This window comes from Halobacillus trueperi, from assembly GCF_003386945.1.
Lineage (GTDB): Bacteria > Bacillota > Bacilli > Bacillales > Halobacillaceae > Halobacillus > Halobacillus aidingensis.
Genome location: NZ_QUAE01000001.1, coordinates 1 through 57,671, shown reverse-complemented (window position 1 = coordinate 57,671; position 57,671 = coordinate 1). Strand labels below are relative to the sequence as shown.

Sequence of the window (57,671 nt, the reverse complement as noted above, 5' to 3'; positions counted from 1 at the left end):
TAATATCTACACCTAAACGTTCCAGCTGTTTGGCAATTTCCACTTTTTCCAAACGATCCAAATTGACACCAGCGGATTGTTCTCCGTCTCTCAAGGTTGTGTCGAAAACGTTAACGTGAGCCATGTGTGACCACATCCTTTTCTTTGGATTGGGACTTCTTGACGAACGGCATCAGTTCACGGAGCTCTCTACCCACCTTCTCGATTTGATGATTGTTTTCACGGGAATTAATGGCGTTGAACTCTGGACGGTTCACCTGGTTCTCAAGGATCCATCCTTTGGCAAACTTCCCTGTTTGGATGTCTGTCAGTACATCTTTCATGCGAGCTTTCGTACTCTCATCAACGACGCGTGGGCCGGATACGAAGTCACCCCACTGGGCTGTATCAGAGATGGAGTAACGCATGCCTTCAAGTCCGCCTTCGTACATCAAGTCAACGATCAATTTGAGCTCGTGCATACATTCAAAGTACGCCACTTCCGGCTGATAGCCAGCTTCTGTCAACGTTTCGAAACCAGCTTTTACAAGGCTTGAAAGTCCACCGCAAAGGACGGCCTGCTCACCGAATAGATCGGTTTCTGTTTCTTCCTGGAAGGATGTTTCAAGAACCCCTGCACGGCCGCCGCCGATTCCTTTCGCATAAGCAAGAGCGATCTCTTTCGCTTCCCCAGTGACGTCCTGTTCAACACCGATCAGTGCAGGTACACCAGCGCCTTCTTCAAACGTACGGCGGACAAGGTGTCCCGGTCCTTTTGGCGCGACAAGGAATACATCCACGTCTGATGGAGGAACAACCTGGTTGAAGTGAACATTGAACCCATGAGCGAAAGCAAGAGCTGCGCCGGACTTCAAGTTCGGTTTGATGGATTCTTCATACACTTTCGGCTGATACTCATCCGGAAGAAGAACCATGACAACATCGGATTCTGCTACAGCATCTGCGACATTTTTCACTTCCAACCCGTCTTGTTCCGCTTTATCCCAGGACTTTCCTTTACGAAGACCAACAACGACGTTATGGCCGCTTTCCTTCAAGTTTTGAGCGTGTGCATGACCTTGGGATCCATAACCTACAACAGCGACCTTCTTATTTTTTAGTACCTCGTCTTTAATATCGTTGTGATAGTATACGTGTGCCATTTTTACATCCATCCTTTCGGGAAATTATTTTAATAGAGAGTAAGATTTAAATTCTGCTACTTGCGGCTGATGACCGCGGGTGAATGCGGTTAAGCCTGTTCTGGCAAGTTCTTTTATGCCATAAGGCCTTAATAGATCGATGAGCGCATCGACTTTATCTGATTTACCTGTCACCTGAACCGTGACGCTTTCTTTACTGACATCAATAATTGATGCACGGAACGGTTCGATGATGCCCTGGATTTCGCTGCGGATCTGTGGGTTGCTTATCACTTTCACCATCGCTAGCTCCCGGGCGACTATTGCTTTGTCTGTGATGTCTGACACTTTCAAAACATCAATTTGTTTGTTCAGTTGTTTGGTGAGCTGCTCGAGCTTACGGTCATCTTCGACTTCCACGACGAACGTCATCTTTGAGACGCCTTCCGTCTCTGTCCGCCCGACGGAAATACTTTCAATGTTGAATTGCCTTTTGGCAAGTAATCCAGTCACTCGGTTCAGCACCCCGCTTCGATTATGAACGGTAGCTGTGACGATTCGCTTCATCGTTTCACCCCAATCATTTCGTGTAATCCTTTTCCTGGTGCAATCATCGGATAGACATTCTCTTTTTGAAGGACGCGGCAATCGATGACCGCCGGCTGATCATCCCCCAGTACTTTCGGCAATACTTCCAAAAGTTCTTCCTGGGTTTCAATCTTATAGCCGGGAACTTGGTAGCTTTCCGCTAGTTTCACAAAGTCCGGCTGCACATCGATGATTGATTCTGAGTATCTTTCACTATAAAACTTTTCCTGCCACTGTCTTACCATCCCTAATGCCTGGTTATTGACGATTAACACTTTGACAGGCAATCTCCGTTCTTGTAGAACAGACAGTTCCTGAAGTGTCATTTGAAAACCACCGTCACCTACAACAGCGACGCAGGTGGAATCCATGTCGGCCAGCTGTGCTCCGATTGCTGCCGGGAACCCGTAGCCCATCGTTCCAAGGCCGCCAGAAGTGACCCAGCGGTTTGGCCGGTCAAATTGATAGTATTGGGCCGCCCACATTTGATGCTGCCCGACGTCTGTCGTAACGACCGCTTCTCCACTTGTGTATTCATAGACTTTCTGCATGAGCCATTGAGGGACGATGAGTTCATCCGGCTGATCATGCCAGAGTGGATAATCGATTTTGTTTTGGCTGATCGCATCCATCCATCCCTGGTGGTGCAGCCCTTTCACAGTCTTGGCATTCAAAGCTTCCAGCGCTGCTTTGGCATCCGATACGATAGGAATGTGCGTCGGAATGTTTTTTCCAATCTCAGCAGGGTCGATATCAATATGGGCGACCATCGCGTTCGGTGCGAAGTGCTTAAGATTACCCGTCAGTCTGTCATCAAAGCGAGAACCGATATTAATCAGCAGATCGCATTCATAAAGGGCGGTGTTTGCGGAATACGTCCCATGCATCCCAGCCATTCCGAGGGACAAATCACAGGTGCCCGGGTAACTGCCAAGCCCGAGAAGCGTAGTCGTAACCGGCAGTTGATAGTTTTGGACGAACGTTTTTAACTCCTCCGAAGCACCTGCATGAATGACACCGGATCCTGCAAGTACCACCGGTTTTTTCGCTTCCACAAGAGCGTCGTGCAGTTTGCTGACCTGAAGTGGATTCGGCTTGACGGTCGGCTGATAGCCCGGCAAATGAAAATCACTCTTCACTTCCTTTGCGTAAACCGTTGAACTGATGTCTTTGGGAATATCCACAACGACCGGCCCTGGTCTTCCTGTCGTCGCAATATGAAAAGCTTCATTAACAATTCTCGGCAGGTCCTCAATTTCCTGGACTTGATAATTGTGTTTAGTAATCGGCGTCGTGATCCCCATGATGTCTGATTCTTGGAACGCATCCGTTCCGATGACGCCTTTCGCTACCTGACCGGTAAAAATAACGAGTGGAATGGAGTCCATCATCGCATCCGCAATACCAGTAACTAAGTTTGTTGCTCCTGGTCCTGATGTCCCGATTACGACTCCGGCTTTTCCTGAAACCCTTGCATATCCTTCCGCTGCGTGAATCGCACCTTGTTCATGTCTTGGAAGAATATGATCAAAGCTGCCTTCCGCCCGGTAAATCGCATCATAAATTGGTAAAACCGCGCCACCTGGATATCCGAATAACGTTTCGACACCTTGACCGATTAAAGCTTCTACGAGCAAATCGGCTCCTGTCTTTGTCGCGGTCTCTTGTTCCGCACTTGCCTGTGCCTTCATTTTTCATCCCTCCTGTGTTGAACATATCTTTTATGAAAAGCGGATGTTTTTCCGCTTCAAACCTTTCGCCTTTCGAACAAAAAAGAGACCTTCTTCCTCCTCAAATTCCTGCAACACAACAACAGTGTCGTAAGAATGTGAGGGGTGAAAAGGTCTCTCTTTACTTCCACGGTACCACCCTCATTCGTGAAGCTCTATAACAAGCTCCACCTCATGGGATCCAAAATATGAACCCCTTTTGATAACAGGTGCGGTGAAACACCTGGTCCCGCCTACTGGATGAACGTTCGGCGTGGACACTCAAGGATGATGTCAGAATAAGATGTATTTCCGGGCTTCCAGCAACCCCGGCTCTCTGGGAATACAAGCACTTATTCCTTTATTCCTTTCATCGTGTTCGTGTGATTTATTTTTCAAATGCCTCAGACTCTGCTCGGCTTCTCTCTACTAACTGACGTGCGCTTGATCTTTGCTGTACACTTTGTAACCGTCTGTTGTCGTTACTTTTCTGAATTCTGAAAGCAGGTGGTTTGTGACAACGCCCGGCTTCCCATCTCCAACTTTTCGCTGATCGACTTCCACGACGGCGATTACTTCTGCCGCTGTCCCTGTCAAAAATACTTCATCCGCGACGTAAACATCGTGTCTCGTAAACGGCTGCTCTTTGACTTTATAGCCTTTTTCTTCAGCTAAATCGATGATGGCATTACGGGTAATGCCTTCCAAAGCACCTAAATAAGTCGGCGGTGTTAAAATGGTTCCATTCTTCACGATAAAGATATTATCGGCCGATCCCTCGGTCACATAGCCTTGATCATTCAGCATAAGCGCTTCATCAACGCCTGCCTGATTGGCTTCCATTTTCACAAGAATGTTATTCAAGTAATTCAACGATTTCACTTGTGGCGGTAACACGTCCGGTCGGTTTCTTCTGCTTGATACAGATGCAAGCCGGACCCCGCGTTCATATAGTTCTTTCGGGAACAAAGCGAGTGCTTCAGCAATGACAACCAAGCGTGGATTTGCACAGCTGGACGGGTCCAGACCCAGGTTACCGGCGCCTCTTGAAACGACGACACGGATATAAGCGGTTTCCAACTGGTTACGGCGGACCGTTTCAGCAATAATCTCTTCGAGTTCCTCCTTGCTATGTGGAATCTCGAGCATGATCGACTTCGCTGAATCATACAGACGGTTCAAGTGTTCATCGAGCTTAAAAATGTTGCCTTCGTATACGCGAATGCCTTCGAACACCCCATCTCCATATAAGAAACCATGATCGTAAACGGAAACGACGGCCTCTTCTTTTTTCACGTATTCGCCGCTCATATAAATCCATTGGCTGCTCATTTTCAGCACTCCTTTCTTTTATAGTTTAATGTTTGAAATGATTAAAGAATGATAAAGAAAATGTGGACCCTTCTGGTAAGTGGTGATCTTACATTTTCAGGGTCCCAATCTCAGGTCTTACACATGAACCAACCAGACGATTGAAGGAATCGATGTGGTTGATTGAGGACTACTTTAAACCCATTTCGTGGGAAGGTCAACAGGTTTTAAGTAAATTTTCTGAACACTCAAAAGATTCGATGAACAAGTTAAGCGCTTACACCGTTGAGAGGCTTGACATCCCGTTTCTTTTTCTCTTTTCTTTTTTTCTTTTTTATCTCAAATGAGCATCGATTCAGTGTGAAAAGGTTCAATAAACCGCAGGCGATCATTCGTAATTTTTCTTCAAGAAAACCACTTTTTTTGTTCACGAAAGTCTCTAATAAATAAATGTGGACATTCGCCCTGCCTTCAGAGCCCGTCCCCTCATACTGTGTCGTATAGGATTAAAAAAGGTGGTGAAAGATATGAGCTGGTATGGTGGCTGCGGCGGATATGGCGGCGGATACGGCGGTGGATACGGAAGCACTTTCGTTTTGATCGTTGTATTGTTCATCCTTTTGATTATCGTAGGAGCTTCCTTCTACAACTAATAAACCTTTTCGTGTGAACCACCGTTACCCGTAATAAGTGGTTCACACAAACGTGGATGGTCAGTCAACGACTTTCCACTATTCGGGTGTGCATAAAAAAGAACCAGAGGTCATCACCACCTTCTGGTTCATTGTTCGTTATCTTTGCAATTAAAAGAATTCTAGAGAAAAATTGTTTTCTCAATATAGGTTTGGTTATAATAGACGGCGAGACATATTCTCTACAACCTCTACCTGTAGAATGTCTCCCTCTTTCAATTCCAGAGCGTGCTCGCTCTGGCTTTTTTTATGTAGACAAACGTCTATTATATCAATATAATGAGCCTTCTCTTTTTTGCGGGCCGGTTTCATCATGTTTTTCATCGCCGCACACCGGTCTGCCTAAAAAATCATTTTCAGACCATTCAGATTTCTAATAATAATGCATAAAGAAGCGAGTCGCCTATGTAAGATAGCCGGTTCGCTTCTTTTTTGCTGTGAAGACTTTTTCAATTCGGAATTTCTTCGTTTTAATTTTCCAGTGCACATTCTCTTTGATACTCCAAGTTGATGAAAATTTGCTGCAACTCAGGCAAAGTCATCTCAATCGTCCTTTTTCCAAAGGCATCCTCTGTGTAACCTAAATCCCTTAATTGATCAATCAAATAGTACCTGTCCTGATATGAACCTTCTGGGGGATAAACTGACACAAGCATCCTAATCAACTCCTGAGCAAAAGATTATTATAATAAGTTCTTTCTACTCTCATACCCCTTATTCCTCTTTTCAACCGCAAAATTATCATAATTGTCTGATTTTTAAACGAAGAAAACATCACTCTTTGGAGAATCAGCCATTTTTTTGATGAATGACCTCCACATTTGTTTCTTAGTGTTCAGGACTCAGTTTCGTGACACTTTGTAGAGGTCGGTCGGGTCTGCGAACCGATCCAACTCATTGTTTCAAGAGTTCTGCCATATTGTTTGATAAACAAAAAACGCCCATCAAATGGACGTTTTTTCGATCATTTATATATTGCCGAAGAACTTCTCCGCTTTTTCTAAATACGGCTCTTCTTCAGGCATGAGCTCATACTCTTCGACAATCGCATCTACCGGACAAACCGATACGCACGCGCCGCAGTCTATACAGATATCAGGGTTGATGTAATACTGATCTTCCCCTTTTTCAATACAATCGACAGGACAAACGTCGACGCATTCCCCGGCTTGTTCGCCCTGGCACGGTTGTGTAATGACAAATGCCATATGTATCTCTCCCTATTTCCTTAATAAATCTAGTGTCTCGAAAAACAGGGGGTTTTGTCAATCTTTGTACTGTTATCCACATTAAATCACCACGGTCAGATATAGACATAAAGAGAATACCCCCTTTGTATGTTTGCCAAAAGAAATAGCGGCTAGTAGAATAAAAGGTAGCAATTGAATGGCTGGGACCATGATGAAAACGCACGAAATCTGAATTGAGGATTTGGATTTCCTGCGTTTTTTTATCTTTCACCACTAACCCAGCTTTTTTGTTAGAAAAGGAAGGAGGGATGTCCATGTCCTCATGGATACGGCCTTTTCGTGTTCTCATCTTTGTATTAGTTCTATCTATTTCTACACTTACCGCTTGTACCGAAACGCAGCCTGTAGAAGAAGAGCCTGAGAGTCAAACGGAACAACCACAAGATTCCGAAGAGAATGCATCCGTAGAAAAAGAGGATGAAGCACCTTCAGAGGAGGAATCTAAAGAGTCCGCCACAGAAAAACAGCCAGGAGATGTTGATGCCACCGTTACAAACGTTGTGGACGGAGACACCATCGACATCAAAATCAACGGCAGAGAAGAACGCGTCCGTTTGTTACTGGTCGACACGCCTGAGACCGTTCACCCTGACAAACCCGTCGAGCCTTTTGGATCTGAGGCAAGCGACTATGCAAAAGAAATGTTGTCGGGAAAAGAAGTACGGTTTGAATATGACGGGCCGAAACGTGATCATTATGACCGGCTTCTTGGCTATGTTTGGGTGAACGGAGAGAATTTCAATCAGCAATTACTTGAAAAAGGGCTTGCCCGATATGCTTATGAATATGATCCTCCCTACGTCCATGCAGCATCTATGAAGAACGCAGAAACCCTTGCCAAACAACAAGAAAAAGGGATTTGGAGCATCGACGGGTACGTTACGGATGAGGGATTTCGTGAAGACGAATCATCAAGCGTTGAGGAAACGCCAGCCTCTTCCCCTTATGAAGGCAGCCTTCCTTATGACCCACAAGGACCTGACCGGGACTGCGGCGACTTTTCTTCACAAGAAGCAGCACAAGCCTTTTATGAAGCAGCTGGTGGTCCTGCCCAAGACCCCCATCGCTTAGATGGGCACGATCAGGATGGTCTCGTTTGTGAAAGCTTATAAATGAATAAAAATGTCCGTTCCAAGTGAAGTTTTTTCATTTATGATCGGTTGAAGAGGAGCTCCTATCAGGAGGTCCTCTTCTTTACTATTCCCCCCACGCTTTAATCGTCTTAATTTTTGTAATATTATTGTAATTGCACCATAAACCAGGTAAAATCATGTAAATATAAGGATGTTTTTGATTTAAATGGATGAAAATGATCCTTTTGAATCAATCAAATTTTATAATAGGGGGTCTTCAAATGAAAAAGTATTCATGGTTGATGTTCGTTCTCCTCTTCACTGTAAGCCTATTCTTGAGTGCTTGTGGTGAAAGTGGGACAAGCGGTTCCGCAGGAGAAGACGGCGGAAGCGACGGTGGCGAAGAAATGACAAACCTGACGATGGGAACAGGTAGTGTCGGTGGCGTCTACTATCCGCTGGGTGGAGAAATGGCGAACCTTTTCACAGACAATATTGACGTAGAAGGTTTTGATGTTAGTTCCGTTGAATCTGGAGCTTCTGTTGAAAACATCGCCAAAATTCAATCCGGAGATTTCCAGTTGGGGATTGCCCAGAATACAACGATGATCAATGCGGTTGAAGGAATGGGTGAATTCGAAGGAAAAGATGTCGGAAATGTCGGCGTCATCGGTTCTCTTTATCCAGAGGCCCTTCAAGTGGTCACACTGGATTCTACTGGTATTGAGTCCATTGAAGATCTAAAAGGTAAAAAAGTAGCTGTTGGACCTCCAGGTGGAGCGACTCGTGAAGCTGCTGAGATGGTTCTTTCCGCTTATGGTATTGAAGAAGGAGACTATGAAGCGTTTGAAGAAGGATTTGGCGACGCGAAAAGTAAACTTCAAAACAATACGATTGACGCTTCTTTTGCGGTTGTAGGGGTTCCATCCTCCACAACGGATGAATTAGAAGCGGCTACAGGAGAAGTTAAATTCCTGAACATTGAAGGAGACGCTTTAGATGAAGTAGTTGCCAACAGTCAGTACGAAGCTTACACAGTGGAACCTGGTACGTATGAGTGGCAGGAAGAGCCTGTTGAAACCATTACCGCATTGGCGCTGCTTCTTGGTTCAACCAGCCAGGTCAGTGAAGATTTAGCGTATGAAATGACGAAAACACTTTACGAAAACGCTGGCGATATGTCGATTGCTCAAGCGAAGCTGATCACGCAGGATAGTGCCTTGACAGGTGCTCAGGACCTTCCGCTTCACCCTGGAGCAGAGAAGTATTTCAAAGAAGCAGGCATTTTAGAATAAAGGCAGGATACGGAACCGGACATTGTTTTTGTCCGGTTCTTTAAAGCGCTGATTTAAGAAAAGAATGGAGGTAAGAGGCGTGACGAAAAAAGATAACAAGGAAGTCGATAAGCAAGAAATGATGAAGAAATACGATAAAGAGAGCACATTCCGCACAAACCTCGGGACCTGGGGTTGGGTGACATTGATCCTTGGCAGCGCACTTACGATTTTTCAGCTTTATACGGCTTACCGTGGAGCTTATGTTTCACTCATCCAGGGTGCCATTCACCTAGGCGCGGCGCTGTGCTTAGTCTATCTCCTCTATCCGATTAAATCTTCTTTAACGAGCAAACGCGGCATCCCGTGGTATGACCTGATCTTTGCTGCGGTCGCTCTTTATGCGAACTTTTATATCATTCAAAATTATGACCGTCTCATCAATGAAGCGATTATATTCGGCTTCACCTATATGGACCAATTTGTCGCAACCGCCGGCATCCTTTTGTTACTTGAAGCGACAAGGCGCGTCGTCGGACTTCCGATTGTCGTCATAGCGATTCTCGCCCTGCTCTATGGCATGTTCGGAAACTTCATTCCTGTCATTGGTCATGCGGGCAACGATTGGCCGACGCTCGCAACGAAGATGTTTTTCAGTTCCAGTGCCATTTTCGGTATCCCGATTCAAATATCATCGACCTATATTTTTCTATTCCTATTTTTCGGAGTCATTCTCGTCAAAACGAACATTGGTCAGTTTTTCAACGACCTCGCCCTCCGCTTAACAGGAAAATATACGGGTGGAACAGCCAAAGCCGCGGTTGCAGCGAGCGGGCTTCAAGGAATGGTTAGCGGGAGCTCAGTCGCCAATACCGTAGGATCTGGATCATTTACGATCCCGATGATGAAAAATGCAGGGTTCAAACCTCACTTCGCTGCAGCCTCTGAAGCTTCTGCCTCGACCGGCGGGCAGCTCATGCCGCCCATCATGGGTGCCGCAGCATTCATCATGGCGTCTTATACGGGCATCCCTTATAACGAAATTATTGTCATCGCGATCATCCCCGCTCTTTTGTATTTTTCCGGTGTCTTTTTAGGGACACACTTTGAAGCAAGAAAACAAAACATCCGTGGGCTTTCAAAAGAAGAACTTCCTAAAACGAACAAACTGGTCAAACGTCTGGACTTGTTCCTTCCGCTCGTCATCATAATTGGATTTTTACTTGCAGGACGGACACCGACGTATGCCGCTTTATTTGCAATCGTGACGGCCTTCGTTATCAGTTTTTTCCGTAAAGAAACACGCATGTCCTTGAAAGGGATTATCAAATTGCTTGAAGAAGGAGCCCGTGTTGCCCTCCCCGTCATTGCTGCCTGTGCCACTGCTGGAATCATTGCAGGAACAGTAACGACGACAGGCCTCGGACCTAAAATTGCCGGCGGAATCATCGATCTTGCCCAAGGGCAGTTTTTCCTTGTTATGTTCTTCACCATGATTGCTTGTATCATTTTAGGGATGGGACTACCTACGACAGCCAACTATGTCGTAACGGCTACGATGGCGGCTCCAGCCTTGTTAGCTTTTGATGTTCCTGTCATTGCGGTTCACATGTTTGTCTTCTATTTCGGAATTGTCGCAGATATCACTCCACCAGTTTGTCTCGCTGCCTATGCAGGGGCGGGAATCGCCGGAGCCAATCCGATGAAAGCTGGTGTAACCGCGGTAAAACTCGCGATTGCCGCATTCATCATTCCGTATGTGTTCGTCACCAACCCGCTATTATTGCTGCAGGGAGACGTCACTGCATTCAACTTATCCATCAGTGTCATCACAGCCTTATTAGGAATGGCAGCCATCAGCTCTGCACTGATCGGATATTTCGCCACGAAAGTCACGTGGGTCGAACGAATCGCCCTTATCGCTTGTGGACTCATGCTCGTTTATCCAAACCTAGTTATTTCTCTCATTGGTTTAGGCGTTTTCGGAGCAGTTTCTGTCTTCCAATATGTAAAAAACAAAAAAGAGGATTCTTCAAAACAACAAGCTGTCGTGTGATCAAAAGCCAGACCTTTCATTACAAGGTCTGGCTTTTTCTTGCCGAATTCCCTTTTAGCCAAAATCCCCCAAGCTCATTTATGAAAATAGCGGCTACGATCAAAATCACCCCCACCCACTGAACCAAGGAAACAGATTCAGAAAGGATGAGCATAGCGGAAATAATCGCAACAGGTAGTTCAATAGAACTCAAGACATTCGCAAGCCTTCCAGAAATCAAAGGGGCTCCCTGCGCAAAAAACAATGGTGGGATGACTGCCCCTACGAAAGCCACTCCTGCCCCTATACTCCACAACTGGGCGTCAAATAGCGGGAGTGTTGGGAGGTCTTGAATAAATACAACCAGCACCAGAATCAACGATCCGGTAACCATCAGAGCACTTCTAGCAATCGGATCGGTTTTTGTAGCGACCTGTCCGCTGAAAAAGACAAAACCTGCATAAGAAAAACCCGAAAGCAGCCCAAGAAAAAGTCCTGCCAATGGAAGGTCAAAGAAGCCTCCTCCGATTACGCCCGAAGCGCACACCACCCCTAAGAGGGTAACAACCAATGAAAGAAAATTGATTTTTGTAGGAACAACTTTCGTAAAAATCCATTCGTAAATCATTCCAATCCACACGAATTGGAAAAGTAGTATAATGGCAATGGATGCTGGTAAATACTGCATTGCGCCATAATAGAAGATACTGGTCAAACCAACGGACGTGCCCGTCAACATAATTTTGAAAAGGTCTCCCCTGCTTGTTCCTCTCAAAGAAATCCTTTTGAAGAAGCTGATCAACCATAAGAATATAAAGGCAATCGCCATTTGGATAATGTTCAGTTCCCCGAGCGTGTACCCTAAAGAAAAGCCTGTTTTTACAAAAATTGGTGTGAACCCAAAGCTCGCGGCCCCGATGAGAACGAGTGTAATCCCTTTTCCTTTCATTCGTCCCCCTCCTCCTTTCCAACCAACGCAAATTTCATTTTCATACCTTCACTATTTTAACATCTGCCCCCATAAAAAAAGGCCCCTCTTTAAAAAGAGCGGCCCTGCCTATGTTTTTAATTATACGATTCTCTTAATCAATCGTCCTATAGTACGTGGAATGAATAAGAGAATATCTACGATAGTATGGATCAACGAGCGAATCAGTTTCATTTTCATTCCTCCTTTTTAGATATATAAATACATACCTCAAAGATAGAAGCCTGAAACTCCGCATCGCTATTTAGGGTAAAATGTCCCAAAACCAATAGAACGTGCTGGAGTAGTAATCTCGGGCCTGCTCTCAATCTAATGAAAGTCCTTAAAGGAAAGAAACGACCAGGATAAAAACGGATTTTGGAATCATGTAAAGAAGCCGTCTACTCCCTTTATCCCATACCCTTGTACCCTTTTCTATGTCAGTATAATTTTTCCATTACTACTAAAGTGGTATAGACAACTAGAAGGTTAAACCGTATGCTTGAATTATCTGAAAAAGGAGGTCGTAAATTGAAAAAGAAAACAGTACCCATCCTATTAACAACTGCTTTAGGAGCAACTTTATTAAGCCCGAATGGAACCCTCGCAGCACCTGGACCGACCATAGAGAAAGGAGTGAAAACAAATGTCCATACGAACCAAAGCACTGTCCACCCTGCATTTTCATGGGATCAACCCGGTCCATCCTCTCCAATCCTGCACCCTGGGTCTGTACGGGGAGCAGGCATGAGAGAAGAGCCTTTACAAGAAATTGACCCTCTTTTAATCTCTGCCATAGAAAACAACGTGATGCCCGGGGCCGTGACTCTTGTAGCAAGAAGAGGCCATATTGTGAAAGAAGAAGCTTATGGGTATGCCATGAAGTATGAAGACGACGAATTCACACAATCAGAAAACCCAATCCCCATGACTAAAGATACCATCTTTGACCTCGCTTCCATCAGCAAAATTTTCACCACAACCGCCGCAATGATTTTATATGAACAGGACGCGTTCGAATTAAACGACCCTGTCGCGAAGCACCTTCCGGAATTTGCGGAAAATGGAAAGGAAAACGTGACAATTGAGCAGCTCTTGACACATACCTCAGGCTTCAGGGCGTGGATCCCTCTTTATACAGTTGAAGGTGACAGAAACGACCGTTTACAACATGTCTTACAATATCCTCTCGCTAATGAGCCTGGATCCACCTATACTTACAGCGACTTAAATATGATCACCCTAGGAGCTCTCGTCGAACGCCTATCCAATATGCGCTTAGATGCATTTGTTGAAAAAAATATTACCAAACCATTAAAAATGGAAGATACAATGTATAATCCAGAAGAGGATTTGAAACCACGCATTGCTGCAACGGAAGATCAGCCTTGGACGAATCGTGGGCTTGTGTGGGGAGAAGTACACGATGAAAGCGCCTGGTCATTGGATGGAGTAGCCGGTCATGCAGGAGTCTTTTCTACAGCGAATGATTTAGCCAAATTCGCACATATGTTTTTAAATGAGGGTACGTATGGAAACAAGAAGATCCTTGAGCCTGAAACCGTTAAGCTGCTTACAGAAAACCGCATCCCCCAATTTGCAGGTGATGACCACGGGTTAGGCTGGGAACTCCAACAAGGATGGTATATGGATGCCCTCTCAAGTCCAAGGACATATGGGCACACCGGTTACACAGGAACATCCATCGTAGTAAACCCGGAAAATGATACGATCGCTATATTATTAACGAATCGTGTCCACCCTACAAGAGATACGGTTTCTACGAACGGAGCACGCAGAGGCATTGCCCGAAAAGTGGCGGATGCCATTCCAGTCGAAATAGATAAAAAATCAAATCCGTGGTTTTCAGGGTATGGGGATCAAGTAGAGAAACAGTTGTTGGCAAAGGTAAACCTAAGCGAAACGGCTTCCCTTTCATTCCGTACATGGTTTGAAATCGAGGATGGTTATGACTTTGGAAGATTGGAAGTATCAGACGATGGGGAAACCTGGACAACACTGGATAAATTTACAGGCGATAGTAGCGGTTGGGGAACACGAAATGTCGAGCTTCCATCAGACACTACCCATATCCGCTTCATCTATGAAACCGATGGAAGTGTAAACAACCGCGGTTGGTACATTGATAATCTAGAAATAAACGGAAATGCTGTAGAGGTTAAAAGCGATTCATGGGAAAAACGATCCTATTAATAAATCTTTCACAATGCAGACAAGTGGACCCACTTGTCTGCACTTTTTTACTTTCCTCACCTCATAGAAACGGTTAAGGATGGGTATAACTGAAAGGAAAGTGAAACATTGACACAGCACAATAAGCTAGCCCGAGATCATATCTCTAACTTACTGAGAGATTCGGGAAAGAACATCCGCACTCGAATTCTTGATAAGAAGGAGTATGATGTTTCGTTGAAAAACAAATGAAAAAATGAAGTCGAAGAATATTTCAACACCGATGAAAACAAAGATTCCTTGACGAAACTCGCAGAAAAGAGCGCTGCGCATTCCATAATCGTACGATGCTTCTGGATATTGAAGATGTGTGACCACATGAAAGGGGAAAGCCTGATGGGCTTTCCCCTTTTTCTATTAATCAATTGGATCCACCGCTTTACCGTAACGAATGACATCATAGATCGCCATACCGTCACTCGGCTTGCCGTCACCATTTCGATAGGGAAAGAGTGAAAAGAAGATGAAGTATACAGAGAAATAAGAATATTGGTAGAAAAATAGATCCACAGGAAGAACTCCCTAAGTGATCAATACATTCAATAACAGGATAATCGCCAAGTTAAAAAGACTTCCAGCAAGGTAGATCGACACATGAGCCCACGTCTTGTTGTAGGAAAGCTTTTCGTACTGACACCAGCCCTCCATAAAATACATACGCCTTACTTCCAAAGGACCCACATGAAACAGCAGTTTCCCTGTCCCTATACAGTACTTTATCTTCCCTCCGAATATACGGGCGACAAGGACATGACCCGTCTCATGAACAAGAGTGACGAGTGGCAGAATCAGAAAAAAGTTTATGATGAACATAGGAATGTCATTCATTGTAAACATAAGCGTTCCTCCGTTATGGTATGAATTGAAGTTCTGAAAAAACAACTTCCCTTTTTTGTAAAAAGATAACCCAAATGCAGAAAACTGCTTCCATAGCCTCAGTAAGGAGACGTTGGACATAGCAAGGAATTCATTCACTGGAATTCGCTCAGAAAGTGATGAAGTGATCGTCTTCATTATCCTTCCATTCCATCCTTATAACAATTTTTCATTCAGTGGAACCCTCTAGAACCTCCCCTTCAAATGTTTGTAAAATTTCAACATTCCTTCTCCTGTTGTGTAAGACTGCTGTTTCGAGTATGATAGGAATAGCGATTTTTTTTAAAGAGGAGCGTATTTATGAAACGATCCATTTACGGATTGACGTTTGACCAACTGACAGATTGGCTTATAGATCATGGGGAGAAAAAGTTCCGCTCCAAGCAAGTATGGGACTGGCTCTACCAAAAGCGTGTGACAGACTTTTCACAAATGAAAAACGTGAATCAATCCTGCATCGATCTTCTCGATGAACATTTTACGATTGAGACACTTTCTGAAGAAATTAAACAAGAATCAAAGGACGGAACCGTTAAGTTTCTATTTAAATTAGATGATGGAAACGTTATTGAAACGGTACTGATGCGATTCAACTACGGGTTGTCCGTATGTGTGACAACACAGGTGGGCTGCAACATCGGCTGCTCCTTCTGCGCGAGTGGAATTCTTCGTAAGAACCGAGACCTTTCCAGTGGCGAGATTGTTGAACAGATCATGCAAGTCCAACAGCACCTCGACCAACAAGGCAACGATGAACGTGTAAGCCATATCGTTGTTATGGGAATCGGTGAACCGTTCGACAACTATGAAAACCTGATTGATTTCTTGAAAGTTGTGAACGATCAAAAAGGACTTTCCATTGGAGCGCGCCACATCACTGTATCCACAAGTGGAATCGCACCGAAAATGTATGAGTTCGCAGATGAAGGCATCCAGATTAATCTGGCCCTTTCCATTCACGCACCGAACAATGAACTGCGTACCCAAATCATGAAAATCAATCGTGCCTACCCACTCGAAAAACTGATGCCGGCTATTGATTATTACCTGGAAAAAACGAACCGACGGATTACCTTCGAATACATTTTACTCAAGGACGTCAATGACCATAAGAAGGAAGCGGAAGAGCTTGCGGACTTGTTGAAGGATAAGCGCCACTTATCCTACGTCAACTTGATTCCATACAACCCGGTCGCTGACAACCCTTATGAGCGAAGTGAAAAAGAAGCGATCCTTACGTTCTATCAAACGTTGATGGACCGCGGAATCAAGTGCGGCGTCCGTACAGAACACGGAACCGACATCGATGCCGCCTGCGGACAGTTGCGCAGTAAGCAAATCGAAAAAGAAAAAGCACGCAAAAAGAAAAAGATGCCGATGAACTAAAAGCATGAGGCCCCGGCCTCATGCTTTTTTTATAGGTACATCATACCCACTGAACATCGCAGCAGCTTGTTCATAAGAAACCTCTAACCCCTGCGCCAAACCCACCAGTTCTCCCAATAGATGGGGCGCAAACTCAAAAAAAATTGACTTCATCTCTCGGTGATTGATTTCAGGCTTTGTATTCTTTCCCCACACTTGATTCACCGCTTCAGAACTCATTCGCCTACTGGTGTTCAAGCCAATGTGAAAAGACTCATCTCTCAGTTGTAAAATGGGAACAACAATTGGCTGATGATTCTCCTCCTCCATCCCTTGGCTTTGGATCATACTGAATATACCTATCATAGTCTTCAGGAACACACCCGTCCTATCTTTTTTTGCTCTTGAATGATCGCTTTTATATAAAACAGAAAAAAATGGTTTTATTTGTAAAAATATAGGTAATAGAAGAATATACAAAAATATCCAAGGGGTGATGGAAATCTATCACAAAGGAGTTTTTCCAGAATGAGAAAATTCTTAGCTTTTCTATTCGTTTTCACTTTAACCTTTGGCAGTGCAGGGATCGTAAGTGCCGACAGTCATGACGGAGACAAAGATTGCAGCGACTTTGATTCTACAGCAGAAGCAGAGCAGTATTGGGAAGAAAATGGGTACGATGAAAATAACGATCCAGATGGATTAGACCGAGACAAAGATGGTGTACCATGTGAGAGCTTAGGTGGCAGCTCATCTGGTGATGGATCTGGTGATTCAGAAGCATCAGAAGACGAGGCAATGGAAGATTCTGAAGAGAACGGAACTCAAGAAGAATCTTCTGACGAAGAAGGTGGAGAGCTTCCAGAAACCGCAACGCCGTATGCTACATATGCGTTACTCGGGATGGGGCTGTTTTTATTGAGTGGCGGACTGTTGTTTGTACGCAGGGAAAATTAAATAACCATAACCATCGCTCCTCTTCAGCGAACCTTTATGGTTCGCTGTTTTTCTTGGGATCCTCTCGTCTACTCTTAAGAGCAAAACAGGTCTATCCGTTTATAGGATAGACCTGTCATTATTTCTGTGCTAACCCATGCATAATGAAGTCAATCGTATAATCAATTTCCTTTTCGTCCTCCCAGTTTAAATCAGGTGCAATGATAAAACGGGTGACCAGAAAACCGACCACGGAAGAGATAATCATACGTATGATGGAGGCATTCGGCATTTTTACAAGTTTTCCTTTTTCTTTCAATTGATTCAGCGCCTCTTCAAATTTCGGAAATATTTCTTCAAGGAATACTTCTTGAAATTTCCCCTGAAGCTCGGGGTGAAAAGCCATTTCCTGAATCACAATGCGCAAAAGAGGAGCGTTCTCTTTTGCAAATTCAAATCGATTTTTCAAAAGAGTTCGCAATAAACTTTCCAACCCCTCTGGAGGCTCCTCAAAAACTTCATTAGCGAAATGAGAAGCAAAAAACGGCAAAGTGAACTTCGTCATAAATGGTGTCACGATGGAGATCAAGAGCTCTTTCTTTGTTTTATAATGACGGAAAATTGTCCCTTCAGCTACATTCGCTTTGGCTGCAATTTCACTGGTGGAAGAAGAAGCGTACCCTTTTTCCGCAAAAATCTCTACGGCAGCTTTTAATATTTGTTCCTGTTTCGGTGTTAACTTTCGATCTTTTTCTGTCGTCTGTTCTAACGTTTCCACCATTTTGTTAAAGTCAGTCATTCATCCATCCTCCTAAGGCGTCCATTCTACCATTATAAACGCCGATGCTTCTTCAATGCGAATATATTCAATGTCGTGAACAGGGCTGTAAACCCTAGTAAAATATACACTTCCAGTTGGATCTCCGCAAAAGAAGCTTCGCGCAGCATAATCCCTCTCATTGCTTCGGCCCCATACGTTAAAGGCATCATCTGTCCAATAACCTGCACCCATGTGCCAAGTCCCTCTGTTGGGAATAAACCGGAGAAGAACACCTGGGGAACAATGATCAAAGGAATGAATTGAATCATCTGAAATTCATTCTTAGCAAATGCTGATACCAATGTACCAAGGCTCAAAGCCGCTAAGGCAAGTAATATAGTAACAATCAGTACATAAAAGAAGTTACCCTCCATAAACACCCCCAGAATGTAAATGGAAAAGGAGGCAATGATGAGAGACTGAAGAATCGTGAACAGTCCAAACCCTGCGAGATAACCGAACACGATTTCAGATCGTTTGATGGGGGTAGCCAACAATCGTTCCAATGTGCCCTGAGTACGTTCTCTTAAAAAAGAAACCCCGCCTACAATAAATACGAAGAAAAAGACGAAAAAACCGATGAGGACAGGTCCCACGTAATCAAATAACCCAAGATCCTCTGACCCATGGTAGTACTTAACGTCCATTGAACTTTGCTGATCCGCCCTTAAAGATTGCAATTCTTTTTGGATTGCCCCAGCAGCGTTTGGATCACTTCCCTCTAAAAGCAGGGATATTTTCTGGTTTTCAAAATACAACACAGCATCCAACGCCCCCTCTTCCAGCTGTTCTTCTGCTTTAGAAGAAGACAGCGTTTCAACAACAAGGGTGTCAGACGACAATTTCTCAAGCATGGATTCTGGAACGTCGACGGCTCCTAGTTCCAGGTTGGATTCATCATGATCCAGTACCATCCACATGAGGGACAAAACAAGGAGTGGTGCCACCACCATCAGAGCTACACTTCTTTTATCCCGCCGAAATTGGAGAAGGATTCTTTTCATTACATGGAAGGTATTCATTTTGTATCACCTCCATAATGCAAAAACACGTCCTCCATAGATGACACATTCATCTTTTCCTTCAACATTTCCGGAGTATCCATGGCTATCATTTTTCCGTTTCTTAGCAGAGCCAGACGATCGCACTTCTCCGCCTCGTCCATGACATGCGTGGTAACAATGATCGTAACGCCCTTATGCTTCAAATCATTAAGTTCGTTCCAAATCGACTGCCGTAAAACAGGATCGATGCCAACAGTGGGTTCATCAAGGATGATCATTTCCGGTTCATGGACAAGAGCTGCAGCTAAGGACAACCGCCTTTTCATCCCTCCGGAAAATGTTTCGACGGGCTGGTCTTTAGAAGAGGATAAGTTAACCATTTCAAGTACTTCTCTGATTCTTTTCCTTCTCTTTTTTCTCGATAGGGTATAAATGGAGGCAAAAAAATCTAGATTCTCCCATGCCGTCAACTCTTGATACAAAGCATCCGATTGCGCCATGAACCCGAAATTTTTCATCTGCGCAAGATGCCGCAAAACGGCCCCAGCAAGAGAAATGGTTCCTTCTGTAGGCTGTAGTATTCCTGCCATCAACTTTACAAGCGTGGTCTTCCCTGCCCCTGAAGGGCCCAGCAATCCAAAAATCTCACCTTTCTGTATGGATAGATCCACCTGGTCAATGATTGTAACTTTACCATAACGTTGGACGACACTCTTCATTTCAACCATAGAATTCAAATTAACCCCTCCTAAATGAGTGATTACTCACTTTAATTATACATCGCTTCCTGAACATGTAAAGGGAGAAATTATCTCATACCTTCGTTTCTCATCCCCTGGCAGTGTGTGATTCCAAGAAGAGTTCTTTATCAAAAGAACGGTTTATTCTGTTTAATCAATATTTAATATTAGATATCCATCGGCATTTTTAACTGCTATAATATTCTCAATCACTAAGGGAATGTCTGTTCGTAAATAATGGAAGGGGTAAAAAGTTGAAAAACCATGATGATCGCGAGGTCCTCTACTATCTTTTTTCAGGAATAACGCTCGCTTCGTTTTTTGGAGTCATTTTTTTGGCAGGATGGCTGGCAGGTGCTGGCTGGAGCACCTATTCCATTGAATTCAGTTGGAGTATGCTGAATACCGATACGCTTAAAGACATATTCACAAACTGATTTCAGGTTCTATTTTGGAAGCTTGTTCGATACAATACATCGATCATCTTTTGGAGGAGAAATTCATGGAAGAATGGATCATTTGGATGATGGAACAGTTCGGGTATCTGGGGGTTTATGCATTGATGGCGATCGAAAACCTTTTTCCCCCTATTCCATCAGAAGTTGTGCTGCCGCTTAGTGGGTTTATGACTGTAAGGACGGATTTAACGATTACAGGTGTTATCATTTATGCGACCTCAGGTTCTTTGACTGGATCTCTTCTATTGTATGGAATCGGGATGTCCATAAGCAGAGACAAACTGGAAGAGTTGGTAGAACGTCACGGAAAATATCTGCGCCTCACGAAAGCAGATGTGAACAAAGCTTTCCATTGGTTTGAGACCTATGGGTATTGGGCCATCTTTTTTTGCCGTATGCTTCCTCTTGTCAGAAGTTTCATATCCTTACCTGCAGGCATGGCCCGTTTATCCATCGTTCCTTTTCTTTTCCTTACCTTTTCAGGAAGTTTGATTTGGAATACAGCCTTGATCTACATAGGTGTCATCCTCGGAGATTCCTGGCGCGATATTGTGCACTATATGAAGGTGTACTCCATATGGACGTATGTCATCATCCTCGTTGTTGCTTTCCTTACCATCTGGTGGATGCGTAAAGGGAAAGGTGTTCGCTTATGGAGATGATGGAGTTCATCAAAGTCGTGATTCTTGGAATGTTTGAAGGTTTGACAGAGTTTGCTCCCGTTTCTTCAACCGGGCACATGATTCTTGTTGATGAAATGTGGCTGAAGACGGACTTGTTTCTGGGAGACTATGTAGCGAATACGTTTAAAGTGTTCATTCAGCTGGGATCTATTCTTGCTGTCGTTGTCATTTTCCGTGAACGATTTAGGGAACTATTGATATCCTCGCGGAAACGCAAAGGTCTCCGTTTAAAATGGTCCCATATTATCACAGGGCTCCTCCCCGCTGCCATTTTAGGTTTCCTTTTCGAAGATTTTATAGATAAACATTTGTTCACTCTCGAGACCGTTTTGATTGGATTAGGAGCAGGAGCTGTCTTCATGATTGCTGCTGATCTGCACCACCCCAAAGAAAGGAAAGAAAGTGTCGATCAAATCAGTCACTCACAAGCTTTCACTATAGGAATCTTTCAATGTTTATCACTGTGGCCCGGTTTTTCACGATCTGGTGCTACGATATCAGCAGGTGTTGTAATGGGGCTGAGCCACAGAGCTGCAGCAGATTTTACTTTCATCATGGCTGTCCCGATTATGCTGGGGGCAAGTAGCCTGTCCATTATAAATAACCTGGCCTACTTTCAATGGACAGCTGTTCCTTATTTTGCTGTCGGTTTCCTAAGTGCATTTCTCTTCGCTCTCTTATCCATTCGGTTCTTTTTGAAACTGATCAATCATGTGAAATTAATTCCATTCGCGATCTACCGTTTCATCTTAATCGTGGTTATCTGTTTTCTATATTTTTAATGAGAAAAAAGGACAAAGCTACAAGAGCTCAGTCCTTTTGGCCATCCTCTTTTTTCTCTAAAAAATACTTAACTCCTGCAACAGTACCGATACCAAGCAACGCATACTTCAACCCTTCCACCGTTGCTGATGGAGAGATGCCTTGCTGCCAATAGGAAAAAGCGACTCCTAAAACAACAGCGATGATGGGGATGTATCGGTTCGGCACACGTTTTGTCTGCCTCATCGCATACAACAATACAGCGAGTCCCGCATAGGGGGTGAAATCCATCATGAACTCCATGGGTTGATCTCCTTTAGAATAAAATAAGAGCCTATTCCATGTTATTCATGAAGCGAAGCTTGAAGTACTTTCTGCAAAAAAATAACGTCCCACCCCTTCCATGGGTCGAGACGCAATATTTTCTTATGAAACGAATGATTTCGGCCCCAGGGCTTTCTCGACTTCCATATAATCCAACCCATGTGCTTCTGCCACTTCACGGTAAGTCACACTGCCATTGACGACATTTACACCTTTTAGTAGCGCAGTGTTTTCGAGGCATGCCTTTTGAAAACCTTTGTTTGCAATTTGAACCGCATAAGGAATGGTAACATTTGTGAGCGCAAGCGTTGATGTCTGCGGAACAGCTCCCGGCATATTGCCAACCGCATAATGGACAACTCCATGTTTCACATAGGTCGGATCGTCATGTGTCGTAACGTGATCGACCGTTTCGACAATCCCGCCCTGATCGACAGCGACATCCACGATGACACTTCCCCGACTCATCGATTTCACCATATCTTCCGTCACAAGTTTTGGCGCTTTGGCCCCTGGAATCAAGACCGCTCCGATGACTAAATCGGACTCCCTGACCGCCTCGCTCAAATTCAATGGATTCGACATGAGCGTGTTGATCGATGAACCGAATATATCATCAAGCTGCCTGAGCCGGTCTGGGCTGAGGTCGATCATCGTAACATCCGCCCCTAAACCGATCGCTATTTTAGCAGCGTTTGTCCCTACAACACCACCTCCGATAATCGTCACCTTCCCGCGTTTCACCCCCGGAACTCCGCCAAGAAGAATGCCTTTACCTCCATGGGTGCGTTCTAAATATTGTGCACCTTTTTGTGTGGCCATCCTTCCTGCCACTTCACTCATCGGTGTAAGCAGAGGTAGTGATCCATTCCCGGATTGAACCGTTTCATAAGCAATGGCGACCACTTTTTTCTCTGCCAACGCTTTTGTCAATTCTTCATCTGCCGCAAGGTGCAAATACGTAAATAAGATTAATCCCTCATAAAAGTAAGTGTACTCTTCGGCGAGCGGCTCTTTCACCTTCAGAACCATCTGCTGTGCCCATGCCTCCGCAGCCGTGTCTACGATTTTGACTCCGACTTCTTCATATTGTTGGTTAGAAAAACCTGAGCGTTCCCCAGCTTTCGTCTCTAAAAAGACTTCATGTCCTTCATTGATTAGATTAACCGCGCCAGCTGGAGTAATCGCCACACGGTTTTCATTATTTTTGATTTCCTTCGGTATCCCTATCCGCATTCGAGAAACCTCCTAATTAAGGTCATATCGTTTGTATCGCCTCTACCACGGTATCCAGCAGGAGAGTCAGATCTTCTTCTTCGATAGACAAAGGAGGAGATAGTGTAATGACATTGTTAAAGCCGGCTACTGTCATCCCATTTTTGCCAATGATTACTCCTTTGTTCTTACAATAAGCGATGATTTGGTTGACTTTCTCCACCGCCAATGGTTCCTTCGTTTCCTTGAATTCCACCATCTCAATACCGATGAGCAAACCCTTTCCTCTCACATTGCCCACATGCCTATGGTTTTGAAGACGCGTGTTCAAATCATTTTTCGCTGCCTCTCCTAATTCCCGTGAACGCTCAAACAAGTTTTCTCTTTCCATAATCTCAATGTTTTTGAGTGCAACCGCACAAGCCGCTGGATGACCTCCGAAGGTATTGATGTGACGGAAGAAATCATACGTATCGTCTCCACAAAATGCTTCATATACTTCCCGTTTGACTGCAGTCGCTGAAAGAGGAAGATACGCACTTGTAATCCCTTTCGCCATCGTAATGATATCGGGCTTCACCCCATAGTTCATAAAACCGAACGGCTTCCCTGTACGTCCGAAGCCACAGATCACTTCATCCACAATCATGAGTGCCCCATGCTTTTGGCAAATCTTTTGAACCTCTTTCATATACTGCTCGGGCGGTACGATGACACCACCACCAGTAATGATCGGCTCCATGATAACTCCAGCAATTGACTCACTATATTCCCATGTCATTACATCATCGATTTCCTTTGCTCCAAAGCGGTCTTTTTCATTATGGTCATTCCGGTACTCATCAGGTGGAGCGACATGCAAAAAACCAGGGCCTAGAGGTTCGTACTTGTATTTGCGCTGCGCCTGCCCCGTGGCAGCTAACGCGCTTGTGGAATTTCCATGATATGCGCGATATCTTGAAATGAATTTCGTCCGGTAGTGATCTCCTTTTTGCTGATGATATTGTCGAACCATTTTAAACGCAGCTTCATTTGCCTCCGATCCACTGTTTGAGAAAAAGACGACATAATCATCACCAAGCAGCTGATTGATTTTTTCTCCTAATTGAATCGCAGCTTCATGACTTTGCGTAAGCGGCATATAAGAAAGATCCTTGATCTGTTCATAAGCTGCTTTCGCAAGCTCCTCCCGCCCATAACCAACGTTCACACACCATAAGCCTGACATCGCATCCAAATATTGGTTACCGTCTATATCGGTGATCCAGGACCCTTTCGCACTTTTGGCTACCATTGTCGCCTCAGGGTTATAGGGTTTCATGGAGTGCCATACATACTTCTCGTCTTTTGAAAGCATTTCGCTTTTTACATCAGCTTTAGTCAACGGAGATTCCTCCTCAATGGTCTTTTGTTAGAATTATCTTAATTATCTAATATTTAAGGCGTGCTTTCATTAGACATTGTGTCAAACAGTCATCTCCCCACTTTCACATAATGACAAGAGAGCTTATTAGACAATATGGCAGGATTCTTGAAGACTCAGTTTCGAGATGTTTTTTGAGTGGATGGGGCTGCGGGGAATGACTCGCTTTCCGCGGAAGCGCGGTGAGCCCCCTCGAGCTTCGCTCTGTGGGGTCTCACCAAGCACTTTTTTCCTCTTAGATATCCGGTTCCGGCGCCTAGCGGCTAGTGAGACTTCCTTCGCTTCTGTACGATAAGTCAACATCGAATCACTCCGTTCTTCGTGTTTCCTTTATCTCCGCCAGCTCAGTCCAGTCCATACGCCGCTGATCGAGGCGCCTGCACACTTAAGGTAGGAGTCTCCCTATTCCCCTCCGCCCCTTTGCCGTGGAAGATTCTCGAAACCACTTCTGGAAAAATCAGCTTGTATGATTGAGGGAAGTGGATAATATAACCCCCTCCACAGCTGGCATTCACAACGTAAAAGCTTGATACAGAGCGCTTTATGCATGCTTAGGAGAGAAGAGTGGGAGAAACTCCTTCTCAGTATAGAGATTCGTTTCTCCCTTATATGGAATGGGGTTGTTGGGAAGCTGCGAGACTCCCGTGGGAGAAGGAGATAGGCGAGATCCCGCAAGGCGATAGCCTGAGGAAGCTCGGCGCTCCCCCACAGGAAAGCGAGTAGCTTCCCAACAACCCCTGACTCCAAATACGGCAAACGAACCCCGGTTATCTTGAAACTGAGTCTTCAAGAAAAGGGAGCTTATGAGGAAGTGAGAAGTAGTTCTTTGCAGAGGGAGTTTTGTGGTACAATAGGCTAGGACTAAGATTCATGGGGGACGCTTATGATTTTGTATTATATCATCGCCATTGGTCTCATCATCCTTGATCAGTGGACGAAGTGGCTTGTGGTCACAAAAATGGATATCGGCCAAAGCATAACGATCATCGAAAACTTTTTCTATTTGACCTCTCACCGGAATCAGGGAGCTGCCTGGGGAATACTACAAGGGCAGATGTGGTTCTTTTATATCATAACGGTGATTGTCATTGGATTTGTCATTTATTATTTACATCAATATGGAAAAGAAAGTCGTTTTGTAGGTGTAGCTCTCGCGTTTATTCTTGCTGGGGCGATTGGGAATTTCATTGATCGCGTATTTCGTAAGGAAGTCGTCGATTTCGCCAATACGTACATTTTCACTTACGACTTTCCTATTTTTAATGTAGCGGACTCTGCTCTTGTCGTCGGTGTGATCTTTGTCATGATTGCAACATTCGTTGACGAGCGCAGAAAGAAAGGAAGTTTGAAATCTTGAGTGAACAATATAAAGTTACAGAAAGTGATCAGTCGAAGCGGATTGATAAATTATTAACAGAGGTCATCGAAGAAGCCTCCAGGTCCCAAATCCAAGGGTGGCTGAAAGATGACGTCGTCTTAGTTGATGGTAAAGCAGTGAAGAGCAATTACAAGGTACAGGAAGGCGAGTCCATTACATGGCATATTCCTGAGCCTGAACCGATGGATATTCTACCTGAGGATATTCCAATCGAGATTGTCTATGAAGATGAAGATGTGATTGTTGTTAATAAACCATCCGGGATGGTGATCCACCCGGCGGCTGGACACTATTCCGGCACGCTCGTCAATGCTCTCTTGTTCCATGTCAAGGATCTGTCTGGCATCAATGGGGTGGAGCGTCCGGGAATCGTTCATCGGATTGATAAAGACACGAGTGGTCTTTTGATGGTAGCTAAGAATGACCTTGCTCATCAATCACTCGCTGAGCAACTGTCGAAGAAAACGGTGGAGCGTAAATATGAAGCGATAGTCCACGGGGAAATTCATCATGAATATGGAACCATTGATGCACCGATTGGACGGGATCCTAAAGATCGCCAAAGGATGGCGGTTGTCGATGGCGGACGTGATGCGGTCACCCATTTCCGCGTGCTGCGTCATTTCACTGATTTCACCCTGGTTGAATGTAAACTGGAAACAGGGCGTACGCACCAGATCCGTGTGCATATGCGTTACATCGATCATCCACTAGCGGGTGATCCGAAGTACGGCCCTCGTAAAACTTTAGCCCTCAATGGTCAAGCGCTGCATGCTAAATCCCTTGGATTTGAGCATCCGAGAACAGGCGAATGGAAAAAGTTCGAGGTCGAACCTCCTGCGGAATTTAAAGAGACTCTGAAGTACCTGGAAACGAAAGAAGTATAAAAAGTTGTTGACAAACCTTACAGGGAGTGTCATACTTCCATATAGAATATAAAGACCTTTAAGGACAGTCCCGTGAGGCTGAAAAGGTGACGGTTGTACACAGAATACGTGTATTGAAAACCCCTTTTCTGCCTTCATGCGGAAAAGGGGTTTTTTCGTCACTGAATCCATGGAATCAAGGAGGACTCAATCATGAATGCAAAAGCGACTGTACTTGATGATGCAGCGATCCGTCGGGCATTGACCCGGATCTCTCATGAAATCATAGAAAAAAATAAAGGAATTGAGGATCTCGTCCTTGTAGGAATTAAAACCCGTGGCGTTCCGATCGCTCAGCGTCTTAAGGATAAAATCCAGGAGATTGAAGGAGCAGATCTTCCCGACGGGGAGCTGGATATCACGCTTTACCGCGATGATTTGACTCCTCAGGAAAATGGAGCGGAACCTCAATTGAAAGAAACGAACATCACGGCGGATATCGATGGGAAGAAAGTCATCCTCGTCGACGATGTTCTTTATACAGGCCGGACGGTGCGTGCCGCAATGGATGCACTGATCGACCACGGACGCCCGAAAGAAATCCAGCTGGCGGTTTTGGTAGACCGGGGACACCGGGAACTTCCGATCCGAGCGGATTATGTTGGGAAAAATGTTCCGACTTCTCAGGAAGAAATCATTACCGTCACTTTATCTGAAACCGATGAAGCGGACGAAGTGAAAATTTATGAAAAATGAATGAAGAGTAACCTTTAATGCAAGTCCCGTGAGGCTTAAAAGGTTCGTAAGGATACGTGTGTGTCTACACGTCTACCTCTTTGCGTGCTTTTTAAGCGCAAAGAGGTTTTTTTATGTGAAAATCTCGAGGGTTCCACTCATTTCACTACCCTCACACAAGAGGAGACATCAAGGAGGAATTCGATATGAAACAACATAAAGCAGCACTCGACGTTAATGAAGTACCAGCACTAAATAAATGGCTCGTTCTAAGCCTTCAGCATCTGTTCGCCATGTTCGGCGCAACAATTCTCGTTCCTTTTCTGACCGGATTATCCCCATCGGTCGCTCTCGTATCAAGCGGGTTCGGAACGCTTGCTTACCTGCTCATTACAAGAGGGAAGGTACCGGCCTATCTGGGATCGAGTTTCGCTTTCATTGCACCAATTATTGAAGTTTCCAAGTCCAGCGGCGTTGCGGGCGCGATGGTGGGAAGCTTCCTAGCCGGTCTCGTCTACGGCTTAGTTGCCCTGCTTATCTCCATTTTCGGAACAAAGTGGCTCATGAACCTGCTTCCTCCGATTGTTGTAGGGCCGGTCATCATTGTCATCGGTCTCGGATTAGCATCAACAGCTGTGGAGATGGCGATGTACTTGCCGGGTCAGGAAGAAAACATCTACAGTGGAACGCATTTCATGGTGGCCCTTGTCACACTGGCGATTACGATTATCGCATCGATCTACTTTAAAGGATTCTTTTCCCTGCTGCCGATCCTTTTCGGAATTGTCGGAGGATATGCGTTCGCTATGACTCAAGGAATTGTAGACACGAGCGGGATTCAGGAAGAATGGACCGCAATAACCACAGCAGGTTCGTTCACGGGCGCTATAGCCGCGCTCTTCCAAGCTCCTGATTTTCTTGTCCCATTCGTTGACTTTTCACCACTGGAAGTGATCAGCTGGGAAATCGCCTTTCTGATGGTTCCCTTTGCACTCGTCACGATCACGGAACATACAGGTGATCAAATGGTTCTATCGAAAGTCGTAGGAAAAAACTTTCTGAAAAACCCAGGCTTGGATAAATCGATTCTCGGAGACGGAGTGGCGACGTTCATCGCCTCCTGCCTCGGTGGACCTCCGAACACCACGTATGGAGAAAATATCGGAGTGCTTGCAATTACCCGGGTTTACAGTGTGTTTGTCATCGGAGGAGCGGCAGTCATTGCCATCGTCTTCGGTTTCATCGGCATGGTCACCGCGGTGATCAGTTCAATCCCCACAGCCGTCATGGGCGGTGTGTCCATCCTGCTCTTCGGGATCATCGCTTCCAGCGGTTTGCGTATGTTAATAGACAATCAAATCGACTTTGGTGAAAAAAGAAACCTCATCATCGCCTCTGTCATCCTCGTCATCGGGGTAGGCGGTGCTTTCGTCCAAGTGACGGAGGAAGTCCAAATTGCGGGGATGGCGCTAGCTGCCATCATCGGTGTCGGTCTTAATCTAATCCTGCCAGGTAAAGAAAAAGGACACGGAAATGGACAAATGTTCCAAGCACCAGAAGTCGAACAACAAAACAAGAAAGATCATGTAGCATAAACCAACACTAGCTTCACGTTTTAAATGAGTCCCGAGAGGCTCAAAAAGGTGCACTAGGGATGGGCTCGTTTGTCATGCGACGAGTTCAGCACCCCCAGACACCTGGGGGTGCTTTTTTTCTCCTTAGTCCCCGTTACATTAAAAATTAGGAACGGAGAGATGAACATGACCGCTATTCAATCCAAGAGGAATTTGCTTTCCATCAAACAACTGAGCAACGAGCAAATCCATAACCTTCTCTATTTAGCAGAAAGACTGGAAGATCCCGCAAACCGTCCTTCTTTTCCGGGACATTTCGCTGCCAATCTTTTTTTAGAACCAAGCACACGTACAAAAACGAGTTTTCACATAGCCGAAAAGAAATTGGGTTTCGATGTCGTTGAATTGGATGAGATTGATTCGAGCTTGACGAAAGGGGAAAGCTTGTATGACACGTTAAAGACATTAGAGTCGATCGGCGTGGATCTAGCTGTCGTCCGGCAATCCGAAGTCGGCGGCTTGACGGCATGTACGCAAGGGTTGGATATGCCTCTCATCAATGCTGGGGATGGATGTGGGGAGCACCCGACACAATCCCTTCTGGACTTGTACACCATCCACGAACATTTTCAAAGTTTCAGAGGGTTGCATGTATGCATTGCGGGAGATCTGAAACATAGCCGGGTAGCAAGGTCCAATGCCTACTCACTAAGGCAGCTCGGTGCCAACGTATCATTTGTAAGTAAACCCGAATGGCAGGATCCTACAATGACAGAGGACTACATCACGATGGACGAAGCCGTTGAAACTTGTGATGTCCTGATGCTGCTTCGGATTCAACATGAACGCCATACGAACCATGGTGAAACAGGAAGTTACCTGAATCAATATGGGCTGACAATCGAAAGGGAGGCACGAATGATGAATCACAGCATCATTCTTCATCCAGCTCCGGTAAACCGCGGGGTGGAAATCGATGAGAGACTCGTCGAATGCGAAAAGTCAAAGATTTTCAGGCAAATGACGAATGGAGTAACGATGCGGATGGCCATCATCCACGCACTCATGAAAGGGGAGCTTTAAATGAAGAAGAAAATCATTAACGGTCAGGTGTTTACAGATCACCGCTTTGAGAAATCTGAAATTTTGATCGAGAACGGTACGATTGTTGAAATAGCTCCGTCTGTTGGAGACGCGGATGAAGTCATTGACGCGAAAGAAGGTCTTGTTCTGCCAGGATTGGTCGATGTCCATATCCATTTACGCGAACCTGGAGACGAACAGAAAGAAACCATCCGTACAGGTACAGAAGCTGCAGCTCGCGGAGGCTTCACCACGGTATGTGCCATGCCGAACACAAAGCCTGTGCCTGATTCCGAAGAGAACATGAAAAAATTAATGGAGAAGATCAAGCAGGATGCATCGGTGAGAGTGCTTCCTTACGCTTCGATTACCACTCGTCAACTTGGAAGAGAGCTTGTTGACATGACAACCTTATCACAAATGGGTGCTTTCGCCTTTACTGATGATGGAGTCGGCGTCCAGACGGCTGGCATGATGTATGAAGCCATGAAGGAAGCGAGCCTTCTGAATAAAGCCATCGTTGCTCACTGCGAAGATAATTCACTCGTGTACAAAGGGGTCGCCCACGATGGTGAAGTAAGCAAAAGGCTCGGTCTTCCTGGAATTGCAAACATTGCTGAGTCCGTACAAATCGCGAGAGATGTGTTGCTTGCAGAAGCGACCGGCTGTCATTATCACGTATGTCACGTATCAACGAAAGAATCGGTAAGGGTTATCCGGGATGCGAAGAAGGCCGGGATTCATGTCACAGCGGAAGTGACCCCGCACCATTTGATTCTCAACGAAACGGATATCCGTGAAGACGATGCCTTTTTCAAAATGAACCCGCCGCTTCGTTCCAACGAAGATCAGGAAGCGCTCATCGAAGGTTTGATAGACGGAACCATCGATTTTATTGCGACAGATCATGCTCCACACACGGAAGAGGATAAGAAAGAAGGCTTCCTTTACTCGCCATTTGGAATCACAGGTTTGGAAACTGCCTTTCCTCTCTTGTACACCCACTTCGTAGAAAAGCATGGAATTCAGCTGGAGCGTCTCATTGAGTGGCTGACAAGGAAGCCTGCAGAGACTTTCGGGCTCCCTTATGGAACGTTAGAAAATGGGTTGGCAGCAGATATAACGATTGTGGAAGTAAATCATGAACGGATGATCGATCGTCACAGCTTTGCTTCGAAAGGAAAGAACACGCCTTTCCATGGCTGGAGAGCAAAAGGATGGCCGGAGTTAACGATGGTAAATGGAGAAATTGTATGGGAGGGGAAAACGCATGAAACAACTCGTGCTTGAAGATGGAACAGTATTTGTAGGTGAAGGATTCGGAAGTGAACGGGAAACGGTCGGCGAGGTCGTTTTTAACACAGGAATGAGCGGCTATCAAGAAGTGATTTCTGACCCGTCTTATTATGGGCAGTTGATCACCTTCACGTATCCACTCATCGGAAACTATGGCATCAATCGCGATGATTTTGAAACCGTAAACCCTGGAGTATTCGGGGTCATTGTAAAAGAACACTGTGATTTTCCTTCTAATTTTCGTAATGAAGAAACGATCGATGAATTTTTGAAAGCGAAAAATATTCCAGGCATCAGCGACATTGATACGAGAAAGCTGACGAAAATCATCCGCCAGCATGGAACGATGAAGGCGATGATCACTTCATCCGAGCGTTCGGTCTCTGAAGTACTCAGCATATTAGAGGCTACTCCGCTATTGAATGACCAAGTGAAACAGGTATCGACGGTGAAGCCTTATGTCGTTCCAGGACGAGGCGAACGGATTGTCCTCGTGGATTTCGGAATGAAACACGGCATTTTACGGGAGTTCACGAAGCGCGATTGTCATGTGACAGTCGTTCCTTACCATACTTCTGCAGAAGAGATCCTAAGACTGAAACCGGATGGCGTCATGCTCTCCAACGGTCCTGGTGATCCAAAAGATGTTCCGGAAGCGATCCAAACGATCCGTGAACTGATCGGTCAGGTACCTATATTCGGAATCTGTCTTGGGCACCAGTTGATTGCTCTCGCTTCTGGTGCAGACACTTCTAAAATGAAGTTCGGACACAGAGGAATCAATCAGCCTGTAAAAGATTTGGATACAGGAAGAACCTATATCACTTCACAGAACCATGGCTATGCTGTCAATCTCCATTCATTGGAACAGACCGAACTGCGCCTTTCCCAAGTTTCTTTGAATGACAACTCCGTGGAAGGGCTGAAACATAAGAACCACCCGGTTTTCTCTGTGCAATACCACCCGGAAAGTTCACCGGGACCGGAAGATACAGCTCACTTATTCGATGAATTCTTGAAAATGATCGATCATCACCAGAAGACAACGAAGGAGGACTCCCAATGCCTAAGCGTACAGATCTAACCAAAATTTTAGTTATCGGATCCGGTCCGATCGTCATCGGCCAGGCGGCTGAATTTGACTATTCCGGCACACAAGCATGCCAATCTTTGAAAGAGGAAGGGTATGAAGTCATCCTTGCGAATTCGAATCCAGCAACGATCATGACCGACCATACCTTCGCCGATCAAGTCTATATGGAACCACTGACGCTTGAGTTCCTGCAGAAAATCATCCGTAAAGAAACCCCTGACGCGATCCTTCCGACACTTGGGGGGCAAACGGGGCTGAATATGGCGGTAGAGTTGAGTGAATCTGGCATTCTCGAAGAATTTGATGTGGAACTCCTAGGGACTCCTCTTGATGCCATCCAACAAGCCGAAGACCGTGAGAAATTCCGTGCCTTGATGCATGAGATGAACCAACCTGTACCTGAGAGTGAAATTGTCAGCACGGTAGAAGAAGCATTGGATTTTGCAGAGACCATAGGCTTTCCGGTCATCGTCCGCCCTGCATACACGATGGGCGGCGCTGGTGGAGGTATGTGTGACGATGCCGCTCAGTTGAAAGAGATTGCTAGAAGTGGACTGGCTGCTTCTCCGGTCAGTCAGTGCTTAATCGAAAAAAACATTGCCGGCTTCAAAGAAGTAGAGTACGAAGTGATGCGTGATGGTGCAGACAATAAAATCGTTGTTTGTAACATGGAAAACTTTGATCCTGTAGGCATTCATACCGGGGATTCCATAGTTGTGGCCCCTTCCCAAACGCTCAGTGACCGGGAATATCAAATGCTGAGAAACGCCTCATTGGAGATTATCCAGGCGCTGCAAATTGAAGGGGGATGTAATGTCCAGCTTGCTCTCGATCCGAACAGTTTTCAATATTACATCATCGAAGTAAACCCTAGGGTCAGTCGTTCTTCAGCACTCGCATCCAAGGCGACCGGTTATCCGATTGCAAAACTCGCAGCCAAAATCGCTGTTGGAATGACGTTGGATGAAATCAAGAACCCGGTCACTGGTACGACTTATGCCTGTTTTGAACCAGCGCTCGATTATGTCGTAACGAAAATCCCACGCTGGCCCTTCGATAAATTTGCCAAAGGAAACCGTACACTTGGTACGCAGATGAAAGCGACCGGTGAAGTGATGAGTATCGGGAGAAGCTTCGAAGAATCCCTTCTGAAAGGGATCCGTTCGCTGGAAGGAGATACAGAAGAGCTATATCTCTCTTATGCCGAACATATGAAAGAGGAAGAACTCTCAAGAAGATTGAGAAAAGCGGATGATGAACGAATATTTTTAATCGCAGAAGCATTAAGGAGAGGTTATTCCATCGAAAGCCTTCATGAAATGACAGGCGGCATCGATCTATTCTTCCTTTATAAATTGCAGCGCATCATCCAGCTCGAAAAGCAAGTCGCTAGAGGGGAAATGGATGCCTCTTTACTACAAAAGGTGAAGAAGATCGGCTTTTCTGATGCTCAGATTGCACGGTTGACTGAACGGACGGAAGCAGAAGTGAGGGAATGGAGAAGAAGTCACGGCATCCGCCCCGTGTACAAGATGGTCGATACGTGCGCTGGTGAGTTTGAATCCGAAACGCCTTATTTTTACAGCAGTTATGAAGATGAAAACGAAGCCATCCCAAGTAGCAATAAAAAAGTGCTCGTGATCGGTTCTGGTCCGATCCGCATCGGCCAGGGAGTCGAATTCGACTATGCAACCGTACATTCTGTCCTTGCTCTGAAGGAAATGGGCTATGAAGCCATCATTATGAACAACAACCCGGAAACGGTCTCCACAGACTTCAGCGTTTCTGACAAGCTTTATTTTGAACCGTTATCGCTTGAAGATGTAATGAATGTTATCGACCTCGAACAGCCGGAAGGAGTCATCGTCCAGTTTGGAGGTCAGACAGCCATCAACCTCGTCGACGGACTGACGAAAGAAGGCGTTCGGATTTTAGGTACAACGATGGAATCGATCGATAAAACAGAAGACAGGGACTTGTTCGAACAACTGCTCAACGATTTGAACATCCCTAAGCCAGGAGGGGAAAGCGTCACAAGCGCAGAGGAAGCATTCCTTGCTGCTGAAAAGATCGGCTATCCGCTTGTCGTCAGACCTTCTTATGTCCTGGGCGGCCGTGCGATGGCGATCGTCTATTCCAACGAAGAGCTCTCTTCTTACTTGGAAACGAATGCATCCGCACACAATGGCCACCCCATTTTGATCGACAAGTACATGACGGGAATGGAAATCGAAGTAGATGCCATCTCGGACGGAGAGGATGTTTTCATCCCGGGGATCATGGAACACATTGAACGCGCCGGTGTCCACTCTGGAGACTCCATGGCGGTTTATCCGACTCAGAGGCTGACGAAAGAACTTGAACAACAGTGTATCGATGCAACCACGAAGATCGCAAGAGACCTGAATATGAAAGGGCTCATCAACATCCAGTTCGTCGTTTACAAAGGGACCGCCTACGTCCTTGAAGTGAACCCTAGAGCAAGCCGGACGGTACCTTTCCTGAGTAAAATCACCGGCGTACCGATGGCGCGACTTGCGACGAAGGTTTTATTAGGCAAAACGTTGAAAGACGAAGGGTACACATCCGGGGTCGCTGCAAAGCCAAATGGTGTCTATGTCAAAGTACCTGTGTTCTCTTTTGAAAAGCTTAGAAGTGTTGATACGACACTCGGGCCTGAAATGAAGTCGACCGGTGAAGTCATCGGGTATGACCAAACATTAGAAAAAGCCCTTTACAAAGGAATGACATCAGCAGGGTTGAAGATACCGACACAAGGGTCTGTCTTGTTGACCGTTGCTGACAAAGATAAATCAGAGATGCTGGACATTGCGAAGACATTCTTTGAGCTGGGCTTTCGATTGTTCGCCACAGAAGGAACAGCCTCTGTCATTGAAGAAGCTGATATTCCTGTGGAAGCGGTAGGAAAAGTGGGTTCCGATCAGCGTGATGTCATCGATCTGATCCAACAAGGAGAAGTCCAATTCGTCGTCAACACGCTCAACAAAGGTATGCGTGCAAGATCCGATGGATTCAGAATCCGCAGAGAAGCGGTCGAACATGGACTCGCCTGCTTAACAAGCCTGGACACGGCCAAAACCATTGTCGATGTCATCAATGCGATGTCCTTCTCGGCACGTGCAATCACACCGATGGAAGGAGTGACAGGATGAAAAACGAATGCATGACCATTCTTAAACACGAGAAGGTTGCGAGAGATACGCACCTTCTCGTGCTGGAAGGAAATCTGGTACATGACATCATGGATCCCGGTCAATTTGTCCATATAAGGATCGATGGCTTCTACCTGCGACGCCCGGTGTCCATTGCAGATTATGACCCTGCAAAGGAAACCATGACTTTAATTTATAAAGTCATGGGAGACGGGACGAAAGCGTTGACGAATCGGCGGATCGGTGAACAATTAGATGTGCTTGGCCCTGGAGGTCAAGGCTTTCCGACATCACAAATTCATGCTGACCATGCTCTGATTATTGGTGGGGGGATCGGAGTGCCTCCACTTTACAGCACAGCGAAGAAGCTGAAAGAGAACGGAGTAGCCGTCACGAGTATTCTTGGTTTCAGATCCAGGGAGGATGCCTTTTTACTGGATGAATTCAGAGCTCTTGGAGCAGTTCATGTGACGACAGAAGATGGATCATTAGGAAGGAACGGCCGTGTAACGGATGCTCTTCCTTGTGTAAAAGAAGACTACCAGCACTACTTATCCTGTGGTCCGACGGTTATGTTGAAAGCAGTGGCGGATCATCTTCCTGATAAAGAAGGATATTTGTCTATGGAAGAGCGGATGGGCTGCGGAATCGGCGCTTGTTTTGCCTGTGTCGTCGAATCGAAAGACGAAAAAGGGTACAAGCGCATCTGTTGTGATGGACCTGTATTCAAGGCCGAGGAGGTCGTCTTATCATGAATTTATCTGTGAAACTACCAGGTTTGAATTTGAAAAATCCCGTGATGCCGGCCAGTGGATGTTTTGCATTCGGGAAGGAATTCGCTCAATTTTATGATCTTTCCAACCTTGGAGCCGTCATTATGAAAGCAGCTACGAAGGAACGGCGCTTCGGAAATGGCACGCCGCGAGTAGCGGAGACGGCAAGTGGGATGCTGAATGCGATCGGCCTGCAAAACCCTGGTGTGGAAAGCATCATTTCAGACGAAATTCCTTTTTTGAAAAATCATCATCTTCCGATCATTGCCAATGTCGCTGGGAGTACGGTGGAGGAATATGTAGAGGTTGCCGAGCGAATCTCTCCCTATGTGGACGCTATCGAATTGAACATCTCGTGTCCGAATGTCAAAGAGGGAGGGGTGCAGTTCGGCACCGAGCCTGCCTTAGCTAAAGAAGTGATCCGACATGTCGTCGATGTGAGCGTTGTGCCCGTCTATGTGAAGCTGTCACCAAATGTAACCGACATTGTCGGAATGGCGCTAGCGGCTGAAGAGGCTGGAGCATCCGGACTTTCCATGATTAATACACTGACAGGAATGAGGATTGACCCTAAAACCCGAAGACCTGTCATTGCAAATGGAACTGGAGGTCTATCCGGAGCAGCAATCAAACCGGTCAGCATTCGGATGATCCATCAGGTTTATCAAGCTGTAACGATCCCGATCATCGGCATGGGCGGGATCGAAACGGCTGAAGATGTATTGGAATACCTCCTTGCCGGTGCAAGTGCCGTGGCGATCGGAAGTGCGAACTTTAAAAATCCTTTTATCTGTAAGGAAATCATTGAAGAATTGCCGGCTACTCTTTCGCGCTACGGGTTTTCAAGCGTAGAGCAAGTGATTGGAGGTGCTCATGATGAAAAAATTGAAACCTCTCTACTTCGCTCTTGATTTCCAAACGGGAAATGAGGCACTGGACTTTTTGGAGCGTCACCAACTTACGGGCATCCCGGTTAAAGTGGGCATGGAGCTTTTTTATAAAGAAGGTCCTAGCATCATCCATCAATTGAAAGAAAAGGGGCATGAAATCTTTCTTGATTTGAAGCTGCATGATATTCCAGAAACGGTCCGTCGTGCAATGAGAGGGCTTGCCGGCATGAACGTCGATGTCGTGAACGTCCATGCTCAAGGCGGGGAAGAAATGATGAAAGCCGCGAAGACCGGCTTGCAAGAAGGGGCGCAAGATCACATTCCTGTCTTATTAGCTGTCACCGTCCTTACCTCTTCTGATCAAAAGATGCTGGAGGATGAACTGTTGATCGACCACCCCTTGGCTGATGTAGTCAAGCACTATGCAGGACGTGCAGAGAAATGTGGTGTGGATGGTGTCGTTTGCTCGGTAGAAGAGGCCGAAATCATAAAGAGAAATACCGCGCTTGCTGCTTTGACCCCTGGTATCCGTCTTGCAGGTGGAGAACATCATGATCAGAAACGGGTCGCTACCCCTGATAAAGCTCGGGAAAACGGTAGTGATGCGATGGTTGTGGGTAGAGCAATTCGAGACGCGGAAAAACCGAGAGAAATGTATAGGAAAATAAAGGAGGCCTTTCAACATGAGTCAATCAACACTCATTCGTGACTTGCTTCACATAGGAGCGGTAAAAATTGAAACCGATAACTACTTCACATGGACATCCGGACTAAAGTCTCCGATTTACTGCGACAATCGTTTAACGATGTCCTACCCTGAAGTAAGAAGAAGCATTGCACAAGCATTTGTTAAGAAGATCGAAGCTCTCGGGCCCATAGACGTCATCGCAGGGTGTGCAACAGCAGGTATTCCCCATGCAGCCTGGGTGGCGGACCTTCTGAACCTTCCCATGGTTTATGTCAGGTCTTCAGCCAAAAAGCATGGAAAAGGAAATCAGATTGAAGGTCACATTGAAAAAGGGCAAAAAGCGATTGTCATTGAGGATTTAATTTCCACAGGGAAATCGTCCATAGAAGCTGCAGAGGCACTTGAAAACGAAGGTGTCGAAGTGGTTAAAGTGCTGTCGATCTTCACCTATAATCTTCAAGCGGCTCAAGATGCGTTCACAGGTAAAAGTTATTCGTATCAATCGCTGACAAGTTATGAAGCGCTTCTTCAGCAGTTACTTACTGAAAACCAAATCGAAAAAGAGCAGGAACAATTATTGATGAAGTGGAGACAGGATCCGTATGTTTTTACGAACTCTTAACAGATAGAGGAGTTGCTATTTCTTCAGTCTCCTAGTACGATGAAATCATCAAAGCGTATTGGTGATGTCAATGAAATCAAAAAAACATTCTTTTTTCATACTCATGAATGCCTCGCTCGGCTTATTGACCTGTTTTGTCTATTTATATACGTGGGTGGCATTCGCATTTATGGAGTCCATGTGGTCCTTGGAACCTTTATTGAGTTTAGTCGCTTCCCTCGCTTTATTCATTTTGTGGAATGTTTATATGCTGAAGCGGGAAAGCCGGAGGTATTGGGCACAAGCGATTTTTTCTTATCTTGCATCGATAGCGGTATTCGCATATTTTCTAACCTGAAACCACGATTCAATCGTGGTTTTTTTAATCCAATAACATCAATGCAATCCATGAATGATTATAGATAAGCTCCCTTTTCTTGAAGACTCAGTTTCAAGATAACCGGGGTTCGTTTGCCGTATTTGGAGTCAGGGGTTGTTGGGAAGCTACTCGCTTTCCTGTGGGGGAGCGCCGAGCTTCCTCAGGCTATCGCCTTGCGGGATCTCGCCTATCTCCTTCTCCCACGGGAGTCTCGCAGCTTCCCAACAACCCCATTCCATATAAGGGAGAAACGAACCCCTATACCGAGAAGGAGTTTCTCCCACTCTTCTCTCCTAAGCATGCATAAAGCGCTCTGTATCAAGCTTTTACGTTGTGTATGCCAGCTGTGGAGGGGGTTATATTATCCACTTCCCTCAATCATATAAGCTGATTTTTCCAGAAGTGGTTTCGAGAATCTTCCATGGCAAAGGGGCGGAGGGGAATGGGGAGACTCCTACCTTAAGTGTGCAGGCGCCTCGATCAGCGGCGTATGGACTGGACTGAGCTGGCGGAGATAAAGGAAACACGAAGAACGGAGTGATTCGATGTTGACTTATCGTACAGAAGCGAGGGAAGTCTCACTAGCCGCTAGGCGCCGGAACCGGATATAGAAGAGGAAAAAAGTGCATGGTGAGGCCCCGCAGGACGCAGTCCGAAGAGGCTCACCGCGCTCCCGCGGAAAGCGAGCTATTCCCCGCAGCCCCTATCCACTCTCAAAAGTCTCGAAACTGAGTCTTCAAGAATACTGCCATTTTGCTAAATAAGTAAATAGCAATTAAAGACAATCAGATAAAAGCTTAAGAAAGCAGGTTTTCCTTTTGACAGATGGAAGAGAGCGCTCTATAATTTATCTCTATCTATACTATCCTTGCTCATGTAAGGGAAAGGGTAAGTAGGATGTGCGTACATATAGAGAAGTGATCATTTACTTTATAGATGGAATCGATATGCCACATGGAAAACATAAGAGAGGAGGAGATATTCAATGTATGAAATAGGAAGACAATCGTATTGGTTGAAGAGAATGCTGGCGTCAGATCCCGGGCATAAACGGCTGCAGCAGGCAGGAAAAGCGACGCTCAGTGTGATTTCGGCTGTTTTCACTACCTTACTGGTATTGAACCTGTTCGGACAGGATCCGCTTCTTCCGGCGATCATTTCAGGCGTCTGTGGGCTCCTGGGCATCATGGCGGTTATGGATGATACCAAAAAGGAAAAGCAGGGGACAACACTTTTGCTTCCTTTATCGGCCATCTGCGGAGTGACGCTTGGATCTCTGCTTTCATGGAGTGCCGTTCTCGTATCCACGTTAATGATCTTGATCATCTTTTGCAGTTTTTATTTTTCTAAATTCGGTAGTCGTTATTTTTCTTTAGGTATGATCGGTTTTATAACCGTTTATTTTTCTTCCTTTTTAAAACTTCCTCCAGCACAATTCCCTTGGTTTTACGGTGCGATTTGTATAGGCATCAGCTACGCTTTTCTATATAATTTCATCATTTTCCGAGACACTGCACAGCAGCTTAAGCGTAGTGTCCAATCTTTTCATAGGCAGGCGAACCTGACTTTCGAACTGTTGGCAGAAGTCGTTGAGGATCCTGATATCAACCAGATCCGTTCTAAAAAACTGACGGAAAACGTGAAAAAGCTGAGGGATTATGCCAATCACGTATCCACAGACTTGAACTCACAGAATATTAGGGACGTCTGGCCGGGGGTTCGTACGGAACAATTACGGTTATATGTGTTCGATACGGCGATGTTCGTGATGACCCTTTCGGATAGTTTGGAGAAATTGAAAGAAAGAGGAGCGCTTGAGACAGAAGAACTGCGTCCAATTCTCTCCCGCCTCATTCTTACGTTGCAGAAGGCAGAAGTTCTTAAAATGGAACAGGAAGAGAAGCACCTGGCTGAAGCCGAACGTGTGATTCTTTCTTTAAGAGACATAATTGATAAAAGGTTTGGTGAACATGAAACGAGGCCTGAGGGGTGGCTGTATCTGCTCCGCCGAATTGAGGCGATCGCTACGCATGTGACGGAAGGAGCCCTCGCCATTAAATACAGTGGCGAAGACGTCCCCGGTGATGAATGGTCCGAAGAAAAGGAAGCAGCAGAAGAGGAAGATGAAAATAAGGGGATGGAGCCTTCAACGAAAAAGGCGATTCAATCGGTGATTGCCGGAACGATCGCAGTGATTGTAGGTCATTTGATTTCTCCTATACAGCCATACTGGGTGTTGTTAACGACGTTTATCGTCCAATTAGGGACACCAACCGTTGGGCGCACATATCTGAAGGGTTTGGAAAGGTCGATCGGAACAGTAGCAGGAGCCATTATTGGTTTCTTTTTGGCAAAGTCTGTGTCAGGGCAGTCTGAACTGGAAGTTGGTCTCATCTTTGCGGTCATCTTTTTTGCTTTTTATACGCTTCCTGTGTCCTACACTGTGATGAGTATGTTCATCACAATGCTCATTGCTTTTATGTATGACCTCATGTTGGGAGGGATCAGTTATGCATTGCTCCTTGCCAGGGTGGTTGATACCATTGTAGGAGCAGGCATTGCACTAGCGGCTGCCGCATTCATTTTCCCTACACGAACGCTGGATAAAATGAAGGAGCAGCTGGTGGAGTACTTAGAGGTTCTTGAGAATTATGTCCTGTCCTATATTCAAAATTTCCGCCGTTCAGAGAGCATGAAAGGGCTGGCGGATCTTGCTTTTCAGATGGATGAAAAGATTCAGCTGCTTGAAGAGGATGCAAAACCTGCCCTGCAAAGACCTGGAGCTAATAAATACTCAGGTATTCCTCGGTTACTGATGTCGTTTACCGCTATCAATTATTATGCGAAACAGTTAGTGGCATCTACGTATCAAAAGGATTTTCATCATTCCGAAGAAATCACGGAGGGCCTCAAGCGAACGGAAGAGGTGTACAAGCATAACATTCGCACAATCATGGCGGTCATGAATGGGGAAGTAATGAGTGGACAACTGTTTAAGCTACAACATGAGCGGGAAATGATTGAGCGGTTTGCACCAGGACACAAAGAAGGCCATGGGGATATTGTTCATCACCTGTTTTATATTTGGAAAATCAATCAAGCTTTGCTTGTTGTCGGAGAAAGAATGGGACTGGAGACAGTGGAACGTTTGGAAGGTTAAAAGCAGCACGTGGGATCCCACGTGCTGCTTTTCGTTTATCTGTTACGGTCGTAAGGACCTTCGCCAGCTTTGGAGATTGTAATTCGTTCTTCTCCCGTAGCTGGTTGAACAGCATCTCTGCTCTTTTTCGGATTACGTTTTGATTTTGAATTCTTCGGCATATCAGCAACCTCCTTGATCAGATTCAGTTGCCTTCCTATTATTTGTTATCCGTCCTGTGGTATGTAAAAATCCCTGTACCAATTATAGGCACAGGGATCATGATTCAGTCTCTTTTCTTTAACCGTTTGATGAAGGCAGCATCTGGTGTGACGAACAACGTCTGCTGTTGGTCATACGTAACGAAACCTGGCTTTGCTCCTGACGGCTTTTTCACATGACGTATCCGCGTGTAGTCCACCGGAACCGAGGAGGATTTGCTTGATTTACTGAAGTTTGCAGCAAGCTGTGCGGCTTCAAACAACGTATCTTCGCTCGGTTCTTCATCTCTGATGACCACATGGGACCCGGGAATATCTTTGGCATGCAGCCAAATATCCATTTTGTTCGCCATACGATTCGTCAAATATTCATTCTGTTTGTTGTTTCTTCCAACGTAAATCAATGTTCCATCCGTCGATTCAAAACTTTCCGGCTTCGGCTTTTGTGGTTTGTTTTTACGATTCCCTTTCGTCGCCGGCTTTTTCTTCAAATAACCTTGCTCACGCAGTTCTTCCCGAATTTCTTCGATATCTTCTTCTCTTGCTGTTTCGACTTGTTGAATGAGACGATCGAAATAAAGGATTTCATCTTCTGCTTTTTGTATTTCCTTTTGTACAACTTCTTTGGATTTTTTCAGTTTTGCGTACGTTTGAAAATAGTTTTGTGCATTTTCACTCGGTGTTTTATTAGGGTTGAGTTCGATCGTCATTTCTGACTGGTCGGGGTCGTAGTAGTCAATGACCGTCACCGATTCATCACCTGTTTTGACCATATGCATGTGTGCAGTCAAAAGTTCGCCGAGCTTTTGATACTCTTCCGCAGATTCGGATTTCTTCAGCGTGGTTTCGTGTTTCTTAATTTTACGTTTGTTTTTATCCCGTTCATTCTTCAAGAAACGGTGGAGATCTCCTGCTTGCTGCTTGACACGGTCACGCTCAGCTTTCCCAGAATAATAATCATCCAGCATCGCACTGACGCTATCGAATTTTTCAACATCATCTGAAAAAGCGTGCAACGGAATGACGTAAAACTGCTCTTTTTCTGCCCGGTGGATCTGTGGATCATACTCATGGTTGAGGATGATTTCTCTAATCTCCCGGTAAGCTTCCTTAACGGCTTGGGAACCACCGAGTCCGGCCCGATGTACAATTTCCTTCGTCATCATTGGTGAAAAACCCATCACCACATTCAAGATTTGTTTATCCATCTTGCCTGAGTTAAAGTCCAACTTCCTGATGAATGCTTCTGGTTCAAGGTCAACAGGGTTGATTTTCCCTTGTTCCGGTGGGAGTTTATAGGGCTGGCCGGGCATAATCGTCCGGTGCCGGTTTTGGGAAGGGGGCAGATGCTTGATGCTGTCGAGCATGTGTCCTTCTTCTTCGTCGACAAGCAGAATGTTGGAGTGTTTTCCCATCACTTCAATAATGAGTGTTTTCATTGTTTCATCGCCGACTTCGTTGCGGGTCCGGATATGAAACTTTACAATTCTTTCCATGTCCACCTGTTCTATTCGTTCAATAAACCCTCCGACCAAATGTTTCCTGAGAAGCATACACAGCATCGGTGGTTCTTTAGGATTATGGTATTGATCGTCCGTCAAATGGAAGCGAGCATAGCTTGGGTGTGCGGACAACAATAGCGTGTGTTTTTTGCGATTGGAACGGACCGTAAATACGAGCTCCGTTTCAGTTGGCTGATAAATTTTCATAATACGTCCGGACTGGATCGTTTCATTCAATTCGTTCGTGATCGCCCGGGTTACAATTCCGTCAAAAGACATCGTCTTCACCTCTCTACTGTTAGAAGTATAGCATGAGTAAAGCTCGTTATTCTAAGAATTTTCATCAGGGAAAGCCAAACATTCGCAACACCATCCAACATTTTGCTAAAATAGGTGTTGCATTCATTTTACATACAGGTGATGATCTTATTGTTAAAAAGTATGACAGGTTATGGGAAGAGTACGGTGGAAGTCGGTGAAACAAAGGTTCATGTGGAGATTCGGTCGGTGAATCATCGTTTTTTGGATATAACAACCAAGATGCCCCGTTCATTACTGTTTTTGGAGGATCGGCTGAAACAAGTCGTTAAAGGCCGATTATCCAGGGGTCGCGTTGATATCTTTGTAACGATCGAAGGAGAAGAATTGTTTGAAAAGAAAATCGATGTCAATTGGGAAATTGTCGATCAATATTTAGTCCGCTTGAAGGATATACAGCGCCGCTACGATTTGACGGGGGATATATCTATTGATATGGTATCCAAGTTAGACCATGTTTTTTCGGAAAAAGAGATAGAAACCGATTCGGATGAATTGAAAATGGCTTTATTAGAGGCCATGGATGATGCTGCCACACAACTGGTAGAGATGCGGACGAAAGAAGGTCACGAATTATATGAAGATCTTGAAGAACGTATCGCAAAAGTGCGGTCATGGCTGAGCAGCCTGGGCGAAAGGCGACCGATGGTAATCGAAGAGTATAAAGAGAGGATTCGGACCCGTGTGGAAGAATACACGAAAGAACAAATCCGGCCCGATGAAACAAAAATCCTCCAGGAAGTCGCTTTGCTTGCAGAGAAAGGGGACGTCACCGAAGAGTTGACGAGACTACAGTCACACTTCATCCAATTTGAAGACACCCTTTCGATTGAAGAGCCTGTTGGAAGACGACTCGATTTCATTGTGCAGGAAATGCACCGTGAAGTGAATACGATCGGATCGAAATCCAATGACAGCAAAATGACTGAAATGGTTGTGAATTTGAAAAGCGAGATTGAAAAGGTGAAAGAACAAGTACAAAATGTCGAATAACAATTGTGTTTATGCCTAGTTTTTTCATATAATAGAGGTAGTCATGAAAGTGCTTGGTCAGAAGAAGGAGGAGTCAGCTTTGAGCTTGAAATTAATCAACATCGGTTTTGGAAACGTCGTATCTGCGAATCGTATTATTTCTATTGTTTCGCCTGAATCCGCTCCGATCAAACGTATCATCACGGTCGCCCGTGACAATAATAAATTAGTAGATGCTACATATGGCCGTCGAACGCGTGCGGTCATTATTACAGATAGTGATCATGTCGTCCTTTCAGCCGTCCAGCCGGAAACCGTCGGACAGCGTGTCATCAGTAACGACGAGATCTCAGATGAAAACTAGGAGGACTTTTTGCAGTGATTGATCAGAAAGGTATTTTATTCATCCTTTCCGGCCCATCAGGTGTCGGAAAAGGAACGGTACGTAAAGCATTATTCGAACAGTCGACAGATTTGCGCTATTCTATATCCATGACGACTCGTGATCCACGTGAAGGTGAAGTGGACGGCGTCGATTATTTTTTCAAATCGAGAGATGAGTTCGAGAAATTAATCAGTCAAGGCCAATTGATTGAACATGCGGAATATGTGGGAAACTATTATGGAACACCCCGTCAATACGTAGAGCAGACATTGAACGAAGGCAAAGATGTCTTTTTGGAAATTGAAGTCCAGGGAGCTCTCAAAGTAAGGGAGAACTTCCCTGAAGGCGTGTTCGTCTTTTTGATTCCACCTTCTTTGGAAGAATTGAAAGACCGGATTGTCAACCGTGGCACAGAAACGGAAGACAAAGTGAAAAACCGCTTGAAAGCAGCGAAAGAAGAAATTGATATGATGGATGCGTATGATTATGTCGTCGTGAACGATCAGATTGACAATGCTGTAACGAAAGTGAAATCGATCGTTGCCAGTGAACACTGCAAACGTGAACGTGTCGCCCATCAATATAAAAAAGCATTGGAGGATGAATAATCATGATGTTAGAACCGTCCATTGATTCCCTACAGAAACAAATCAAATCCAAATATACACTCGTAACGCTGTCTGCAAGAAGAGCGCGTGAATTGAAACAAGGAGCAGCGCCTATGATCGATCATCCGACATCCCACCAGCAAGTGGGCGTGGCGCTTGAAGAGATCCGCGATGGCAAATTGAACTATATTGAAGCGGATGAAATCCAAGAACGAACAGAAACCACATAAGAACATCGAAACGACGTAGGAAAAGCCGCGCTTCTTCATTGAATCAGCGCGGCTTTTCCTACGTGTTTTAGTGCCAACATTTTTTAAGCAAAGGGGTCTCTTTAGATGTTGAATGGAAAAAAGATCGTCTTAGGAGTATCAGGTGGAATCGCCGCCTATAAAGCAGCCGCTTTAACAAGCAAACTCGTCCAAGCAGGGGCCGTTGTTAAAGTAATCATGACTGACAGCGCGCAAAAATTTGTAGCCCCGACTACTTTTCAGGCTTTGTCCAGACAGCCTGTTTATACCGATACCTTCGATGAACAAGATTCTTCTCAAATCCAGCACATCGATGTCGCTGACTGGGCGGACCTTTTCTTAATCGCCCCCGCGACGGCAAACGTGATCGGAAAGCTCGCGAATGGTCTCGCCGATGATATGCTCTCGACGACCTTACTTGCGACCGAGGCACCTGTTTACATCGCTCCAGCGATGAATGTCCATATGTACAGTCATCCGGCTGTTATGAAGAACTTAAAGCAGCTGGAGGACTGGGGCTTCCGGTTTATCGAGCCCGGGGAAGGTTATCTTGCATGTGGCTATGTAGGGAAAGGACGGTTGGAGGAGCCTGAATCGATTGTCGAAGTGCTCCGGAAAGAATATCAACGGCCTCAGCCTCTTAAAGGTAAAAAAGTACTCATAACCGCAGGTCCTACCCGCGAGCAGATCGATCCGGTACGTTATTTCACGAATCCATCGACGGGTAAAATGGGGTATGCGTTAGCGAAAAAAGCTAAACAACTTGGCGCTGAAGTGACACTTATTTCAGGGCAGGTAGCCTTAGGACCTCCAGCTGGCGTGCATGTAATCCAAATTACGTCCGCTCAGGAAATGTATGACGAAGTGTTGAAAGCTTATCCTGATCAGGACCTTGTCATCAAGTCGGCAGCGGTAGCCGATTATCGTCCGAAAATAACGTACGATCAAAAGATGAAGAAGAAACCAGGGGACTATGTCGTCGAGATGGAGCGGACGAAGGATATTCTCATGGAACTTGGAGATCGCAAAGAACATCAATACTTAATTGGATTTGCTGCAGAAACGACAGATGTGGAGAAGTATGGTAGACAGAAGATGGATAAAAAGAACCTCGATGCCATTGTCATTAATAATGTATCCGAAGAGGGTTCAGGGTTTGGAACCGACACCAATGCCTCCTTGTTTATTACCAAACGAGGAGAAGAAATGACATACCCGTTGATGAGCAAAGAGGAGCTCGCTGAAAACATTCTCATGGTGGCCAGTGGTGAGATGGAGAGTGAAACCCTTTGATTGCAAACGTAATCGTTGATGTACCCTCGCAAAATACGAACCGACCTTTCGATTATAAAATACCCGGAAAATTCGAAGGGATCGTTCAGCCGGGGGTACGAGTCATCGTGCCATTCGGACCGCGCAAAATTTTAGGGTATGTCGTCTCGCTTTCCGAAACAAGTTCCTTTTCGTCCGTGAAAAAAATCACTGATGTTCTTGATGTCATTCCAACGTTAACGGAAGAACTCCTTCAACTCGGAAAATGGTTATCGAAAAATACGCTGAGCTACTATATTTCCTGTCTGCAGGTTATGCTCCCACAGGTGATGAAAGCTAAATATCGCAAAGAGTTGTGGAAGCTGACCGAAGAACCCCTCGGCTCTGAACTCGACCCTCTATTTGATGGACGAGCGGTTGTGGATTTTGAAGAATTCGAGAAGTCGGGCATCGGGTATCATACACTCCGCAAACACATGAATGATGGAGACGTTGATGTCCATTATGAAGTGAAAAGTCGGGAAACGAAGAAGACAATGACGATGGTCCAACCTAATTTAAATCCGATGGAATTAGAGGAGAAGCTTGAAGATCTATCCCCGCAGGCGAAAAAACAGCGCACCATTGTCGAGTATTTCCTCGAGTATCCGGATGCGATAGAAAAGAAGAGGCTTCTGGATGTGATATCCACTACACCTGCCTCTTTGAAGCCGCTCATCGAACAGGGGGTTATTCGTGAATTCAAGCAGGAAGTTTTCAGGGACCCTTATGGTGATCGCGACTTCGAACGTACGCAGCCGTTCCCTCTGACAGCAGAACAGGAAACAGCTATCCAGCCGATCCTTAAGACTATCGAAGAAAACGTCCATGATGTTTTTCTTCTTCATGGAGTGACCGGTAGTGGTAAAACGGAAGTGTATTTGCAGTCTATCCAAGAAGTAATTGATAAAGGCGAAGAAGCCATCATGCTTGTTCCTGAGATAGCTTTGACTCCGCAAATGGTTGAACGCTTCAAAGGAAGGTTCGGCTCAAAAGTCGCCGTCCTTCACAGTGCTTTGTCAGCCGGGGAAAAGTACGACGAATGGCGGAAAATCCAGCGTAAAGAGGTTCAAGTCGTTGTTGGAGCAAGGTCTGCGATCTTTGCCCCGTTTACTAACATTGGCTTGATCATCATCGATGAAGAACATGAAACGAGTTACAAGCAGGAAGACCGGACACGTTACCATGCGAGGGATGTTGCCATTGAGAGAGGGAAAACCCACCAATGCCCTGTCGTTTTAGGTAGTGCCACACCGGCTCTCGAAAGTTATGCCAGGGCTGTCAAAGGCAATTATCAGCTGTTGACCATGAAAAAGCGGATGAATGAGTCGGTGATGCCGGCCGTGGATCTCGTCGATATGAGAGAGGAACTTCATAACGGAAACCGTTCCATGTTTTCCATCATGTTGAAGGAAAAAATCGAAGAAAGACTTTCCCGCGGGGAGCAGGTCGTGCTTTTTCTGAACAGACGAGGCTATTCGACCTTTGTCATGTGCAGGGATTGCGGCCATGTCAGTGAGTGCCCGCACTGTGACATTGCGCTTACGTTTCATAAGAGGCAGAATCGTTTGAAATGCCACTATTGTTCCCATGAAGAACCTATGCCTACAGAATGTCCGGAATGTGAAAGCAAAACGATCCGTTATTTCGGTACAGGGACTCAAAAAGTGGAAGAAGCGCTTCAGGAGTTAATCCCGGAAGCACGCGTGATCCGCATGGACGTCGACACGACAAGAAGGAAAGGGGCACACGAACGGCTCCTTAAAAAATTCGGAGAAGGACAGGCGGATATCCTCCTTGGCACGCAAATGATTGCTAAAGGTCTGGATTTCGGAAATGTCACCCTTGTTGGTGTACTCGCTGCCGATGCGCTTCTCAACCTTCCTGACTTCCGTGCATCAGAAAAAACGTTCCAATTAATCACACAGGTAAGCGGAAGGGCAGGAAGACATGAGAAGCCTGGAGAGGTCGTCGTCCAAACGTACACACCGGAACATTATAGTATTGAACTGGCCAGCCAGTATGATTACGAACAATTTTTCAATGAAGAAATGAAATTGAGGAAAGCTTTCCGCTATCCTCCATACTTCTTCTTGACACTTTTCACTATTTCACATCCAAACCAATTGAAAGTGCAGGAAGTGACACAGAAAATCACCATGTTCATGCAGCAGAAGCTTTCCGATCAATCCTATGTTCTCGGGCCTACTCCTTCTGCGCTCACCAGGATCAATAATAGATATCGCTATCAATGCATGATAAAATACAAGAAGGAACCTGAGCAGCGAAAATTCGTTGAACGGATATTGCACTATTACGAAGATGAAATGAAACAAGAAAATGGTTTGCAGATTACGGTGGATTTCCAACCGTATCAGCTGATGTAAGCAAGAAGGGAGCAACAAAGTCATGACACGAATCGCATTCATGGGGACACCGGATTTCGCCGTACCTGTCCTTGACCGCATTATTGAAGAGGGGTATGAGGTTGTCCTTGTAATTACTCAACCGGACCGTCCGAAAGGGAGAAAAAAAACAATGACCCCTCCTCCTGTCAAAGTAGCAGCGGAAAAACACGGAATTCCTGTATTTCAACCAGAAAAAATCAAAGAAGAATATAAAGAAGTTCTTGCTTACGATCCCGACTTGATCGTAACCGCTGCCTTCGGTCAAATTTTACCAGAAGCTTTACTCCAGGAGCCTAAGCACGGATGTATCAATGTCCATGCATCCTTACTGCCTGAATTCAGAGGGGGGGCACCGATTCATTACAGCATCCTCGAAGGGAAGAAAGAGACAGGCGTCACCATCATGTATATGGTCAAACGTCTCGATGCAGGGGACATGCTTTCAAAAGTCACCGTCCCGATTGAAGACGAGGACCATGTCGGGACGCTGCATGATAAACTTTCCGTAGCAGGAGCGGAGTTGTTGGCGGACACACTGCCGAAGTTATTGAGCGGAGATATTACCCCGGAAGAGCAGGATGAGTCCAAAGTCACTTTCGCTTCCAATATCAAAAGGGAGCAGGAGCTCATCGACTGGAGCAAAGATCAACAGACGGTCTATAACCATGTACGTGGACTTCATCCATGGCCGGTCGCTTATACCTATTGGAATGGCAAGCCGATGAAAGTCTGGTGGATTGAAAAAATGGAAGATACGTTTGAGGAAGCACCTGGAACAGTGGTCAAAATCGAAGAAGATGGCTTCCTTGTCACAACGGGTGGAAACAAAGCCGTGAAGGTCGTTTCTCTCCAACCTTCCGGAAAGAAAAAGATGGACGGGCAGGCGTTTATTAATGGTGCTGGTCAGTCCTTACAGGTCGGAGAACGTCTGGGTGAGGCGCATGACTAAATATGCATTAAGAGAGTCAGCCCTTGATCTTCTTACTCGAATTGGTGAGCAGGGCGGATTCAGTCACGTTTTATTAGACCGGGAGATTTCTAAACAAAAGCTTTCCAGACAAGATGGAGCCCTGTTAACTGAAATCGTATACGGAACACTCCAACGGCGGGATTTGATCCACTATTCCATCCAGCCTTACATCGCCAAACAGAAGAAAATAAAGCCATGGGTACGCTGGCTTCTTTATATGTCTGTTTACCAGATGATTTTTCTGGAAAGAGTACCGGATCATGCGATCATCCATGAAGCCGTTGAAATTTCAAAGAAACGGGGACATAAGGGGATTTCTTCATTCATGAACGGCGTGCTTCGGAACGTCCAGCGCAAAGGAGTCCAGAGCCTGGATAAAATCGAAGATCCTGTAGAGCGAATGGCGATTGAAACCAGTCATCCTCAATGGCTCGTCAATCGCTGGGTCGATCAGTACGGATTTGAAACGACGAAAGCAATGTGTGAAGCAAACAATCAGCACCTTCCTATGTCTCTGAGAGTCCAGCCGCTTAGGATTTCTCGGGAAGAAGCGATGAAACAGCTGCAAGAGGATGGCTTCAAAGTCGAAGAGAGCACACTATCTCCTCAAGGCTTCCTCGTTCTTGAAGGGGCGATTCTCTCTCATCCTCTTTTCCAAGAAGGGTACGTGACCGTTCAAGACCAGAGTTCCATGCTTGTAGCGGAAATGATGGATCTTGAAAAGGGACTGACTGTGCTGGATGCCTGCAGCGCTCCTGGAGGTAAAACCACCCATATCGCTGAAAAGATGGAGGACCAGGGGGAAGTCGTTGCCTATGACTTGCATGAGAAAAAAGCGAAACTGGTGAGCAAAAAGGCCGAACAGTTGCAGCTCACATCAATTACCGCCAGTCAGGCAGATTCCAGGAAGCTGGGAGAAAAACATGCTCCTGGCGCCTTTGACCGCATCTTACTTGATGCGCCTTGTTCCGGCCTTGGAGTTTTACGAGGAAAACCGGATATTAAATACCATAAAAAAGAAGAAGATATTTTCTCTCTAAGAAACATTCAGGATAATTTATTGAGAGAAGCTGCACCACTATTAAAGCCTGGAGGAAAGCTCGTCTATAGTACATGTACGGTCGACCGTCATGAAAATGAGGAAGCCGTCCAGCATTTTTTAAAAGAGCACCCGGACTTTGAAGTAGATCCATCCTTCTTCGAGGAGCTACCACCAGCTCTTAAAGAATCCCAGGGTCTTTCCGAAACAGGCCTTCAGCTTTTCCCTCAAGAATGGGATACGGATGGATTTTTCTTGACCCGGTTGCGAAAGAAGTGACACATTTCAGAAATGGAAAATAAAGCCTTGGGAAGGAAGCTGCGATTCCTTCCCATTAAGGCGAAAAGAGGAATACTACCTAAGAATCAACCCCCATGTTTGATCGAAGTTATAAATATGAGGCAGGTGAGACCATGATAGGTTATTACGAGACAGATCAGGGGAAAGTCAGAATTCATAACGAGGATGCCGGCGGGGTTTTCAAAAACGATGCAGGCCAAGTCCTCGCCATTGTAGCCGACGGAATGGGCGGACACCAGGCCGGTGATGTAGCCAGCCAGATGACGACATCACACTTACATAAAAAATGGCAGGAAGCCAAGCTCATTGAGACTCCTGATGAAGCTGAAAAATGGATTAAAGAAGCGGTGCGCTCTGCGAACAATGAAATTAAATCCTATGCCAATGACCATGAAGAATGTGCAGGGATGGGAACAACCGTGGTTGTGGCACTATGTACAAAAGAATTCGCAACGGTCGGGCACATTGGAGACAGCCGCTGTTATTTTGCTAATGCCTATGGCTTCAAAGTGATTACTGAGGATCATTCCTTAGTGAACGAACTTGTCCGTTCAGGTCAGATTACCGAAGAGCAGGCGGAGCATCACCCTAGAAAAAACGTATTATTAAAAGCACTTGGGACAGAATTTGATTTGACAGCAGATGTGAAAACGATGGAATTCGAAGAGAATGGCCGCCTTCTTCTATGTACAGACGGATTAACCAATAAGGTGAGTGATGAAGAATTAAGTGAATTGAAATCATTCGAAGGGGAATGGTCATCGTTTACGCAGCAGATGATCGATCTTGCGAATGAACGTGGAGGGGAAGATAATATTACGCTTGCAGTCGTGCACCATCATCCTTCTTCCGACCAGAAAGAAGGTGCGGAATAATGTTGAATAACCGTCTCCTTAATGACCGTTATCGTGTACAAGAGATGATCGGTGGCGGCGGTATGGCGAATGTCTACCTTGCTCATGACACGATTCTAGACAGGGATGTTGCCATTAAAGTATTACGACTGGAACATGGAAATGATGAGGAGTTTATTGCCCGCTTTCATAGAGAAGCGCAATCAGCTACGAGTCTCTCTCATCCTAATATCGTCAACATTTATGATGTCGGAGAAGAAGACGACATTTATTTTATGGTGATGGAGTTTGTCGATGGAATGACGTTGAAGCAGTATATTCAACAACATAGTCCAGTCGATGTGTCTGAAGCGGTGGATATTATGAGGCAGATTGCATCAGCAATCGCTCATGCGCATGATAATGGAATCGTTCATAGAGATATCAAACCGCAGAATATTCTTATTGATCATTACGGTCATGTGAAAGTGACGGATTTCGGAATTGCGATGGCCCTAAGTGCGACGGCGCTGACTCAGACCAATTCTGTGCTTGGCTCTGTTCATTATCTATCGCCGGAACAAGCGCGGGGCGGGATGGCGACAAAAAAATCCGATGTCTATTCACTCGGCATTGTTTTTTTCGAATTACTGACGGGGAGGCTCCCTTTTTCAGGAGAATCTCCCGTCTCGATTGCCTTGAAACACCTTCAGCATGAAACGCCTTCCTTGAAAAGATGGAATGCCGACTTGCCTCAAAGTGTCGAAAATATCGTTCTGAAATCGACGGCCAAAGATCCGTTTCATCGATATGAATCAGTGTTAGAAATGGAACATGATATTGAAACTTCTCTCGAACCTTACCGGGCGGATGAGCCGGTTTTTACATTACCTGATGAAGGGGATGAAGAAAAAACCAAAGCGATCCCTGTCATTACGAATGAAGCCTACGGCGATTCACCTGATGAAGATACGATTATCAATACTAGTGATCACAAACCTGTCAGCCCACCCCCGACATCGTCGACAAAAACCTTTAAGGAAACAGCTCCATCTGACCAACCGACTGCCGAGAAAAAGACAAAGAAAAAGCGGAAAGTATGGCCGTGGATTCTTACCGTTATACTATTGTTATTGATCGGGGGACTCGTGGCATTATTCACAATCCCTGGCATCATTCAACCTGCAGACGTGGAGATACCTGATCTTGCAGGAGAAGAGTATGAGACGGCTTATAGTGAACTCAGTGACTTGAACCTTACTGTGACAAGAGAAACACGTTTTTCTGATGATGTGGAAGAGGGCGATGTCATTGAAACAGATCCTGAAGCAGGGATGACGGTAAAAGAAGAGTCAAATGTTACAGTTTATATTAGCAATGGAAAAGAGAGAGTAGAGTTTTCGGATTATACAGGACAGGATTTCGATCGGGTGAAAGAAGAGTTGGAAGAAAAAGGTTATGAGAAAGTTGATTCATACGAAGAAACGAGTAGTGATGTACCGAAAGGCGAAATCATCGCACACCTGAGCCCAAGCGCAGGAAGTAGTGTCATTCCAGAGGATACAACGGTATCATTCCGTGTAAGCTCTGGTGAAGAAACGATAGACTTGGCAGAATTAGTTGGTGCTAATGAAAGTTTCGCAGTGAGGTCCTTGGAAAGTAATAACCTAGAATCTAATATCACTTATCAATACTCAGAACAAGTGCCAGAAGGAATTGTGATCAGTCAGGACCCAGCTGCTTCAACGGAAGTAGAGCAGGGGGCTACCGTTAACTTAGTTATTTCTAAAGGACCTGAGCCAAAACCCCCGAGAGATGAAACCGTTTCTATTGAAGTTCCGTATGAACCGGAAACGAATGATGAAGAAGGCCAAGGGGATGGCGAGCAAGAAGGCGAACAGACAGAACCCGAGGGTCAGGAAGTATTAATTTACGTGAATGATGCCAATCGAGACGAAAGTACGCCTGTGATCAATGAAACGATTACCGAGACGAAGACTTTTGAAATTACCTTAACGATTGAGCCGGGCGAAGTAGCGACCTACCGGGTAATGAGAGATGGAGAAGTCTATCAAGAAGAAGTGGAAGTAGCGTATTAAGAGGTGAAAAAATGCCAGTAGGAAAAATTATTAAATCATTGAGCGGGTTCTATTATGTCCTTTGTGAAGGAGAGGTCTACCAATGCCGGGGGCGTGGAAACTTCCGTAAAAAGAAAGTCACTCCTTTGGTTGGTGATCTCGTAGAATTCAAGGCGGAAAATAAGGAAGAAGGATATATATTATCCATCGAAAACAGAAAAAATGAGTTGGTAAGGCCTCCGATTTCGAATGTTGATCAAGCGTTAATCGTAACTTCTGCCGTTCACCCGGATTTCAATGCTTTATTACTGGATCGCTTCCTCGTCCTTGTGGAAGAGAAGAGGATTGAGCCTTTTATCGTCATCTCCAAGGTGGATCAGCTGGATGAACAACAAATGGAAGTGATGGAAAGCTACAAAACACTGTATGAAAAAATCGGCTATCCGGTCATTTTATCTGCTGTAGACGATACGGAAGCTATGGACCAAATTCAATCTCACCTGGCTGGCCGTACAACGGTGATCGCCGGCCAGTCCGGCGTCGGAAAATCGTCCTTGCTCAATTCAATCGACCCTAGACTCTCCATTGATACAGATGAAATCTCAAAAAGTTTAGGCCGCGGGAAACATACGACACGTCACGTAGAACTTTATGAAATAGCGGAAGGTCTTGTGGCGGATACTCCTGGCTTCAGTTCACTGGAATTCGGGGAATTGGAACTTGATCAACTAGCTGAGTGTTTCCCTGAGTTCGTAGAGGTACAGAATGATTGTAAATTCAGAGGTTGTCTGCACCATAAAGAACCGAAGTGCGCGGTGAAATCAGCCGTAGAGAACGGGGGAATTTCCGATCAGCGGTACGAGCATTACTTACAATTTTTAAATGAAATACAGAATAGAAAGCCGAGGTATTAAACATGACTAAAATTGCACCATCCATTCTAGCTTCTGATTTTTCGAAACTTGGAGAAGAAATCAAGGATGTCGAACGTGGAGGAGCGGATTATATCCACGTGGACGTCATGGACGGACACTTTGTACCCAATATTACAATCGGTCCATTAATTGTGGACCACATTCGTCCGGTAACCGACTTGCCCCTCGATGTCCACTTGATGATTGAAAATCCGGATCAATACATCGAAGCTTTTGCCAAAGCAGGATCTGATATCATCACCGTTCATCAGGAAGCATGTCCTCACCTCCATAGAACGATTCAATTGATCAAGAGCCATGGAGTAAAAGCAGGAGTGGTCATCAACCCGGCTACTCCAGCAGAAACAATCCGCCCCATTCTCCAAGATGTCGACCTTGTCCTCTTAATGACAGTCAACCCAGGGTTCGGAGGTCAATCGTTCATCCATTCGGTGGTACCGAAAATCGAACAAATCTCCCAGTGGCGGGAAGAAGAAGGGCTATCCTTCGAGATTGAAATCGATGGCGGAGTGAAAGTAGAAACGGCTAAACTTTGTACAGCCGCTGGAGCTGATGTCCTCGTTGCCGGCAGTGCCATCTTTAATCAAGAAGATCGTAAAAAAGCGATTGAAGAAATCAGACAATCGTCAGAATGACCAAAAAGCTCAAAGGATCCCTATCCTTTGGGCTTTTTCATTCCCTTGTTTGATTGGCATCCAATACAGAAATAAGTTACATTTTAAAATAGGAGAAATCGTCCTATTGTAGAATATGGCAGGATTGTGGAAGCCTTGAATTCGAGATATTCTGGGGTTCGTTCGCCGTATTGGGAGTCAGGGGTGGCTGGGAAGCTACTCGCTTTCCTGCGGGGATGGCGGCAAGCCTCCTCGTGCTTCGCACTGCGGGGTCTCGCCAGCCAATCCATTCCCGCGGGAGTCTCGCAGCTTCCCAACCACCCCATTCGGTCATGTGAGAAACGAACCCCTTTACCGTGGGAGACTGTCTTCCGCTATCCTG

54 protein-coding genes (1 of these 54 running past the window's edge) are annotated in these 57,671 nt (G+C 45.4%); 35 read left to right on the top strand and 19 right to left on the bottom strand.

All coding sequences use genetic code 11. The features are described 5' to 3' along the window. From DYE48_RS00275 to ilvE, 5 genes are all read right to left on the bottom strand, one after another. Nucleotides 1-124, bottom strand: partial view of a 2-isopropylmalate synthase gene (locus tag DYE48_RS00275; protein ID WP_115821873.1) — the 5' portion only. 1,421 nt of this gene lie to the left of the window's left edge; 124 of the gene's 1,545 nt are visible here — the first part of the coding sequence; it begins with the start codon at nt 122-124; its stop codon lies beyond the left edge, outside the window. Beyond that, nucleotides 111-1,142 carry a ketol-acid reductoisomerase gene (gene ilvC, locus DYE48_RS00270; protein ID WP_089654004.1) on the bottom strand — a complete coding sequence of 344 codons (1,032 nt, stop codon included), beginning with the start codon at nt 1,140-1,142 and terminating at the stop codon, nt 111-113. The genes DYE48_RS00275 and ilvC overlap by 14 nt, the downstream gene beginning before the upstream one ends. A 24-nt stretch (nt 1,143-1,166) precedes the next feature. Then, nucleotides 1,167-1,688, bottom strand: a complete 522-nt coding sequence (gene ilvN / locus DYE48_RS00265) for an acetolactate synthase small subunit (RefSeq protein ID WP_089654003.1) — start codon at nt 1,686-1,688, stop codon at nt 1,167-1,169. Continuing rightward, the gene (ilvB, locus tag DYE48_RS00260; RefSeq protein ID WP_115821872.1) at nt 1,685-3,400 is read right to left on the bottom strand and encodes a biosynthetic-type acetolactate synthase large subunit; all 1,716 of its coding nucleotides are present in this window, start codon (nt 3,398-3,400) and stop codon (nt 1,685-1,687) included. Before ilvB ends, ilvN begins: the two co-directional genes overlap by 4 nt. Before the next feature lie 447 nt (nt 3,401-3,847). Further along, a complete protein-coding gene (gene ilvE / locus DYE48_RS00255) occupies nt 3,848-4,750 on the bottom strand; it encodes a branched-chain-amino-acid transaminase (RefSeq protein WP_115821871.1) in 903 nt (300 codons plus the stop codon). Nucleotides 4,751-5,256: 506 nt separating this feature from the next. Between ilvE and DYE48_RS00250 the strand changes: the two genes are divergently transcribed. Further along, nucleotides 5,257-5,382, top strand: a complete 126-nt coding sequence (locus DYE48_RS00250; protein WP_089654000.1) for a YjcZ family sporulation protein — start codon at nt 5,257-5,259, stop codon at nt 5,380-5,382. 509 nt (nt 5,383-5,891) lie between these two features. Here the strand turns inward: DYE48_RS00250 and DYE48_RS00245 are convergent. Next, nucleotides 5,892-6,077, bottom strand: a complete 186-nt coding sequence (locus DYE48_RS00245; RefSeq protein WP_089653999.1) for a hypothetical protein — start codon at nt 6,075-6,077, stop codon at nt 5,892-5,894. A gap of 312 nt (nt 6,078-6,389) precedes the next feature. Then, entirely contained in the window at nt 6,390-6,629 is a 240-nt protein-coding gene (locus DYE48_RS00240; RefSeq protein WP_089653998.1) for an indolepyruvate ferredoxin oxidoreductase subunit alpha, read from the bottom strand. A 296-nt stretch (nt 6,630-6,925) separates the two neighbouring features. Between DYE48_RS00240 and DYE48_RS00235 the strand changes: the two genes are divergently transcribed. The 3 genes from DYE48_RS00235 (at nt 6,926) to DYE48_RS00225 (ending at nt 11,074) form a co-directional block, all read left to right on the top strand. Next, nucleotides 6,926-7,783 (top strand): thermonuclease family protein, encoded by an 858-nt coding sequence (locus DYE48_RS00235; RefSeq protein WP_115821870.1) that lies wholly within the window; start codon nt 6,926-6,928, stop codon nt 7,781-7,783. Between the two features lie 242 nt (nt 7,784-8,025). Then, nucleotides 8,026-9,039 carry a TAXI family TRAP transporter solute-binding subunit gene (locus DYE48_RS00230; protein ID WP_089653996.1) on the top strand — a complete coding sequence of 338 codons (1,014 nt, stop codon included), beginning with the start codon at nt 8,026-8,028 and terminating at the stop codon, nt 9,037-9,039. 64 nt (nt 9,040-9,103) lie between these two features. Then, nucleotides 9,104-11,074: a TRAP transporter permease gene (locus tag DYE48_RS00225; RefSeq protein WP_115821869.1), complete on the top strand. Its 1,971-nt coding sequence runs from the start codon at nt 9,104-9,106 to the stop codon at nt 11,072-11,074. Between the two features lie 19 nt (nt 11,075-11,093). Here DYE48_RS00225 and DYE48_RS00220 read toward each other — a convergent pair whose 3' ends face one another. Further along, entirely contained in the window at nt 11,094-12,002 is a 909-nt protein-coding gene (locus DYE48_RS00220; protein ID WP_115821868.1) for an EamA family transporter, read from the bottom strand. A gap of 516 nt (nt 12,003-12,518) precedes the next feature. Between DYE48_RS00220 and DYE48_RS00215 the strand changes: the two genes are divergently transcribed. Then, nucleotides 12,519-14,234, top strand: coding sequence for a serine hydrolase domain-containing protein (locus DYE48_RS00215; RefSeq protein ID WP_115821867.1), 1,716 nt, complete (start codon nt 12,519-12,521; stop codon nt 14,232-14,234). Between the two features lie 396 nt (nt 14,235-14,630). Here the strand turns inward: DYE48_RS00215 and DYE48_RS21520 are convergent, their stop codons facing one another. Together DYE48_RS21520 and DYE48_RS00205 are read right to left on the bottom strand one after the other, a co-directional pair. Continuing rightward, nucleotides 14,631-14,783 (bottom strand): hypothetical protein, encoded by a 153-nt coding sequence (locus DYE48_RS21520; protein WP_341865600.1) that lies wholly within the window; start codon nt 14,781-14,783, stop codon nt 14,631-14,633. A gap of 12 nt (nt 14,784-14,795) precedes the next feature. Further along, complete coding sequence (locus tag DYE48_RS00205) at nt 14,796-15,110, bottom strand: site-2 protease family protein (protein ID WP_341865599.1); 315 nt, start codon at nt 15,108-15,110, stop codon at nt 14,796-14,798. 339 nt (nt 15,111-15,449) lie between these two features. Between DYE48_RS00205 and rlmN the strand changes: the two genes are divergently transcribed. After that, nucleotides 15,450-16,535 (top strand): dual-specificity RNA methyltransferase RlmN, encoded by a 1,086-nt coding sequence (gene rlmN, locus DYE48_RS00200; protein WP_089653992.1) that lies wholly within the window; start codon nt 15,450-15,452, stop codon nt 16,533-16,535. Between the two features lie 18 nt (nt 16,536-16,553). Here the strand turns inward: rlmN and DYE48_RS00195 are convergent, their stop codons facing one another. Next, complete coding sequence (locus tag DYE48_RS00195) at nt 16,554-16,862, bottom strand: hypothetical protein (protein WP_115821865.1); 309 nt, start codon at nt 16,860-16,862, stop codon at nt 16,554-16,556. Nucleotides 16,863-17,042: 180 nt separating this feature from the next. Between DYE48_RS00195 and DYE48_RS00190 the strand changes: the two genes are divergently transcribed. Further along, entirely contained in the window at nt 17,043-17,471 is a 429-nt protein-coding gene (locus tag DYE48_RS00190) for an excalibur calcium-binding domain-containing protein (RefSeq protein ID WP_115822250.1), read from the top strand. A gap of 118 nt (nt 17,472-17,589) precedes the next feature. Here the strand turns inward: DYE48_RS00190 and DYE48_RS00185 are convergent, their stop codons facing one another. The 3 genes from DYE48_RS00185 to ccmA are packed head-to-tail and all read right to left on the bottom strand — an operon-like array spanning nt 17,590 to nt 20,002. After that, nucleotides 17,590-18,249: a TetR/AcrR family transcriptional regulator gene (locus tag DYE48_RS00185; RefSeq protein WP_115821864.1), complete on the bottom strand. Its 660-nt coding sequence runs from the start codon at nt 18,247-18,249 to the stop codon at nt 17,590-17,592. A 32-nt stretch (nt 18,250-18,281) separates the two neighbouring features. Next, complete coding sequence (locus tag DYE48_RS00180) at nt 18,282-19,292, bottom strand: ABC transporter permease (protein ID WP_115821863.1); 1,011 nt, start codon at nt 19,290-19,292, stop codon at nt 18,282-18,284. Next, nucleotides 19,289-20,002 (bottom strand): heme ABC exporter ATP-binding protein CcmA, encoded by a 714-nt coding sequence (ccmA, locus tag DYE48_RS00175; RefSeq protein ID WP_115822249.1) that lies wholly within the window; start codon nt 20,000-20,002, stop codon nt 19,289-19,291. Before ccmA ends, DYE48_RS00180 begins: the two co-directional genes overlap by 4 nt. 266 nt (nt 20,003-20,268) lie before the next feature. On the opposite strand from ccmA, the gene DYE48_RS00170 reads away from it, so the two are divergent. From DYE48_RS00170 to DYE48_RS00160, 3 genes are all read left to right on the top strand, one after another. Then, nucleotides 20,269-20,451 (top strand): hypothetical protein, encoded by a 183-nt coding sequence (locus DYE48_RS00170; protein ID WP_115821862.1) that lies wholly within the window; start codon nt 20,269-20,271, stop codon nt 20,449-20,451. A 65-nt stretch (nt 20,452-20,516) separates the two neighbouring features. Beyond that, nucleotides 20,517-21,134 carry a DedA family protein gene (locus tag DYE48_RS00165; RefSeq protein ID WP_115821861.1) on the top strand — a complete coding sequence of 206 codons (618 nt, stop codon included), beginning with the start codon at nt 20,517-20,519 and terminating at the stop codon, nt 21,132-21,134. After that, nucleotides 21,125-21,937: an undecaprenyl-diphosphate phosphatase gene (locus tag DYE48_RS00160; protein WP_115821860.1), complete on the top strand. Its 813-nt coding sequence runs from the start codon at nt 21,125-21,127 to the stop codon at nt 21,935-21,937. Before DYE48_RS00165 ends, DYE48_RS00160 begins: the two co-directional genes overlap by 10 nt. 28 nt (nt 21,938-21,965) lie before the next feature. On the opposite strand, the gene DYE48_RS00155 is transcribed toward DYE48_RS00160, so the two are convergent. From DYE48_RS00155 to DYE48_RS00145, 3 genes are all read right to left on the bottom strand, one after another. Then, nucleotides 21,966-22,220: a phage holin family protein gene (locus DYE48_RS00155; protein ID WP_115821859.1), complete on the bottom strand. Its 255-nt coding sequence runs from the start codon at nt 22,218-22,220 to the stop codon at nt 21,966-21,968. 123 nt (nt 22,221-22,343) lie between these two features. Beyond that, nucleotides 22,344-23,477, bottom strand: coding sequence for an alanine dehydrogenase (gene ald, locus DYE48_RS00150; protein ID WP_115821858.1), 1,134 nt, complete (start codon nt 23,475-23,477; stop codon nt 22,344-22,346). A gap of 22 nt (nt 23,478-23,499) precedes the next feature. After that, nucleotides 23,500-24,840, bottom strand: a complete 1,341-nt coding sequence (locus DYE48_RS00145) for an aspartate aminotransferase family protein (protein ID WP_115821857.1) — start codon at nt 24,838-24,840, stop codon at nt 23,500-23,502. 922 nt (nt 24,841-25,762) lie between these two features. On the opposite strand from DYE48_RS00145, the gene lspA reads away from it, so the two are divergent. The 13 genes from lspA (at nt 25,763) to DYE48_RS00075 (ending at nt 42,568) form a co-directional block, all read left to right on the top strand. Next, a complete protein-coding gene (gene lspA, locus DYE48_RS00140; protein ID WP_115821856.1) occupies nt 25,763-26,236 on the top strand; it encodes a signal peptidase II in 474 nt (157 codons plus the stop codon). Continuing rightward, a complete protein-coding gene (locus DYE48_RS00135; protein ID WP_115821855.1) occupies nt 26,233-27,144 on the top strand; it encodes an RluA family pseudouridine synthase in 912 nt (303 codons plus the stop codon). The genes lspA and DYE48_RS00135 overlap by 4 nt, the downstream gene beginning before the upstream one ends. Nucleotides 27,145-27,336: 192 nt before the next feature. Further along, nucleotides 27,337-27,879, top strand: a complete 543-nt coding sequence (gene pyrR / locus DYE48_RS00130; RefSeq protein WP_089654623.1) for a bifunctional pyr operon transcriptional regulator/uracil phosphoribosyltransferase PyrR — start codon at nt 27,337-27,339, stop codon at nt 27,877-27,879. Nucleotides 27,880-28,064: 185 nt separating this feature from the next. After that, nucleotides 28,065-29,453 carry a solute carrier family 23 protein gene (locus DYE48_RS00125; RefSeq protein WP_115821854.1) on the top strand — a complete coding sequence of 463 codons (1,389 nt, stop codon included), beginning with the start codon at nt 28,065-28,067 and terminating at the stop codon, nt 29,451-29,453. Nucleotides 29,454-29,618: 165 nt separating this feature from the next. After that, nucleotides 29,619-30,515 carry an aspartate carbamoyltransferase catalytic subunit gene (locus DYE48_RS00120; RefSeq protein WP_115821853.1) on the top strand — a complete coding sequence of 299 codons (897 nt, stop codon included), beginning with the start codon at nt 29,619-29,621 and terminating at the stop codon, nt 30,513-30,515. Beyond that, a complete protein-coding gene (locus tag DYE48_RS00115) occupies nt 30,516-31,805 on the top strand; it encodes a dihydroorotase (RefSeq protein ID WP_115821852.1) in 1,290 nt (429 codons plus the stop codon). Then, nucleotides 31,786-32,895 carry a carbamoyl phosphate synthase small subunit gene (locus DYE48_RS00110; protein WP_115821851.1) on the top strand — a complete coding sequence of 370 codons (1,110 nt, stop codon included), beginning with the start codon at nt 31,786-31,788 and terminating at the stop codon, nt 32,893-32,895. Before DYE48_RS00115 ends, DYE48_RS00110 begins: the two co-directional genes overlap by 20 nt. After that, nucleotides 32,874-36,077 (top strand): carbamoyl-phosphate synthase large subunit, encoded by a 3,204-nt coding sequence (gene carB / locus DYE48_RS00105; RefSeq protein ID WP_115821850.1) that lies wholly within the window; start codon nt 32,874-32,876, stop codon nt 36,075-36,077. Before DYE48_RS00110 ends, carB begins: the two co-directional genes overlap by 22 nt. Next, nucleotides 36,074-36,832, top strand: coding sequence for a dihydroorotate dehydrogenase electron transfer subunit (locus DYE48_RS00100; RefSeq protein ID WP_115821849.1), 759 nt, complete (start codon nt 36,074-36,076; stop codon nt 36,830-36,832). Before carB ends, DYE48_RS00100 begins: the two co-directional genes overlap by 4 nt. After that, complete coding sequence (locus DYE48_RS00095; RefSeq protein WP_115821848.1) at nt 36,829-37,761, top strand: dihydroorotate dehydrogenase; 933 nt, start codon at nt 36,829-36,831, stop codon at nt 37,759-37,761. The genes DYE48_RS00100 and DYE48_RS00095 overlap by 4 nt, the downstream gene beginning before the upstream one ends. Further along, entirely contained in the window at nt 37,727-38,449 is a 723-nt protein-coding gene (gene pyrF, locus DYE48_RS00090; RefSeq protein ID WP_115821847.1) for an orotidine-5'-phosphate decarboxylase, read from the top strand. Before DYE48_RS00095 ends, pyrF begins: the two co-directional genes overlap by 35 nt. After that, on the top strand, nt 38,424-39,050 hold the full coding sequence (gene pyrE, locus DYE48_RS00085; protein ID WP_115821846.1) for an orotate phosphoribosyltransferase: 627 nt from the start codon (nt 38,424-38,426) through the stop codon (nt 39,048-39,050). The genes pyrF and pyrE overlap by 26 nt, the downstream gene beginning before the upstream one ends. Before the next feature lie 1,343 nt (nt 39,051-40,393). Beyond that, nucleotides 40,394-42,568, top strand: coding sequence for an FUSC family protein (locus DYE48_RS00075; RefSeq protein ID WP_115821845.1), 2,175 nt, complete (start codon nt 40,394-40,396; stop codon nt 42,566-42,568). A gap of 35 nt (nt 42,569-42,603) precedes the next feature. Here DYE48_RS00075 and DYE48_RS21445 read toward each other — a convergent pair whose 3' ends face one another. After that, entirely contained in the window at nt 42,604-42,729 is a 126-nt protein-coding gene (locus DYE48_RS21445; RefSeq protein WP_258871051.1) for a hypothetical protein, read from the bottom strand. Nucleotides 42,730-42,833: 104 nt separating this feature from the next. Further along, on the bottom strand, nt 42,834-44,549 hold the full coding sequence (locus DYE48_RS00070; protein WP_115821844.1) for an Rqc2 family fibronectin-binding protein: 1,716 nt from the start codon (nt 44,547-44,549) through the stop codon (nt 42,834-42,836). 150 nt (nt 44,550-44,699) lie between these two features. On the opposite strand from DYE48_RS00070, the gene DYE48_RS00065 reads away from it, so the two are divergent. The 12 genes from DYE48_RS00065 (at nt 44,700) to rpe (ending at nt 57,310) form a co-directional block, all read left to right on the top strand. Then, the gene (locus tag DYE48_RS00065) at nt 44,700-45,581 is read left to right on the top strand and encodes a YicC/YloC family endoribonuclease (protein WP_115821843.1); all 882 of its coding nucleotides are present in this window, start codon (nt 44,700-44,702) and stop codon (nt 45,579-45,581) included. 79 nt (nt 45,582-45,660) lie between these two features. Next, nucleotides 45,661-45,924 (top strand): extracellular matrix/biofilm regulator RemA, encoded by a 264-nt coding sequence (gene remA, locus DYE48_RS00060; RefSeq protein WP_027954142.1) that lies wholly within the window; start codon nt 45,661-45,663, stop codon nt 45,922-45,924. 14 nt (nt 45,925-45,938) lie between these two features. Then, on the top strand, nt 45,939-46,553 hold the full coding sequence (gene gmk / locus DYE48_RS00055) for a guanylate kinase (protein ID WP_115821842.1): 615 nt from the start codon (nt 45,939-45,941) through the stop codon (nt 46,551-46,553). 2 nt (nt 46,554-46,555) lie between these two features. Further along, nucleotides 46,556-46,783, top strand: coding sequence for a DNA-directed RNA polymerase subunit omega (gene rpoZ, locus DYE48_RS00050; protein ID WP_089654638.1), 228 nt, complete (start codon nt 46,556-46,558; stop codon nt 46,781-46,783). A gap of 105 nt (nt 46,784-46,888) precedes the next feature. Next, nucleotides 46,889-48,094: a bifunctional phosphopantothenoylcysteine decarboxylase/phosphopantothenate--cysteine ligase CoaBC gene (gene coaBC / locus DYE48_RS00045; protein ID WP_115821841.1), complete on the top strand. Its 1,206-nt coding sequence runs from the start codon at nt 46,889-46,891 to the stop codon at nt 48,092-48,094. Continuing rightward, a complete protein-coding gene (priA, locus tag DYE48_RS00040; protein ID WP_115821840.1) occupies nt 48,091-50,499 on the top strand; it encodes a primosomal protein N' in 2,409 nt (802 codons plus the stop codon). The genes coaBC and priA overlap by 4 nt, the downstream gene beginning before the upstream one ends. Nucleotides 50,500-50,521: 22 nt before the next feature. Further along, a complete protein-coding gene (fmt, locus tag DYE48_RS00035; protein WP_115821839.1) occupies nt 50,522-51,469 on the top strand; it encodes a methionyl-tRNA formyltransferase in 948 nt (315 codons plus the stop codon). Further along, nucleotides 51,462-52,808, top strand: coding sequence for a 16S rRNA (cytosine(967)-C(5))-methyltransferase RsmB (rsmB, locus tag DYE48_RS00030; RefSeq protein ID WP_115821838.1), 1,347 nt, complete (start codon nt 51,462-51,464; stop codon nt 52,806-52,808). The genes fmt and rsmB overlap by 8 nt, the downstream gene beginning before the upstream one ends. Before the next feature lie 134 nt (nt 52,809-52,942). Further along, entirely contained in the window at nt 52,943-53,704 is a 762-nt protein-coding gene (locus DYE48_RS00025; RefSeq protein WP_115822248.1) for a Stp1/IreP family PP2C-type Ser/Thr phosphatase, read from the top strand. Further along, nucleotides 53,704-55,761 carry a Stk1 family PASTA domain-containing Ser/Thr kinase gene (gene pknB, locus DYE48_RS00020; RefSeq protein WP_115821837.1) on the top strand — a complete coding sequence of 686 codons (2,058 nt, stop codon included), beginning with the start codon at nt 53,704-53,706 and terminating at the stop codon, nt 55,759-55,761. The genes DYE48_RS00025 and pknB overlap by 1 nt, the downstream gene beginning before the upstream one ends. An 11-nt stretch (nt 55,762-55,772) precedes the next feature. Then, nucleotides 55,773-56,654 carry a ribosome small subunit-dependent GTPase A gene (gene rsgA / locus DYE48_RS00015; protein ID WP_115821836.1) on the top strand — a complete coding sequence of 294 codons (882 nt, stop codon included), beginning with the start codon at nt 55,773-55,775 and terminating at the stop codon, nt 56,652-56,654. Nucleotides 56,655-56,656: 2 nt separating this feature from the next. Further along, nucleotides 56,657-57,310, top strand: a complete 654-nt coding sequence (gene rpe, locus DYE48_RS00010; RefSeq protein WP_115821835.1) for a ribulose-phosphate 3-epimerase — start codon at nt 56,657-56,659, stop codon at nt 57,308-57,310. Nucleotides 57,311-57,671 lie beyond the last annotated feature (361 nt).

Excerpts from the sequence above, each read along its gene's own strand:
- ilvC (WP_089654004.1), bottom strand. The coding sequence starts at position 1,142 with ATGGCACACGTATACTATCACAACGATATTAAAGACGAGGTACTAAAA.
- ilvN (WP_089654003.1), bottom strand. The coding sequence starts at position 1,688 with ATGAAGCGAATCGTCACAGCTACCGTTCATAATCGAAGCGGGGTGCTG.
- ilvB (WP_115821872.1), bottom strand. The coding sequence starts at position 3,400 with ATGAAGGCACAGGCAAGTGCGGAACAAGAGACCGCGACAAAGACAGGA.
- ilvE (WP_115821871.1), bottom strand. The coding sequence starts at position 4,750 with ATGAGCAGCCAATGGATTTATATGAGCGGCGAATACGTGAAAAAAGAA.
- DYE48_RS00250 (WP_089654000.1), top strand. The coding sequence starts at position 5,257 with ATGAGCTGGTATGGTGGCTGCGGCGGATATGGCGGCGGATACGGCGGT.
- DYE48_RS00245 (WP_089653999.1), bottom strand. The coding sequence starts at position 6,077 with ATGCTTGTGTCAGTTTATCCCCCAGAAGGTTCATATCAGGACAGGTAC.
- DYE48_RS00240 (WP_089653998.1), bottom strand. The coding sequence starts at position 6,629 with ATGGCATTTGTCATTACACAACCGTGCCAGGGCGAACAAGCCGGGGAA.
- DYE48_RS00235 (WP_115821870.1), top strand. The coding sequence starts at position 6,926 with ATGTCCTCATGGATACGGCCTTTTCGTGTTCTCATCTTTGTATTAGTT.
- DYE48_RS00230 (WP_089653996.1), top strand. The coding sequence starts at position 8,026 with ATGAAAAAGTATTCATGGTTGATGTTCGTTCTCCTCTTCACTGTAAGC.
- DYE48_RS00225 (WP_115821869.1), top strand. The coding sequence starts at position 9,104 with ATGGAGGTAAGAGGCGTGACGAAAAAAGATAACAAGGAAGTCGATAAG.
- DYE48_RS00220 (WP_115821868.1), bottom strand. The coding sequence starts at position 12,002 with ATGAAAGGAAAAGGGATTACACTCGTTCTCATCGGGGCCGCGAGCTTT.
- DYE48_RS00215 (WP_115821867.1), top strand. The coding sequence starts at position 12,519 with ATGCTTGAATTATCTGAAAAAGGAGGTCGTAAATTGAAAAAGAAAACA.
- DYE48_RS00205 (WP_341865599.1), bottom strand. The coding sequence starts at position 15,110 with ATGTTTACAATGAATGACATTCCTATGTTCATCATAAACTTTTTTCTG.
- rlmN (WP_089653992.1), top strand. The coding sequence starts at position 15,450 with ATGAAACGATCCATTTACGGATTGACGTTTGACCAACTGACAGATTGG.
- DYE48_RS00195 (WP_115821865.1), bottom strand. The coding sequence starts at position 16,862 with ATGATCCAAAGCCAAGGGATGGAGGAGGAGAATCATCAGCCAATTGTT.
- DYE48_RS00190 (WP_115822250.1), top strand. The coding sequence starts at position 17,043 with ATGAGAAAATTCTTAGCTTTTCTATTCGTTTTCACTTTAACCTTTGGC.
- DYE48_RS00185 (WP_115821864.1), bottom strand. The coding sequence starts at position 18,249 with ATGACTGACTTTAACAAAATGGTGGAAACGTTAGAACAGACGACAGAA.
- DYE48_RS00180 (WP_115821863.1), bottom strand. The coding sequence starts at position 19,292 with ATGAATACCTTCCATGTAATGAAAAGAATCCTTCTCCAATTTCGGCGG.
- ccmA (WP_115822249.1), bottom strand. The coding sequence starts at position 20,002 with ATGGTTGAAATGAAGAGTGTCGTCCAACGTTATGGTAAAGTTACAATC.
- DYE48_RS00165 (WP_115821861.1), top strand. The coding sequence starts at position 20,517 with ATGGAAGAATGGATCATTTGGATGATGGAACAGTTCGGGTATCTGGGG.
- DYE48_RS00160 (WP_115821860.1), top strand. The coding sequence starts at position 21,125 with ATGGAGATGATGGAGTTCATCAAAGTCGTGATTCTTGGAATGTTTGAA.
- DYE48_RS00155 (WP_115821859.1), bottom strand. The coding sequence starts at position 22,220 with ATGGAGTTCATGATGGATTTCACCCCCTATGCGGGACTCGCTGTATTG.
- ald (WP_115821858.1), bottom strand. The coding sequence starts at position 23,477 with ATGCGGATAGGGATACCGAAGGAAATCAAAAATAATGAAAACCGTGTG.
- lspA (WP_115821856.1), top strand. The coding sequence starts at position 25,763 with ATGATTTTGTATTATATCATCGCCATTGGTCTCATCATCCTTGATCAG.
- pyrR (WP_089654623.1), top strand. The coding sequence starts at position 27,337 with ATGAATGCAAAAGCGACTGTACTTGATGATGCAGCGATCCGTCGGGCA.
- DYE48_RS00125 (WP_115821854.1), top strand. The coding sequence starts at position 28,065 with ATGAAACAACATAAAGCAGCACTCGACGTTAATGAAGTACCAGCACTA.
- DYE48_RS00120 (WP_115821853.1), top strand. The coding sequence starts at position 29,619 with ATGACCGCTATTCAATCCAAGAGGAATTTGCTTTCCATCAAACAACTG.
- DYE48_RS00115 (WP_115821852.1), top strand. The coding sequence starts at position 30,516 with ATGAAGAAGAAAATCATTAACGGTCAGGTGTTTACAGATCACCGCTTT.
- DYE48_RS00110 (WP_115821851.1), top strand. The coding sequence starts at position 31,786 with ATGAAACAACTCGTGCTTGAAGATGGAACAGTATTTGTAGGTGAAGGA.
- carB (WP_115821850.1), top strand. The coding sequence starts at position 32,874 with ATGCCTAAGCGTACAGATCTAACCAAAATTTTAGTTATCGGATCCGGT.
- DYE48_RS00100 (WP_115821849.1), top strand. The coding sequence starts at position 36,074 with ATGAAAAACGAATGCATGACCATTCTTAAACACGAGAAGGTTGCGAGA.
- DYE48_RS00095 (WP_115821848.1), top strand. The coding sequence starts at position 36,829 with ATGAATTTATCTGTGAAACTACCAGGTTTGAATTTGAAAAATCCCGTG.
- pyrF (WP_115821847.1), top strand. The coding sequence starts at position 37,727 with ATGAAAAAATTGAAACCTCTCTACTTCGCTCTTGATTTCCAAACGGGA.
- pyrE (WP_115821846.1), top strand. The coding sequence starts at position 38,424 with ATGAGTCAATCAACACTCATTCGTGACTTGCTTCACATAGGAGCGGTA.
- DYE48_RS00075 (WP_115821845.1), top strand. The coding sequence starts at position 40,394 with ATGTATGAAATAGGAAGACAATCGTATTGGTTGAAGAGAATGCTGGCG.
- DYE48_RS21445 (WP_258871051.1), bottom strand. The coding sequence starts at position 42,729 with ATGCCGAAGAATTCAAAATCAAAACGTAATCCGAAAAAGAGCAGAGAT.
- DYE48_RS00070 (WP_115821844.1), bottom strand. The coding sequence starts at position 44,549 with ATGTCTTTTGACGGAATTGTAACCCGGGCGATCACGAACGAATTGAAT.
- rpoZ (WP_089654638.1), top strand. The coding sequence starts at position 46,556 with ATGATGTTAGAACCGTCCATTGATTCCCTACAGAAACAAATCAAATCC.
- coaBC (WP_115821841.1), top strand. The coding sequence starts at position 46,889 with ATGTTGAATGGAAAAAAGATCGTCTTAGGAGTATCAGGTGGAATCGCC.
- fmt (WP_115821839.1), top strand. The coding sequence starts at position 50,522 with ATGACACGAATCGCATTCATGGGGACACCGGATTTCGCCGTACCTGTC.
- rsmB (WP_115821838.1), top strand. The coding sequence starts at position 51,462 with ATGACTAAATATGCATTAAGAGAGTCAGCCCTTGATCTTCTTACTCGA.
- DYE48_RS00025 (WP_115822248.1), top strand. The coding sequence starts at position 52,943 with ATGATAGGTTATTACGAGACAGATCAGGGGAAAGTCAGAATTCATAAC.
- pknB (WP_115821837.1), top strand. The coding sequence starts at position 53,704 with ATGTTGAATAACCGTCTCCTTAATGACCGTTATCGTGTACAAGAGATG.
- rsgA (WP_115821836.1), top strand. The coding sequence starts at position 55,773 with ATGCCAGTAGGAAAAATTATTAAATCATTGAGCGGGTTCTATTATGTC.
- rpe (WP_115821835.1), top strand. The coding sequence starts at position 56,657 with ATGACTAAAATTGCACCATCCATTCTAGCTTCTGATTTTTCGAAACTT.